Origin of the sequence: Mesobacillus sp. (assembly GCF_047739415.1) — a bacterium.
Taxonomy (GTDB): Bacteria; Bacillota; Bacilli; order Bacillales; family Cytobacillaceae; genus Mesobacillus.
The window spans coordinates 1-55,674 of sequence record NZ_JBIQOE010000210.1; the positions used below are offsets into that span (position 1 = coordinate 1).

Annotated in this window: 49 protein-coding genes, 1 pseudogene and 1 riboswitch; of the genes and pseudogenes, 32 read left to right on the forward strand and 18 right to left on the reverse strand. The window is 41.9% G+C overall.

Annotated elements, in window-relative coordinates; genetic code table 11:
• From ACH0QE_RS16590 to ACH0QE_RS16630, 9 genes are all read left to right on the forward strand, one after another.
• The coding region (locus ACH0QE_RS16590) for a peptide chain release factor 3 (protein ID WP_415801684.1) at positions 1 to 1,339 on the forward strand (1,339 nt) is incomplete at its 5' end.
• 453 nt (positions 1,340 to 1,792) lie between these two features.
• Positions 1,793 to 3,190 (forward strand): Na+/H+ antiporter NhaC, encoded by a 1,398-nt coding sequence (nhaC, locus tag ACH0QE_RS16595; protein WP_415801685.1) that lies wholly within the window; start codon positions 1,793 to 1,795, stop codon positions 3,188 to 3,190.
• A gap of 393 nt (positions 3,191 to 3,583) precedes the next feature.
• Complete coding sequence (locus tag ACH0QE_RS16600) at positions 3,584 to 6,853, forward strand: efflux RND transporter permease subunit (RefSeq protein WP_415801686.1); 3,270 nt, start codon at positions 3,584 to 3,586, stop codon at positions 6,851 to 6,853.
• 193 nt (positions 6,854 to 7,046) lie between these two features.
• Positions 7,047 to 8,144, forward strand: a complete 1,098-nt coding sequence (locus ACH0QE_RS16605; RefSeq protein ID WP_415801687.1) for an SDR family oxidoreductase — start codon at positions 7,047 to 7,049, stop codon at positions 8,142 to 8,144.
• Positions 8,145 to 8,173: 29 nt separating this feature from the next.
• A complete protein-coding gene (locus ACH0QE_RS16610; protein ID WP_415801688.1) occupies positions 8,174 to 9,721 on the forward strand; it encodes an aldehyde dehydrogenase family protein in 1,548 nt (515 codons plus the stop codon).
• A gap of 315 nt (positions 9,722 to 10,036) precedes the next feature.
• Positions 10,037 to 10,471 (forward strand): hypothetical protein, encoded by a 435-nt coding sequence (locus tag ACH0QE_RS16615; protein WP_415801728.1) that lies wholly within the window; start codon positions 10,037 to 10,039, stop codon positions 10,469 to 10,471.
• A gap of 341 nt (positions 10,472 to 10,812) precedes the next feature.
• A complete protein-coding gene (locus tag ACH0QE_RS16620; RefSeq protein WP_415801689.1) occupies positions 10,813 to 11,964 on the forward strand; it encodes a DUF5667 domain-containing protein in 1,152 nt (383 codons plus the stop codon).
• 119 nt (positions 11,965 to 12,083) lie between these two features.
• Positions 12,084 to 12,830 carry an RNA polymerase sigma factor SigI gene (gene sigI, locus ACH0QE_RS16625; RefSeq protein ID WP_415801690.1) on the forward strand — a complete coding sequence of 249 codons (747 nt, stop codon included), beginning with the start codon at positions 12,084 to 12,086 and terminating at the stop codon, positions 12,828 to 12,830.
• Entirely contained in the window at positions 12,827 to 13,882 is a 1,056-nt protein-coding gene (locus ACH0QE_RS16630) for an anti-sigma factor domain-containing protein (RefSeq protein ID WP_415801691.1), read from the forward strand. The genes sigI and ACH0QE_RS16630 overlap by 4 nt, the downstream gene beginning before the upstream one ends.
• Before the next feature lie 103 nt (positions 13,883 to 13,985).
• On the opposite strand, the gene ACH0QE_RS16635 is transcribed toward ACH0QE_RS16630, so the two are convergent.
• A complete protein-coding gene (locus tag ACH0QE_RS16635) occupies positions 13,986 to 14,186 on the reverse strand; it encodes a small, acid-soluble spore protein, alpha/beta type (RefSeq protein WP_415801692.1) in 201 nt (66 codons plus the stop codon).
• Between the two features lie 272 nt (positions 14,187 to 14,458).
• Here ACH0QE_RS16635 and ACH0QE_RS16640 point away from each other — a divergent pair, with 272 nt between their 5' ends.
• The gene (locus ACH0QE_RS16640) at positions 14,459 to 15,814 is read left to right on the forward strand and encodes a TrkH family potassium uptake protein (protein WP_415801693.1); all 1,356 of its coding nucleotides are present in this window, start codon (positions 14,459 to 14,461) and stop codon (positions 15,812 to 15,814) included.
• Between the two features lie 63 nt (positions 15,815 to 15,877).
• Here the strand turns inward: ACH0QE_RS16640 and ACH0QE_RS16645 are convergent, their stop codons facing one another.
• Positions 15,878 to 16,225, reverse strand: coding sequence for a DUF3905 domain-containing protein (locus tag ACH0QE_RS16645; RefSeq protein ID WP_415801695.1), 348 nt, complete (start codon positions 16,223 to 16,225; stop codon positions 15,878 to 15,880).
• A 137-nt stretch (positions 16,226 to 16,362) separates the two neighbouring features.
• On the opposite strand from ACH0QE_RS16645, the gene ACH0QE_RS16650 reads away from it, so the two are divergent.
• Positions 16,363 to 16,524 carry a hypothetical protein gene (locus ACH0QE_RS16650; protein WP_023615140.1) on the forward strand — a complete coding sequence of 54 codons (162 nt, stop codon included), beginning with the start codon at positions 16,363 to 16,365 and terminating at the stop codon, positions 16,522 to 16,524.
• Complete coding sequence (locus ACH0QE_RS16655; protein ID WP_023615139.1) at positions 16,524 to 16,667, forward strand: hypothetical protein; 144 nt, start codon at positions 16,524 to 16,526, stop codon at positions 16,665 to 16,667. The genes ACH0QE_RS16650 and ACH0QE_RS16655 overlap by 1 nt, the downstream gene beginning before the upstream one ends.
• A 29-nt stretch (positions 16,668 to 16,696) precedes the next feature.
• Here the strand turns inward: ACH0QE_RS16655 and ACH0QE_RS16660 are convergent, their stop codons facing one another.
• Together ACH0QE_RS16660 and ACH0QE_RS16665 are read right to left on the reverse strand one after the other, a co-directional pair.
• Positions 16,697 to 18,457, reverse strand: coding sequence for a B12-binding domain-containing radical SAM protein (locus ACH0QE_RS16660; protein WP_415801696.1), 1,761 nt, complete (start codon positions 18,455 to 18,457; stop codon positions 16,697 to 16,699).
• Between the two features lie 152 nt (positions 18,458 to 18,609).
• Positions 18,610 to 19,653, reverse strand: coding sequence for an acyltransferase family protein (locus ACH0QE_RS16665; protein ID WP_415801697.1), 1,044 nt, complete (start codon positions 19,651 to 19,653; stop codon positions 18,610 to 18,612).
• Positions 19,654 to 19,980: 327 nt separating this feature from the next.
• On the opposite strand from ACH0QE_RS16665, the gene ACH0QE_RS16670 reads away from it, so the two are divergent.
• The gene (locus tag ACH0QE_RS16670) at positions 19,981 to 20,994 is read left to right on the forward strand and encodes a 2-oxoacid:acceptor oxidoreductase family protein (RefSeq protein ID WP_415801698.1); all 1,014 of its coding nucleotides are present in this window, start codon (positions 19,981 to 19,983) and stop codon (positions 20,992 to 20,994) included.
• Positions 20,994 to 23,288, forward strand: coding sequence for a thiamine pyrophosphate-dependent enzyme (locus ACH0QE_RS16675; protein WP_415801699.1), 2,295 nt, complete (start codon positions 20,994 to 20,996; stop codon positions 23,286 to 23,288). Before ACH0QE_RS16670 ends, ACH0QE_RS16675 begins: the two co-directional genes overlap by 1 nt.
• Positions 23,289 to 23,348: 60 nt before the next feature.
• Here ACH0QE_RS16675 and ACH0QE_RS16680 read toward each other — a convergent pair whose 3' ends face one another.
• Complete coding sequence (locus tag ACH0QE_RS16680; RefSeq protein WP_415801700.1) at positions 23,349 to 24,677, reverse strand: IS3 family transposase; 1,329 nt, start codon at positions 24,675 to 24,677, stop codon at positions 23,349 to 23,351.
• A 252-nt stretch (positions 24,678 to 24,929) separates the two neighbouring features.
• On the opposite strand from ACH0QE_RS16680, the gene ACH0QE_RS16685 reads away from it, so the two are divergent.
• Complete coding sequence (locus tag ACH0QE_RS16685; RefSeq protein WP_415801701.1) at positions 24,930 to 26,513, forward strand: PAS domain-containing sensor histidine kinase; 1,584 nt, start codon at positions 24,930 to 24,932, stop codon at positions 26,511 to 26,513.
• 171 nt (positions 26,514 to 26,684) lie between these two features.
• Positions 26,685 to 27,269, forward strand: coding sequence for a metalloregulator ArsR/SmtB family transcription factor (locus ACH0QE_RS16690; RefSeq protein WP_415801702.1), 585 nt, complete (start codon positions 26,685 to 26,687; stop codon positions 27,267 to 27,269).
• A 63-nt stretch (positions 27,270 to 27,332) separates the two neighbouring features.
• Here the strand turns inward: ACH0QE_RS16690 and ACH0QE_RS16695 are convergent, their stop codons facing one another.
• Positions 27,333 to 28,115: a carbon-nitrogen family hydrolase gene (locus tag ACH0QE_RS16695; RefSeq protein ID WP_415801729.1), complete on the reverse strand. Its 783-nt coding sequence runs from the start codon at positions 28,113 to 28,115 to the stop codon at positions 27,333 to 27,335.
• A gap of 127 nt (positions 28,116 to 28,242) precedes the next feature.
• On the opposite strand from ACH0QE_RS16695, the gene ACH0QE_RS16700 reads away from it, so the two are divergent.
• The 6 genes from ACH0QE_RS16700 to ACH0QE_RS16725 all read left to right on the forward strand — a co-directional run bounded on the left by ACH0QE_RS16700 (position 28,243) and on the right by ACH0QE_RS16725 (position 33,329).
• A complete protein-coding gene (locus tag ACH0QE_RS16700; RefSeq protein ID WP_415801703.1) occupies positions 28,243 to 29,418 on the forward strand; it encodes a pyridoxal phosphate-dependent aminotransferase in 1,176 nt (391 codons plus the stop codon).
• A 79-nt stretch (positions 29,419 to 29,497) separates the two neighbouring features.
• Positions 29,498 to 29,605, forward strand: a riboswitch (SAM riboswitch).
• Positions 29,606 to 29,816: 211 nt separating this feature from the next.
• Positions 29,817 to 31,040 (forward strand): 2,3-diketo-5-methylthiopentyl-1-phosphate enolase, encoded by a 1,224-nt coding sequence (gene mtnW, locus ACH0QE_RS16705; protein WP_415801704.1) that lies wholly within the window; start codon positions 29,817 to 29,819, stop codon positions 31,038 to 31,040.
• Positions 31,037 to 31,699, forward strand: coding sequence for a 2-hydroxy-3-keto-5-methylthiopentenyl-1-phosphate phosphatase (locus ACH0QE_RS16710; RefSeq protein WP_415801705.1), 663 nt, complete (start codon positions 31,037 to 31,039; stop codon positions 31,697 to 31,699). Before mtnW ends, ACH0QE_RS16710 begins: the two co-directional genes overlap by 4 nt.
• Complete coding sequence (locus ACH0QE_RS16715) at positions 31,696 to 32,331, forward strand: methylthioribulose 1-phosphate dehydratase (protein WP_415801706.1); 636 nt, start codon at positions 31,696 to 31,698, stop codon at positions 32,329 to 32,331. The genes ACH0QE_RS16710 and ACH0QE_RS16715 overlap by 4 nt, the downstream gene beginning before the upstream one ends.
• 64 nt (positions 32,332 to 32,395) lie before the next feature.
• Positions 32,396 to 32,929 (forward strand): 1,2-dihydroxy-3-keto-5-methylthiopentene dioxygenase, encoded by a 534-nt coding sequence (locus ACH0QE_RS16720; protein WP_415801707.1) that lies wholly within the window; start codon positions 32,396 to 32,398, stop codon positions 32,927 to 32,929.
• 154 nt (positions 32,930 to 33,083) lie between these two features.
• On the forward strand, positions 33,084 to 33,329 hold the full coding sequence (locus tag ACH0QE_RS16725; protein ID WP_415801708.1) for a Spo0E family sporulation regulatory protein-aspartic acid phosphatase: 246 nt from the start codon (positions 33,084 to 33,086) through the stop codon (positions 33,327 to 33,329).
• Between the two features lie 51 nt (positions 33,330 to 33,380).
• Here the strand turns inward: ACH0QE_RS16725 and ACH0QE_RS16730 are convergent.
• Positions 33,381 to 34,079 (reverse strand): annotated as a pseudogene (locus tag ACH0QE_RS16730) (ZIP family metal transporter).
• Positions 34,080 to 34,686: 607 nt separating this feature from the next.
• Here ACH0QE_RS16730 and ACH0QE_RS16735 point away from each other — a divergent pair.
• From ACH0QE_RS16735 to ACH0QE_RS16750, 4 genes are read left to right on the forward strand one after another with little or no spacing between them, the layout of a single operon-like run.
• On the forward strand, positions 34,687 to 35,514 hold the full coding sequence (locus ACH0QE_RS16735) for an electron transfer flavoprotein subunit beta/FixA family protein (RefSeq protein ID WP_415801709.1): 828 nt from the start codon (positions 34,687 to 34,689) through the stop codon (positions 35,512 to 35,514).
• Between the two features lie 25 nt (positions 35,515 to 35,539).
• Positions 35,540 to 36,565, forward strand: coding sequence for an electron transfer flavoprotein subunit alpha/FixB family protein (locus ACH0QE_RS16740; RefSeq protein WP_415801710.1), 1,026 nt, complete (start codon positions 35,540 to 35,542; stop codon positions 36,563 to 36,565).
• Entirely contained in the window at positions 36,558 to 37,853 is a 1,296-nt protein-coding gene (locus tag ACH0QE_RS16745) for an FAD-dependent oxidoreductase (RefSeq protein ID WP_415801711.1), read from the forward strand. The genes ACH0QE_RS16740 and ACH0QE_RS16745 overlap by 8 nt, the downstream gene beginning before the upstream one ends.
• Complete coding sequence (locus ACH0QE_RS16750; RefSeq protein ID WP_415801712.1) at positions 37,853 to 38,137, forward strand: ferredoxin family protein; 285 nt, start codon at positions 37,853 to 37,855, stop codon at positions 38,135 to 38,137. The genes ACH0QE_RS16745 and ACH0QE_RS16750 overlap by 1 nt, the downstream gene beginning before the upstream one ends.
• Before the next feature lie 252 nt (positions 38,138 to 38,389).
• Here the strand turns inward: ACH0QE_RS16750 and ACH0QE_RS16755 are convergent, their stop codons facing one another.
• A complete protein-coding gene (locus ACH0QE_RS16755; RefSeq protein ID WP_415801713.1) occupies positions 38,390 to 38,725 on the reverse strand; it encodes a hypothetical protein in 336 nt (111 codons plus the stop codon).
• A 216-nt stretch (positions 38,726 to 38,941) separates the two neighbouring features.
• Between ACH0QE_RS16755 and ACH0QE_RS16760 the strand changes: the two genes are divergently transcribed.
• Positions 38,942 to 39,469, forward strand: a complete 528-nt coding sequence (locus ACH0QE_RS16760; RefSeq protein ID WP_415801714.1) for a hemerythrin domain-containing protein — start codon at positions 38,942 to 38,944, stop codon at positions 39,467 to 39,469.
• Positions 39,470 to 39,521: 52 nt separating this feature from the next.
• On the opposite strand, the gene ACH0QE_RS16765 is transcribed toward ACH0QE_RS16760, so the two are convergent.
• Positions 39,522 to 39,716: a hypothetical protein gene (locus ACH0QE_RS16765; RefSeq protein WP_213366522.1), complete on the reverse strand. Its 195-nt coding sequence runs from the start codon at positions 39,714 to 39,716 to the stop codon at positions 39,522 to 39,524.
• A 102-nt stretch (positions 39,717 to 39,818) separates the two neighbouring features.
• Entirely contained in the window at positions 39,819 to 41,051 is a 1,233-nt protein-coding gene (locus ACH0QE_RS16770) for an MFS transporter (RefSeq protein WP_415801715.1), read from the reverse strand.
• A 142-nt stretch (positions 41,052 to 41,193) separates the two neighbouring features.
• Between ACH0QE_RS16770 and ACH0QE_RS16775 the strand changes: the two genes are divergently transcribed.
• Complete coding sequence (locus ACH0QE_RS16775; protein ID WP_415801716.1) at positions 41,194 to 42,186, forward strand: phosphotransferase enzyme family protein; 993 nt, start codon at positions 41,194 to 41,196, stop codon at positions 42,184 to 42,186.
• Here ACH0QE_RS16775 and ACH0QE_RS16780 read toward each other — a convergent pair.
• The 3 genes from ACH0QE_RS16780 to ACH0QE_RS16790 all read right to left on the reverse strand — a co-directional run bounded on the left by ACH0QE_RS16780 (position 42,183) and on the right by ACH0QE_RS16790 (position 43,853).
• Entirely contained in the window at positions 42,183 to 42,368 is a 186-nt protein-coding gene (locus ACH0QE_RS16780) for a hypothetical protein (RefSeq protein WP_415801717.1), read from the reverse strand. The two genes, ACH0QE_RS16775 and ACH0QE_RS16780, sit on opposite strands and share 4 nt — an antisense overlap.
• 178 nt (positions 42,369 to 42,546) lie before the next feature.
• Positions 42,547 to 43,281: a TPM domain-containing protein gene (locus ACH0QE_RS16785; RefSeq protein WP_415801718.1), complete on the reverse strand. Its 735-nt coding sequence runs from the start codon at positions 43,279 to 43,281 to the stop codon at positions 42,547 to 42,549.
• A 2-nt stretch (positions 43,282 to 43,283) separates the two neighbouring features.
• Positions 43,284 to 43,853 carry a LemA family protein gene (locus ACH0QE_RS16790; protein WP_415801719.1) on the reverse strand — a complete coding sequence of 190 codons (570 nt, stop codon included), beginning with the start codon at positions 43,851 to 43,853 and terminating at the stop codon, positions 43,284 to 43,286.
• A 245-nt stretch (positions 43,854 to 44,098) separates the two neighbouring features.
• Between ACH0QE_RS16790 and ACH0QE_RS16795 the strand changes: the two genes are divergently transcribed.
• The gene (locus ACH0QE_RS16795; protein ID WP_415801720.1) at positions 44,099 to 44,536 is read left to right on the forward strand and encodes a MarR family winged helix-turn-helix transcriptional regulator; all 438 of its coding nucleotides are present in this window, start codon (positions 44,099 to 44,101) and stop codon (positions 44,534 to 44,536) included.
• A 150-nt stretch (positions 44,537 to 44,686) separates the two neighbouring features.
• Positions 44,687 to 46,381: a M3 family oligoendopeptidase gene (locus tag ACH0QE_RS16800; protein ID WP_415801721.1), complete on the forward strand. Its 1,695-nt coding sequence runs from the start codon at positions 44,687 to 44,689 to the stop codon at positions 46,379 to 46,381.
• Positions 46,382 to 46,816: 435 nt separating this feature from the next.
• On the opposite strand, the gene ACH0QE_RS16805 is transcribed toward ACH0QE_RS16800, so the two are convergent.
• Entirely contained in the window at positions 46,817 to 49,840 is a 3,024-nt protein-coding gene (locus tag ACH0QE_RS16805) for an efflux RND transporter permease subunit (protein WP_415801722.1), read from the reverse strand.
• A gap of 254 nt (positions 49,841 to 50,094) precedes the next feature.
• On the reverse strand, positions 50,095 to 52,251 hold the full coding sequence (locus ACH0QE_RS16810; protein ID WP_415801723.1) for an ATP-dependent Clp protease ATP-binding subunit: 2,157 nt from the start codon (positions 52,249 to 52,251) through the stop codon (positions 50,095 to 50,097).
• Positions 52,252 to 52,481: 230 nt separating this feature from the next.
• Here ACH0QE_RS16810 and ACH0QE_RS16815 point away from each other — a divergent pair, with 230 nt between their 5' ends.
• Positions 52,482 to 53,525: a YkvI family membrane protein gene (locus tag ACH0QE_RS16815; protein ID WP_415801724.1), complete on the forward strand. Its 1,044-nt coding sequence runs from the start codon at positions 52,482 to 52,484 to the stop codon at positions 53,523 to 53,525.
• Positions 53,526 to 53,602: 77 nt separating this feature from the next.
• On the opposite strand, the gene ACH0QE_RS16820 is transcribed toward ACH0QE_RS16815, so the two are convergent.
• Both ACH0QE_RS16820 and ACH0QE_RS16825 read right to left on the reverse strand, forming a co-directional pair.
• A complete protein-coding gene (locus ACH0QE_RS16820; RefSeq protein WP_415801725.1) occupies positions 53,603 to 54,256 on the reverse strand; it encodes a hypothetical protein in 654 nt (217 codons plus the stop codon).
• Between the two features lie 175 nt (positions 54,257 to 54,431).
• The gene (locus ACH0QE_RS16825; protein ID WP_415801727.1) at positions 54,432 to 55,043 is read right to left on the reverse strand and encodes a CPBP family intramembrane glutamic endopeptidase; all 612 of its coding nucleotides are present in this window, start codon (positions 55,041 to 55,043) and stop codon (positions 54,432 to 54,434) included.
• Positions 55,044 to 55,170: 127 nt separating this feature from the next.
• Here ACH0QE_RS16825 and ACH0QE_RS16830 point away from each other — a divergent pair, with 127 nt between their 5' ends.
• Entirely contained in the window at positions 55,171 to 55,287 is a 117-nt protein-coding gene (locus ACH0QE_RS16830; protein WP_286183592.1) for a DUF6254 family protein, read from the forward strand.
• 48 nt (positions 55,288 to 55,335) lie between these two features.
• Here ACH0QE_RS16830 and ACH0QE_RS16835 read toward each other — a convergent pair whose 3' ends face one another.
• A complete protein-coding gene (locus ACH0QE_RS16835; RefSeq protein ID WP_102262010.1) occupies positions 55,336 to 55,524 on the reverse strand; it encodes a YkvS family protein in 189 nt (62 codons plus the stop codon).
• Between the last annotated feature and the right edge of the window lie 150 nt (positions 55,525 to 55,674).

The window sequence follows — 55,674 nt, forward strand, 5'->3', positions numbered from 1 at the left end:
CTTCAAGGTAAACATCCTTGATACACCTGGACACCAGGACTTCTCCGAAGACACATACAGAACATTGACAGCTGTTGACAGTGCTGTGATGATCATCGACTCAGCAAAAGGGATTGAGGATCAGACGCTCAAGCTCTTTAAAGTTTGCCGCATGAGAGGAATCCCAATTTTCACTTTTATCAACAAGCTTGATCGCCAGGGTAAAGCGCCACTGGAATTATTAGCTGAACTTGAAGAAGTTCTTGGCATTGAATCATATCCAATGAACTGGCCGATTGGAATGGGTAAAGAATTCCTCGGAATCTATGACCGTTTCAACAACCGGATCGAGCAATTCCGGGTAGATGAAGACAAGCGTTTTATTCCTTTGAATGAAGAAGGCGAAATTGATGGAGATCATTCCATGAAAGAGTCTTCCCTGTATGATCAGACATTAGAGGAAATCATGCTATTGGATGAAGCGGGAAATGAATTTTCAAAAGAGCGGATTTCAGATGGAACATTGACACCTGTATTCTTCGGAAGCGCCCTGACGACTTTCGGTGTCCAGACCTTCCTTGATTCCTATCTGCAATTTGCGCCGGAGCCTCAGCCGAGGAATTCGACTGCAGGGGAAATTGATCCACAATCAGAGGAGTTTTCTGGCTTTATCTTTAAAATCCAGGCAAACATGAACCCGGCACATCGCGACAGAATTGCCTTCCTGCGAATCTGCTCAGGCAAGTTTGAGCGAGGCATGACCGTCCAGCTTAGCCGTACAGGAAAATCAATGAAGCTTGCGCAGTCTACACAGTTCATGGCTGATGATCGCAGTACAGTTGAAGAAGCTGTAGCAGGTGACATCATCGGGCTTTACGACCCGGGCACATACCAGATTGGTGATACGATTGTTTCCGGCAAGGAAGGATTCCTGTATGAAAAGCTTCCACAGTTCACACCAGAACTTTTCGTAAGGGTTTCAGCAAAGAACGTAATGAAGCAAAAACATTTCCATAAAGGAATCCAGCAGCTTGTCCAGGAAGGAGCCATCCAGCTATTCAAGACATTGAAGACAGAAGAGTACCTTCTTGGCGCTGTCGGACAACTCCAATTCGAAGTATTCGAAGCAAGGATGCGCAACGAATATAATGTAGAGGTTCTGATGGAAAGACAGGGTTCCAAGATTGCACGCTGGATCGAAGGCGACGATGTAAACGAAAACCTGTCCAGCTCCAGGAGCCTGCTTGTCACTGACCGTTATGGCAAAAAAGTATTCTTATTCGAGAATGAATTTGCCTTAAGATGGTTCCAGGACAAGAATCCAGAAGTAAAACTTTATAATCCTATGGATGCTTCATAAAAGATTGAGCCGGCATTTGAATGCCGGCTTTTTTCATATTGTCAAATACAACAGGGACCGGGCGCAGTTTGACAGAAAAGCAGGTGCCACTTGAAATCAGAGATGGGTATTAGCTTGGTTTCGTTATTTTAAGTATTTCTATTGACATTTCGCAGTTCAGATACTATATTAATATTATTCTATATCGCTTTTATGCATAAAAGCGTTTAAGTATAAAAGTTACATACTCAGTGCCGGCAGATATTAGTAGAATCCCCATGAGCAGCAAGAAGAAACTGGATGGTTGATGTAAATCCAGGCAATGGCTGATTTGAAATACACCTGTCACAGGAAGGCACTGTTAATGAAGTGGGCAGATATGATTGTTTGCCAATTAGGGTGGTACCGCGGAGCTCCTTCGTCCCTAGACTTAGTGGAGCTTTTTGTATTTTACAACTAATTGGGGGAATCATCATGTTAAACCAAAGTCAATCAATATCATTGAAAACTTCTGAGGCAGCTGCTGTTATAATATTGCTTCTGGCGGGAATCGGTTATGGCATGATCAAACTTGAATTAATGCCGCACATTCCGGTCCTGATAGGAATCGGGTCATTGATAATATATGGTTTGTTTAAAAAAATCAAGATGGACGAACTTGAACATAGTATGATTGAGGGTGCCAAGGCCGGCCTGGGAGCTGTGTTGATTTTTTTCTTTATTGGAATGCTGGTCAGCAGCTGGATTGCTGCCGGTACCATTCCTACTTTGATCTATATCGCATTTGATTTAGTGACCGGAAAGTGGTTTTATGCGATTGTCTTTATCGTCACATCTGTTGTTGGGTTAAGCATTGGCAGTTCATTGACAACCTCAGCTGTGATCGGTGTAGCGTTCATAGCGGTTAGTGAAAGTTTAGGATTCTCATTGGCAATCACGGCCGGTGCGGTGGTTTCGGGCGCATTCCTTGGTGATAAAATGTCACCGCTATCTGATACAACCGTTCTAGCGTCTGCCACTGTAAAAGTGGATCTGTTTGAGCATATCAAAAACATGAGCTGGACGACGATACCTGCGTTCTTCATTTCACTTGTCATGTTTGCTGCCTTGTCCCCAGAACTAAGTTCAGCAGACTTCACAAAGCTTGGAAGCTTGCAGAATACTCTTGATGAGATGAATCTTGTAAACTGGTACTCACTCATTCCACTTGCTATCATTGCGGTACTTGCAGTGAAAAAAGTATCTTCAATGTTGACACTAGGAGCAGGAACCCTTTCAGCGATGATAGTCAGCATGATGGTTGTGCCGCAAAAGGACTGGGGGCAGCTGCCGGGAATTTTATATTCAGGCTATGTTTCTGAGAGCGGCAACGAGCAGCTGGATTCCCTGTTGAGCCGCGGGGGCCTTGAGAGTATGTATTTTTCAGTCTCGCTTGTACTTCTTGCTTTAGGTATGGGTGGATTGTTATTCAAGCTGGGTGTTCTTCCCGCTCTATTGCAAGGTCTTTCCAGCAGTCTGGAAAAGATACCTGTTCTCGTAGGATCAACTGCTTTATCTGCGATTGGGATTAACTTCTTGATTGGTGAGCAATATCTTTCAATTCTTATAACAGGCAATACATTTGCAGGCCACTTTGAAAAAGCTGGTCTGCATCCGAAAAACCTTTCTCGTGTCCTGGAGGATGCCGGAACAGTACTAAATCCGCTTGTTCCCTGGAGCGTTTGCGGCGTTTTCCTTAGCAGTGTCCTTGGAGTCAGCACGATGGATTATGTACCATTTGCGTTCTTTTGTCTGCTGTCACCGGTATTGACACTGGCAGCAGGTTTTACTGGAATAACCTTATCGAAGACAGGGAAAAATGCGGTGGCATAAGCTGCCGCTTTTTTGTTGCTTACTAATGCTAATTATGTGCCTGAAACCCGGGTGAACACATGAATTGTGGAACATAAAACCCGATTATGTGCCCGAAACTCAACAGAACACATGGTTTGGGGAACATAAAACCTGATTATGTGCCTGTAAACTCAAAATACATATAAGTTGGGACACATTATCCTATAGAAAATATTAGTACCTAAAAGTTTCATTAATTCTACGATTACTTTAAAATGAAAGGTATGCTTATGAGAAACAAATGTTAAAAAATGTTCTTTTAAATTGCACACTGGATAGTTGAATTATCCATGGCGCTTCACTATATTAAGGATGGTATAGTAATAACCGTCCGGTCAGTCACTGTGTTTTACCGCCGAAAGGAGTTTGCGTATGAAAATCAGCAATTTTTCAATTAGAAGGCCTGTTTTTACATTAGTGACCATGTTCTTGGTCCTGATTCTTGGGGTTGTTTCTTTGATGAGGATTCCTTTGAAACTGATCCCGGATATAAATCCGCCTGTTGGGGTAGTTGTAACCAATTATCAGGGAGCCAGTCCTGAGGAAGTTTTGGAAAAGGTGACGAAGCCACTCGAGGCTAATTTGGCTACGCTGCCGGGAATCAAGACGATGACTTCTACTTCACAGGAAGGTGCCAACCTAATCCTGATGCAGTTTTCCTGGACAACCAATATTGATGATATCCAGGATGAAGTCATCCAGAGGCTGGATATGACGCCGATTCCAGACGACGCGAATAAGCCGAGATTCATGAAGTTCGATCCGTCTCAATTTCCAGTCATCCAGCTATCATTAAGCTCTGGGCAGGATGAATCTGCACTAAGGGAGCTGGCGGAAGAGCTAGAACTGGAGCTTACCAAGGTTGAAGGGGTCGCAAGCGTCAATTTATCTGGTACATCCGTACGGGAAGTAAGGGTGGAACTTGACCAGGAAAAGTTAAAGAGTTATAAACTGAGTCAATCAGACATTGTTGACCTGATCAGGGCTAATGATGTATCGATGCCTGGTGATACGATTTTGACAGATGGCAAAGAACTGACGACCAGGATCATCAGTACTTTGGATTCATTAGATACGTTAAAGAGCTTGACAGTATTCAATAATCCGGTGACAAATCAGAAGATTAAACTGGAGGATGTTGGAACAATTGAGTTGCAAAAACAGGATGATAATACGATTACAAGGACGAATCAAACTCCTTCCGTACTGCTGAGTGTCCTGCAGCAATCGGATGCCAACACGGCAGAGGTTTCTGAAGCGTTTCTTGAAGAGTTGGAGACATTGCTTGGAAGGGATAAATACGCTGGGATAGAGTCGGAGGTACTCTTTGACCAGGGAGATTACATCAAAATGGCAATCGGAAATATTTCAAACTCCCTGATTGTCGGGGGATTGCTAGCGATGGCTGTTCTGTTCTTCTTCCTTAGAAATGTGAAGAGTCCCCTCATCATCGGGATTGCGATTCCGTATTCCGTTATCTTCACCTTTGTATTGATGTTCTTTGCTGATTTCACACTGAATATCATGACCCTTGGGGGGCTGGCACTCGGAATCGGGATGCTGGTGGATAATGCGATCGTCGTCATCGAAAATATATATCGCCATCTTTCAATGGGAAAGGATCCGAAAACAGCGGCAAGAGATGGAGCTAAGGAAGTAGGAGCTGCCATTACTGCATCAACTTTGACGACTGTAGCAGTGTTTTTGCCAGTTGTCTTCATCTCTGGTATCATTGGCGAGCTGTTTACAGAGTTCGCTTTGACGATTTCATTCAGTTTATTTGCTTCATTGGTGGTTGCGTTGACCGTTGTCCCAATGTTAGCCAGCAGGCTGTTGAAGGCGCCGAAGAAAAATCTCGAAGCGAGAAGGCAGCGTTCAGGCTCATTGAGAGGATTGGAAAAATCAATCAGATGGGCACTGCGCCATCGATTCATCGTCATTCTGATCACTTTGCTGATGCTGGCCGGAGGCGGTTATGGAGTGACAACAGTTGGCACCCAGTTTATCCCACCAACGGATGAAGGGTTCTTCAGCATCAGGGTGAATCTCGAAAATGGAGCTGCACTTTCTGAAACCCAAAAAGTCATGGCTGCTCTCGAAGACAAGTTGAAGGATGAAGAAGAGGTCGATGTTTATGTAAGCCTGGTTGGGACTACCCAAGAGGCTTCATTCAGGGGCACAACGAATGCCAACGTCGGTGAACTGTATGTAAAGATGGATGAGCTAGAAGAACGGGAAATCAGTACCTTCCAGTTTGTCGATGATGTGAAAAAAGAGCTGGAACAAGCCGCGGCAAATGCAAACAGCAGAGCTGAACTAGGTTTTAATATGCAGTCCACTTCCGGTTCTGCTCCGAACACCTTGACTTTCAACGTTCGCGATTCCAGTGAAAAACGCCTGAATGAGTCTATTGATAGAATATATGAATCCCTGAAGGAGCTCGACGATGTCAATGAACTGACTACAAGCCAGAATGATACTGTTGAGGAAATCCAGATTACGGTTGACAGGGAAAAAGCACTGGCCCAGGGACTGGCACCAGCGCAAATTGCCATGATTGTTAACAACGTAACTCGTGGGGATATGGCAACACAAATGCCCGGTGAAGATGGGGAAATTCTTGGTGTATATGTTGAATATGATAGTGAAGTAACCAAGAACATCGATGAGCTGAAACAGCTGTTGATCAAGAAGCCTGACGGTAACTATGTCACTCTTGGCCAGGTTGCCAATATTGAAATTGGCAGCGGTCCTGTAAAAATTCAACGGATCAATCAACAAGGCGCAGTTGAATTTACGATGAAATACAAGTCCTCAACGAACCTTGGTGATATATCCAAGAAGGTGGATGAGAGGATAGCTGAGCTTGATTTACCAGATGAAACTGAAGTTGTTTTCAGCGGAGACAGGGAACTGCTCGAATCATCAATTGATGATCTTGTACTGGCTTTCGTTCTGGCAATCATCTTGATCTATCTTGTAATGGCAGCCCAGTTCGAGTCACTGAAGTATCCATTTGTCATCATGTTCACGGTTCCGCTGATGGTGATTGGTGTCGCACTGGCGCTGACGGCAACGGGAACACCAGTTAGCTTGACAGTGGTTATCGGAATCATTGTGCTTGCAGGTATCGTTGTTAACAATGCGATTGTGATTGTCGATTATATCAACCAGAAGAAAGAGCGTGGTTTGATACCGCATGAAGCGATTGTCCTTTCGGTAAAAGACAGGGCACGCCCTATCTTGATGACGGCGTTGACGACCATTCTTGGACTTCTTCCACTCGCGCTAGGCATTGGGGAAGGGACTGAAATCAACCAGCCAATGGGAATTACGGTCATTGGAGGCCTGATCAGCAGTACATTCCTGACCCTGTTTGTCATTCCTGTAGTCTATAGTTTCTTTGACAAGGACTACCGAAGAAGAAATAAAATGTATGCGACACCAGATGGCCATCTGGTACCAGCCTATCTGCTAAAAGAGCATACAGAGTCAGGATTTGAAACGGGAACGGAAGAGAGGCCGACAACATACCAAAAGGGAAAATACACGAAAGAAGAAATGGCCGGTATGTTAGAAGAGCTCCTTCAACAAATAAAAGACGAAGAAGGTTCAAATCAAGATTATAGAAGACGAAGATAATGTGAGATGTCTGGCTGAGGTTAGCCAGGCATTTTTTTTGCGGTCAGAAAAGCCCACGAAACACGAAAAAGTTTCCTCAATGAGTTGCCCCCACCCCGTTATTTATCGTATTTTTCAGAATAATCAGCAAAGTAATTGCGGATGTAAGCGCTTATCGTTAAAATAAAGCTAATAAACGGTGAGGAGGACATTCATGGAGTACGGGTACTTTTTCACAGGATTTCCTGGATTCATCAGCAATCAATTGATTAGGGAAGTTTTACGGAAAAATGATAGTAAAGGTAAGATTTATGTATTGGTGCTGCCTAATATGGTTGATAAGGCAGAGACTGAGAGAGCAGCAATCATTCGGGATTTTACCCTGTCTGAGAGTCAGTTCGAGATTATAAAAGGAGATATTACAATATCAGGCCTGGCGATTGACGAAGAAAAGCAAGCTCAGCTTGAGTCAGCTGTAACGCATGTCTTCCACCTGGCAGCTATATATGACCTCGCGGTTCCAAAGGAAATTGCGTACCGTGTGAATGTGGATGGAACAAGGTACGTGAATGAATGGGTGAAGTCCTTAAAAAATCTCAAGCGCTATACATACTTCAGCACCGGATATGTTGCCGGCAAACGGGAAGGTATATTATATGAGGATGAATTAATCAAGCCACCCGGTTTCAAAAACTACTATGAAGAGACTAAATATGAAGCTGAAGTCCTCGTAGAATCATTGAAGTCCGAGATTCCTGTCACCATCATCAGGCCAGGGATTGTTAAAGGTCATTCAGCAACAGGAGAGACCATCAAATTTGATGGCCCGTATTTCATCATGAATTTTATCGACCGACTCAGCTTCATGCCATTCTTGCCAAAGCTTGGCAAAGGCGATACTGTTGTCAATCTTGTGCCAGTGGATTATATTATTGAGGCGACAACCTATTTAACCTTTGCTGATAAGGGAGCAGGGAAAACATATCATCTTACAGATCCCAAACCATACAAAGTGTCTGAGCTTTATGAAATGATGATGTATGAATTGTTGAAGAAGCAGCCAAAAGGTTCTGTACCACTGGCGCTGGCAAAAGGAGGGCTCAATTTCCGGGTGCTTAGGACGTATCTTGGAGTTGAAAAAGAAGCACTTGACTATTTTACATGGAGAGGCCATTTCGACTCTTCCCAGGCACAAGATGACCTAAAGGATTCAGGGATCACCTGCCCGGATTTTAAGGAAGGGATTGCTGCTATGGCGGCATTCTATCGAGAAAATAAACATAAGACTCAATACCAAATAAACATTATATAAAACTTTAAATTATTGGCAGGTGAATGAACGTGCATTCAGTTGAAGAAGTGCAAAAGATGTCGGTATTGGCACCAGCGACAGGTGAAGTTATTGCCGAAATCGAGGAGACGCCTGTCCATGAAGTTCCTTTGTACTATCAGCAGGCGAGGAAGGCTTTTAGGAATTGGAGCGGTCTTGCCATTACTGAGCGTGTCGGATATTTACGGAGACTTAAGCAGCTGATGGTCGATGAAATGGACGAAATCGCGAAAATTATCTCAGATGATACTGGCAAGGTATTGACCGAGTCAATTGTGGCCGATATCATGCCGACACTTGATGCAATCGATCATATTATCAAACATGCTGAAAAGGTTCTTAGCAGGCAAAAAGTTAAAACACCTTTATTGCTCATCGGAAAAAAATCCTTTATAGAATATATGCCTCGTGGCGTTGTTCTTGTAATATCACCCTGGAATTATCCGCTGCAGCTGGCGATGGTACCGATGATCAGCGCTCTGGCAGGAGGCAATTCTGTCATCCTGAAGCCATCAGAGGTAACTCCGCTTGTTGGTAAATGTATCGAAGACTTATTCCGGCGCTCAGGGTTCCCTGAAGGAACTGTACAGGTGGCGCATGGCGGCAAGGAAGTTGGCGCTGCTTTTACCTCGGGTAAGCCAGATTACATCTTCTTTACAGGCTCTGTCCGTACAGGGAAGATCATCCAGCAGCAGGCTGCAAAGGATTTGATTCCAACAACCCTGGAGCTCGGCGGCAAGGATCCGATGATTGTATTTGAAGATGCCAACCTTGACAGGGCAGTTAAGGCAGCTGCGTGGGGTGCCTTTACAAACAGTGGCCAGGTTTGTATGAGCGCTGAGCGATTATATGTGGAACGGTCAATATATGCAAAGTTCCTTGAAAAATTGAAAAAAGAAGTCAATTCTCTTCAGCAAGGGAACGATATAAATTCTGATGTCGGATCTATGACCTTTCCTGCCCAGAAAGACGTGGTAAGAGAACAGCTGGATGAAGCACTTGAACGGGGGGCGAAATTGGAAACTGGATTGAAACCTTCTGATTGGAAGGAAGACATGTTCCTGCCGCTTACCGTCATTACTGAAGTCGAGCAGGATATGAAAATCATCCAGGAAGAATCTTTCGGACCATTGCTTCCTGTTGTCCCATTCGATACTGTAGAAGAAGCCATCGCGTATGCTAATGGAACCGTGTATGGACTAAATGCAAGTGTATGGACTCAGGATAAAGCGAAGGCGCGTCGTGTCGCTTCCCAACTTGTATCTGGAGCAGTCGTTATCAATGACGTGCTTATTACTGTAGCCAACCATGGTCTTCCGTTCGGGGGAACCAAAGAAAGCGGCATTGGCCGATATCATTCTGAGGCAGGTTTGAGGATCTTTTGTCATGAAAAAGCAATCATGGAAGACATGGGTATCATGAAATCTGAAATTCAATGGTATCCATATAAAGGTAAATATCCATTGTTCCTGAAATTGTTCAAAAGCTATTTTGCAGAGAAAAAAGACTGGCTCACTTTTGCCAAAAACTATATCGCACTTCTAAGAAGTAACAAATAAAATTCAACCGTCCCGCAATTCGGGGCGGTTTTCTTTTTCAGCTAGTGTAAGTGCTATCTATTTTCCTTTTTCAGTTTTCAGGCTGACACTATGGATTCATTTTACGAAATAAATTTAACAAATAACTGGAAAAATGATAATTCGAAGCACAATTTGGACAATCTAAAACAAGTAACAAAATGCGCAGGATTAAAAAAAACGTAATTTCCAGTTGTTCTTTTTAGAATTCTGCACTCATAAAGGCACCAATAATAAGACTAAAGGATGAAACGTGACGTGGCGATTAAAAAGAACTTAACCAAACTAGAAGCGGTAATGTGGAGCATCGCACTGCCAGGTTTTGCCCAGCTATTGACGGGGAACCTTGTCAAGGGCATTTTATTTGTCCTGCTTGAGTTCCTTGTTAACGTTAATAGTAATTTTAACAAAGGAATAATGTATAGCTTCCTTGGGGAAACAGAAAAGGCTATGCATGTCATGGACTACCAGTGGCTGATGTTTTACCCATGTTTATATATGTTCGCTATGTGGGATGCATATAGAAGCGTCATGTCCGAGGAAGAGAAAATCACCTTTTTGCCTTTTGTGTTTTCTGCCTATTTCGTAACGGTTGGTTTGATGATATCACCGAAGGTTAAATTATTTGGACTATTTCCAGGACCGGTTTTCCTTCCAATGCTTTTTGTCATTCCCGGAGTGCTTACCGGATTTTTGGTCAGGAAGTTATTACTTAAGTTTTATTACCATTAGAATTAAGGTGATACCATTACATATACAATAAACTCTATCTGCCTGGGAGGATTTTTAATTGTGATATGCTCCCGGGATGGTGCGGTCCGTTATGCGGACTAATCCGATACGTCGATAAAAGATGGAAGGGGCACTTCAAGTTACTGTTTTTTTATCGATATTTTTAAAAGTTAAAATTCTTTCTAAAACCTTATATATCAACAATGTTCTTAACACTTCGGTCATATTTTGACTGAACTTTTTTATTTTTTTCTAAAAAACCCCCATAACATAGTAAGCGCAAACGTAACCTTGTAGTGATTAAAGCGGCCGCTCCTAAAAACTTACGAGGTGAACTGAGAATGAAGAAACTTTCTAACCAAGAGATGAAAAAAATCGCCAAGAGTACATTGGCTTTAGTGCTTGCTGGAACATTTGCATTTTCGCCAGTTGCAATGGCAGAAGAGAACAATTCTGAGGTTGAAACGGTAGAACTGCAAAATGTCAGCCCTGAAGAACTTGAAGAAGCAAAGACACAGGTCGATGAGCTTGAAGAAACGAACCCATCTTTGATACCGGGAGACTTCTTCTACTTCGCTAAAATTGCTCTTGAGAAGATCAGGCTTGCTTTTACAATCGATAATGCAAAAGAAGCTGAATTGCTTGCTACATACGCATCAGAACGCCTTCAAGAGGCAAGTGCTTTGTTCGCTGAGGGAAATGAAGAAGAAGCCCTTAAAGTAATCGAAGCAGCTGTTGAATACATGGAATCTTCACAGGAAATTGTAGATGAGGAAGTATCAAAGGAAGAAGATGCTGATTCAGAAGAAGAAACAGACGCGGAAGATGGTACACCTTCTGATGAAGACACAGAGGAAACAGATTCTGAAGAATCAACTGAAGATGGAGAAGAGCCTGCTGACGACGTTGTAGCTGAAGAGCCTGGCGATGAAGACGCGTCTGAAGAAGAAGAAGTTGTAAGTGAAGATCCTTTCGAAGAAATCGAAGGAATGCTCAGACAGAATATCATTGCATTAAAAGCTGCTATGGAACACGTTGGCAATGAAAATGCAAGAGCTCAACTTCAGAAGAACATTGATAAAACATACGCTAAGATGGCAAAAAAATTGGCTAAATTAGAAGAGAAATATGCAGAGCAGCCGGTTGAGGAAGAAGATACACAAACAACTGAGCCAGTGGGACTAGAACCAGTCGTTGAGTCAGATCTTCTGCCTGCTGATGAAACACCTGTAGTTGAAGAGTCTGCTGAAGAAACAATGCCTGTAAATGACGACACAACTGTAGTACCAGTAGTATCGCCAAAAGCAGAAAAAGAGAAAGCTAAACAAGAGCGTAAAGCACAAAAGGCTGTTGAAAAACAGGAACGCAAGGAAGCTCAACAGCAAAAGAAAGAAGAAAAACACCAGGCTAAGCAAGATAAGAAACAAGAAAAGAATTCAAAGAAACATGAAAATAAAGGCAATGGAAATGGCAAAGGTAACGATAAAAACTAATGCATAATGAACAATAGACTTGAAAAGATAGCTATAATTGGCTATCTTTTCACTGCCTAACCACAAATAGAGCAATTGACAGACTATGATATAATGTGGGGAGAAAAGAGGTGAGGCTATTGCTAAGTTTATTGTTCATGGCAAAGAAAAAGCGCAGGCCACTGGAAGAAACCGTAGAAAAAATCCACCAGGGGGATGCTGCTTTAAGAGAAGAATTGATTGATTCTTATAAGCCATTTATCGCGAAGACTGTTTCATCTGTCTGCAAGAGATACATACATGAGTCGGACGATGAATTTAGCATTGGCCTCATCGCTTTTAATGAGGCAATCCAAAAATATTCATCTGAAAAAGGGAATTCTTTATTAAGCTTTGCAGAAGTCATGATTAAGCGTAGGGTAATTGATTATATCCGCCAGCAGAGCCGGAATCAAAACCTGAGCTTCCATATATCGAATGATCCGACTGAGGAAGAACAACAGAGGTCGACAATTGAAGATGAACTTTCTCTTGATGAGTTCAGAAAAAAAACAGAACAGGAACTAAGAAGAGAAGAAATCATTCAATTCCAGGCAGTCTTGAAAGATTTTGACCTATCTTTCCAGGATTTGCTCGAGCAGTCGCCTAAGCATGCAGATGCTCGGAAAAATGCGATGCTTGTTGCAAAATCAATGGTTGAAAACGAGGCATTAAAGAACTTGCTTCTCGAAAAAAAACGCTTGCCAATCAAGCAATTGGAAGACATGGTCAAAGTCAGCAGAAAAACCATAGAGAGAAACAGAAAATATATTATTGCAATCGCACTTATTTTAATTGGGGATTATGTATATTTAAAGGATTATATTAAAGGGGTGTTAGAGACATGAGAAAAGGGGTTATCCTTGAAATCAATGATCTTTACCTAACATTGTTGACCCCCGAAGGCGAGTTTTTACGGGCCCGAAAGCTTCAACAAGATTATCAGGTAGGAGAAGAAATTCATTTTTTTCCAGAAACGTTAACTGTTAATAAGAAAAGATTTAATCTATCTTTTTTAAATAGCTTTAAGGCAAGGAGTATTGCGCTGGCAGCAGTATTTATGATTGCCATGACTGCGCTTGTTCCTGCGTATCAAAACGGACAGGTTTACGCATATATGTCCATTGATTTGAATCCAAGCATTGAATTGGCAGTCAACGATGATTTAAAGGTTCTCCGCATGACAGGTTATAATCCTGAAGGGGAAGAAATCATTGAGGAAATTAAAGGCTGGAAAAAGAATGATGCAGCAGTGGTTGCAGAAATGATCATTGAGGAAATCGAGGATGAAGGTTTCTTAAAAGAAAACAAAGACGTTGTCATCGCGACTGTCCATAATAAGAAGGCAAAAGAATCAGTAGATTTAGCATTAGAAAAAAAGATTACTGAAATAAAAAAATCAACACAAGATGAAAACCTGAATTTCAAGGTGATGGAAGCAACAATTGAAGACAGGGAGAAGGCACAAAAGCAGGGTGTTACGACTGGTGTATACAAAGAAAAGAAAAAGGATACGCTGAAGCCTGCAGATAATATGGGTGAAAATAAAAAAACCAAACCAGATCCTGGAAAAAAAGATACTAATCCTTCGGTTGTTCCACAGCCTGAAAAGAAGGAACCACCAGGTCAGGTTAAGAAAAAAGTTCCTGATGCTCCAAAAGGAAAACCAGACAAGTCAGAAACACCATCCCATGATAAAGACAAGGGGAATAAAAATTCCGGAAAGAGCAACAATGGCCAAGGTAATAGCAAGCATGCTGATAAAGGCAACAAACAAAAAAATGGCCAGGAACCAAAACAACATAACAACGAAAAAAAGTTTAATTCTCAGCAAGGCCATAAAAGTGACAACAGAGGACAAGCTGGGAAAAACAAAGATAATCCTGGTAGGAATAACTAATATTAAAAGTCCGGAATTCAATCCGGACTTTTTTCCATGTCCATATTCAATTGTTTGCATCGATAATGGTTATCCTATATACCATAACCAATATTCAGGTGTTTTATTGCTGTTTCTGTCCTGAAAGCTGTGCCTGCGCTTGTTGAACAAGGCGTTTAGTGATTTCTCCGCCGACTGAGCCATTTGCTCTTGAAACTGTGTCGGATCCTAGACTAACTCCGAATTCCTGGGCGATCTCATATTTAACCTGGTCCATGAACTGTTCAACACCAGGAACCAGTAATTTATTTGAATTACGAGCCATCAATATCAACTCCTTTGATAGTATACAGAGAAAAATTTCTCTGTATAGATAGTTTGAACACAGCAGGTAAATTCATAAGTGGTAATCTTTTATCATTTTGGATAATGTTTACCTTGTTTTTTGCTCTGTTAAGGCACAACGGTGAGGTTAAACATTGTTGATTCTAGCGGAGGCGTATAGAACGGGTGGAAACTGCAAGAAAGTACTTTATTAATTAGATGATATTCTTTATCATAGGTATGTAAATGAATCAGGGCTGAAAGGAAGCAATTATGTGGATTAATATTAGAAGAAGGTTAGATAAATTATCTCCTGCGCAAATTATCGTTGCGTATTATTTGATTGCGGTAATTGTCTCGATGAGTTTATTAAGTTTGCCTATTGCCATACAGCCCGGGGCAAAATGGTCTTTCATGGATGCGTTATTCACTGCCGCGAGTGCTGTCAGTGTTACCGGACTTTCAGTAATAACAGTCCGCGATACGTTTACTGTGCAGGGAATTTTTATCCTTATGTTTGTCCTGCAGTTCGGCGGGATTGGTGTCATGGCGCTTGGCACTTTCTTCTGGTTGATTATAAGGAAGAAAATAGGGCTGAAGGAACGCAGACTAATCATGATGGATCAGAATCAGACATCAATGTCAGGGCTCGTGAAACTGCTTAAAGAAATTCTTGTGATTATAGTCATTATTGAATTGATTGGTGCTTTGCTATTAGGTTTATATTTCTTAAAATATTATCCGACATGGCAAGAAGCATTTCTTCACGGTCTTTTTGCATCCGTCAGTGCTACAACCAATGGAGGGTTTGATATTACCGGAGCCTCACTGATTCCATATGCACAGGATTATTTTGTGATTACAATCAATATGCTATTGATTACTCTTGGTGCAATTGGTTTCCCTGTGCTGGTTGAACTAAAAAGTTTTCTGTTCAGAAGTAAAAAAAGCGGTCCGTTCCGTTTTTCGCTATTCCTTAAGATAACAACTCTTACGTTCCTTGGACTCCTTATTTTCGGAACAGTTGCGATCTGGGCACTGGAATATAATCATTTCTTATCCGATAAATCTCTGTGGGATTCATTCTTTTATGCATTTTTCCAGTCCACTACGACCAGAAGCGGAGGATTGGCAACAATGGATGTGAATGATTTTACTGATCCAACCTTATTCCTGATGGCGGCTTTGATGTTTATCGGGGCGTCACCAAGCTCAGTCGGCGGAGGGATCAGAACAACAACTTTTGCGCTAAATCTCTTGTTCCTTTACCATTTTGCGAGAGGTAGGCGAGCAATCAGGGTATTTAACAGAGAGTTGCACCAGGATGATATAATCAAGTCTTTGGTTGTTTCCATCATGGCTGTACTAATATGTTTCTTTGCCGTCCTTATTCTGATGGTCACTGAGAATCAATCACTATTGGCCATCATTTTTGAAGTTGCATCTGCGTTCGGAACAACAGGCTTATCCATGGGCATCACTCCAGAACTATCGACGATCGGAAAAATGGTCCTGATTATTTTGATGTTCATCGGAAGAGTTGGAGTCATATCCTTCCTGTTGATCATTGGCGGTAAAACAGTAAAAGAAAGCATCCATTATCCAAAAGAACGTGTAATAATAGGGTAATGTTCATTTTCAAAAAAAAAATCCGGGTTCTCCCGGATTTTTTTGTTCTCATATATGATTTTATCAATCCTGTCCTTTGCTCACATCTTTTGTTGGGTGCATAAATGGATAGCCCTGAGGCTTTCTCTTTTCCTCAAGAAGATCTCTGTTTTCAGCTGTGTTCCACCCTATATCATTCGTAGGGTGTACCCATTTATCGCCGGCCATGACTGCTGGGTCTGTCTCGTCAGTCCAATTTTCAAGCGGTGAGTTTTCGGATGCGTAAAGACTGTCTCCAATGATGACTCCATGCTCATTCTTGAATGGTGCTTTCATTTCGATTCCTGTATTTTTAAAGCTCGGAGCATTTATTTGATGAGGCAATGTTTCCTCGATATCCAATGGTTTTAGCTCCCTGTCCTTTTTTGCCATTTCAGCTCCTCCTTTTTGAGATTATTTTTTGTCTTATGCGGTTTTTTATTAGATAGTTTCATTTGTAAAATTAGGTAATCAAATCAGTACATAGCAAACCGCCGATTGAAAAAAATAGTAGTATGGAGGTGGTTAGAATGGCTAAACGGAAGGCAGAAAGAAATGCTTTGGCTAAATATACAAATACACCTAAGAAAAATCTTCAGGAAAGCGAATTTTCTGCAGAGTTTGCTCATGGCGAAGATCCAGGTAAATTTGCCAACAGAAATTCAAAGCAGGGCAGGAAAGGAAGATCGTGATGAAAAAGCATGAAGGTCGGCACCAAAAGCCAATGAACGTTGAGTTTGGCATGGAGTTTGGCGATATCAATGCTGGTAAGCTTTATGAGCTCCCTTTTAATAGCAAAAAAACGAAAAATAAAGCTGATAAAGATTGTAAATAAAAAACGAGTCAAAATAAAAAGCCGGCTGTTTATGCCGGCTTTACATCTTGCATCTTAAAAGTGAAAAATTGGGGTTGCTCCAATTTAGAATCAAAATAAACAAGCATATAAGATGGGGAATACTCAACTTCTCCATCTTCAATAAATTTCTCCAGGTCGATCGTGATATCCTCAAGCAGTGTATGCTTATACAAATCTTTTTCACTGATATTTAATTCGGAGTACTGACGGCCAAGGGCATCAGGTTTATGAATGATGCCACGGTACAATTCAGAACGCTCCTGCTTGTCCAAACTCAGTTCCCACCAAGGTTTGCGTGGCTTATGTTTCGCGCCTGCAAGATAATCATACTTCATCAAGCTTTCGATCGCTTCTAAATTATCCACATCTTTTTCCTGGAGAAAATTGAACAGCCTTTTGAACAGGTCTTCGAGCTGATGGCCAATCCGGGACCATCCTCTTGTCTCCCAATAAGAGCCAAATTCCTGAAAGAAATCAAATGGTGATGGGAAAACCTTCGTGACTAGATATTCAACGGTACGATCCATCCGGTGGTCATTCCAATATTTTTCAAGTACATCTTCAACCTGCTTGATCTTGATGATGTCATTGAAATCAAGGACATTATTCCCGAGGATTTCATATGGTGAATGATCCATATACACATAATCATGCTGATCGGCTTGCAGTCTCAATCCAGTCCCTCTCAGCATCTTCAGGAAGCCAAGCTGCAATTCTTCGGGCCGCATTGCAAACACATCATTAAATGTTTTTTTGAACGAATGATAATCTTCTTCTGGCAAACCGGCGATTAAGTCAAGGTGCTGGTCTATCTTGCCGCCTTCCTTGACCATTGTCACAGTGCGCTTCAGCTTATCAAAATTCTGTTTTCTCATGACCAGCTCATTCGTATAATCATTAGTCGACTGGACGCCAATTTCGAAGCGGAATAATCCTGCAGGCGCTTCCTGGTTTAGGAATTCAATGACCTCAGGGCGCATGATATCAGCAGTGATTTCGAATTGGAACACAGTCCCAGGAAGATGCTCATCAATCAGGAACCGGAACATTTCCATTGCGTAGCTTCGACTGATATTGAATGTCCTGTCGACGAATTTGATTGTCTTCGCACCATTCGCCATAAGATAACGGATATCTTCCTTGACATTCTCCCTGTCGAAGTAGCGGACACCGACTTCAATTGAAGAGAGACAAAACTGGCAGCTGAAAGGGCAGCCGCGGCTTGTTTCGAGATAAGTTACCCGTTTGGAGAGATGGGGAAGATCTTCTTCAAAACGATATGGAGATGGAAGTTCTTTTAAATCCAGCTTATTGCGTTGGGGATTCATTTGGATGCTTTCGCCTGTTCGATAAGCTATGCCAGGTACTTCGGAAAAATCCGCTCCTGAAGCTAGTGCAGAAAGAAGCTGCTTGAATGTCTGTTCACCTTCACCGATGACGATGAAGTCAAACTCTGCGACTTCCTTCATCCAATCCTGAACGTCGTAGGTAACCTCAGGGCCCCCTGCAATAATTTTAATCTCTGGGTTGATTTTTTTGATCATCTTAATGACTTTAATCGTTTCTTCAATATTCCAAATGTAGCAGCTGAATCCGAGGACATCTGGCTGCTTTTGAATCAAATCTGACACGATATTGATGACGGGGTCCTTGATTGTATACTCAACTAGCTTCACGTCAAACTCTGGCTGAGCATATGCCTTCAAATACCTGATTGCAAGATTGGTGTGTATATATTTCGCGTTGAGCGTTGTTAGTACTATGTTCATTGAAAAATCTCCTTTGTAAAAATCCAGCAGCAAATCAACTTTAAATTATATCTCAGTTTGGACAAAAAAGACAGGTTGAATGCAGTTGAAGAAAAAGGAAAAGAGCCATTCTCTTGAGGAATGGCTCTTGCTAGTGCTTATATTAGGAAGTGTTAACTGCTCAATAGCTTCCGCCTATAAAACCTCAGGATGGCTGTGAACCTAGTTTTGAGTCGGTTGATCCGTGAGGTTTTAAACTCGATCAGTGGCTGTGCTATTGCTGCTGCGTACTTGCTGGACAACAGGAAAGTCAAGAGCAGTGCGATGACTGCCAGCAAAAGGATACGTTCAGGACTCTGGAAGAAGTTCTGAACTTCGCTTTCGCGGAAGGTTCGTACAAAAAACCCGTGCAGCAGATATACATAAAGTGTATTTTTTCCCAGGTCTGTAAAGAAATATTGCTTCTTTGGAACGATTGTCAAAAAGCTGAACACCATCAGCAAGCTTAATAAGTAAAAGCCCAATCGTGTGAACATACTTGATATTGAAGCTGCTTCCATCATTGAATAAGGCTTGGAGCCCAGGAGCCATTTATAATCTACTTCCGGGTTGAACAAAAATCCTAAAAACACTGCGGTGAAGACCACAAATGCTCCAACTTTGAAGGCAGGCCTTGTCAATGTTTTAATATGGTCTTTTGTCATATGGTACCCGAGCAGGAACAATGGAAAGAAAACAAAGGTCCTTGAAAGACTTAAATAGTTGGATATCCAATCTACATATCCGACAGCTAAACCTAATCCAAATGCTATCAACAGTCCAATAGGTGCTTTAATTTTCGAAAAGCCGATCAGCATGATGTTCCAACAGAATAAACTGATCAAAAACCATAGAGACCAGTGCGGATTCAATGGATCCATCGTAAAAGTGGACTTGCTGTACAGGAAATAATAGAAAATGGAATAGATCAGCTGAAAAATAAAGTATGGCAGTATTAGCTTCTTGGCAATTTTCATTACATAGCCTTTTTTATTGAAGCCTCTCGCGAAAAATCCAGAAACAAGGATGAAGGCCGGCATATGGAATGTATAAATGACTTTATAAACATTATAAATCATTTCATTGTCTTCAATGAACGAGCGCAAAAGATGGCCAAATACGACGAAAAAAATCAAGATGAACTTGGCATTGTCAAAGTAGTAATCTCGTTGTTTCATATTTCCTCCTTAATTAGAGACCCCCAAAATACTAACCCTTTTTTACCCCACTCAGGATAAATGCAAACTAGGCTAATTGCTCAAAATTAAGGAATTAAATCCTAAATCAGGAATAAATGCATCTGTACTATTACAATTTTTTCTCTGTTATATAAAAGTTTTTCATTATAATATACGGCTTAAGTTAAATATTTTTGGGTGTGTTCCATTAAAAAAGTGCAAATGTTTGATATATGTCACAGCTTAATAATCGTAAAGTCTATAAAATTATTAGTGGGGAATGTTTTAAAGTCAATTACCTTAACAACCAAATTGGGGAGGGAGATTATGTCTATCTTACCGAAAAAGAATGAATTAGGTTTTTACGAGATAAGACTTGAATCGATTGGAGGGCTTGGCGCAAACCTTGCAGGAAAGATGCTTGCGGAAGCAGGTGTTCTAGGCCTTGGTTTGAACGGATCCAACTTTTCGTCATATGGATCGGAGAAAAAGGGATCACCGGTGAAAAGCTTTGTCCGCTTCTGTGAACCAGACACTGAAATCAGGGTCCACAGTCCAATAGAAGAGCCGCATGTTGTCGGCGTATTTCATGAGGCACTTTATAAAATGGTCGATGTAGTAAGTGGGTTGCGTCCGGACGGAATCCTGCTGGTGAATTCGACGAGAGATTTTGATGACATCAAAAAAGATCTTCATCTGGAGCATGGAACACTGGCAATTGTTGATGCGCTATCCATCGCTGTCGAGGAAAAAACGAAAGTAAATACTGCGATGCTTGGTGCATTGTATCGCATCATTGATTTCCTTGATCCCGAAGCGATGAAAAATGTTATCCGCAAAACTTTTGAAAAGAAATATCCTCATTTTGTTGAGCCGAATATCAGGACGTTCGAGAGAGGCTACAATGACGTTCAATTTAAAACCTACGCACCAGAAGAAGGAGCACAGGGCAAAGAATTCAAGCGCCCAATGCCGCTGCTTGGATATGAAACACAGGAAATCGGCGGTGTGATTACAGCGCAGGCAAATAGTATCCTCAAGGATTTAAGCGGTTCCAGACAAGGATTCCTGCCCCAATTCAATCAGCAAGAATGTATTAATTGTGCTGCATGTGATACTGCATGCCCTGATTATTGCTTTGTATGGGAAGAAGGAGAGGACAAACGCGGCAGAAAGCAAATGTTCCTTAAGGGAATCGATTATCAATATTGCAAAGGCTGCCTGAAGTGTGTTGAAGCATGTCCAACTACTGCGTTAAGCGAGCTGAGAGAAATGATTGGCTATGCTGAGGAGAATCAAGTAAAACATAACTATCCTTATGTGACTGGAGGGGTTTCTTAATGTCCGTTCTTGAAGAAAACGTGAAGGCAATGAGTACAGCAGAACAGGTGACAACCTTTGAATCCGGAAATGAAATGGCGGCAATGGCTGCAGCCCAGATCAATTATCATATCATGGGCTATTTTCCGATTACCCCTTCAACAGAAGTTGCTCAATACCTGGATATGATGAAATCCAGAGGCGAGCATGATATAAAATTAATTCCTGCTGATGGAGAACATGGTTCAGCGGGTATCTGTTATGGAGCTGCAGCAACCGGAGCTCGCGTGTTCAACGCAACAAGCGCGAACGGGTTAATGTATATGCTTGAGCAGCTTCCGGTTCAATCAGGTACACGTTATCCAATGGTCTTGAACCTGGTAACTCGTTCAATCAGCGGTCCGCTGGACATCCGCGGCGACCATTCAGATTTGTATTTTGCGTTAAATACAGGATGGGTGATCCTAACCGCCAGGACACCTCAGGCTGTATACGATATGAACATTATGGCGCTGAAAATCGCCGAACACTCAGATGTTCGCCTGCCTGTCATGGTTGCATATGATGGCTTCTTTACATCCCACCAAAAGCGAAAAGTGAACTATTTCAAGGATCGTGCAGTAGTCCAGAGATTTGTTGGCGAGGCGCCGACTGAATATAATTTTGCCAGAGATCCTAAGAAGCCGCTGACAATCGGAGCCCATATGAATGGCGACGACTTGATGAACAACCACTTCCAGCAATCGGAAGCGATGTACAGAGCGAAAGATGTTTATAAAGAAGTAGCTGCAGAATATGCAAAACTATCAGGACGCAACTATGATATTCTTGACCTTTATCAAATGGAAGATGCTGACGTAGCGCTCTTCCTGTTGAACTCAGCGGCAGAGTCTGCCAAGGATGTTGTAGACAGTCTTCGCGAGAAGGGAATCAAGGCTGGTGTCATCAGTCCTAATATCATCCGGCCATTCCCTGCACAGGAAATCAGGGAAGCGCTGAAGAATGTGAAATCACTTCTTGTAGGTGAGCGTGCAGATTCCTACGGTGGACATGGACCTAACCTGACGCACGAAATTAAGTCCGCGCTTCAGGAAGACAGGGACAATGCAACAATCGTACAGAGCAGGGTGTTTGGACTTGGGGGCAAAGACTTCTATGCAGATGATGCAGAAGCATTTTTCGGTATGGCGATTGACGCCATGGAAAAAGGTTACGCAGAAAAGCCGTTCGACTACTACGGACATGTTGCAGGCGATCCTGAAAAAGCATTGAAGCAGGTCATTGAGCCACAGCATGGCGATGTCTATAATTCAGGACTTATCCAGGTAACAAGAGATGAAGAAAAGAATAAGCTGAATGTCAAAATTCCGCCTTTAAGAGCCTTGACTACAAAGCCGAAACGAATTGCATCAGGTCATGGCGCATGTCCTGGCTGCGGAATCTTCGGCGGACTGGAGCTATTCTTTAAAGGAATCGAAGGAGATCTCGTCATTCTTTTCCAAACGGGCTGTGCGTACGTTGTAACAACAGCTTATCCGCATACATCCCATAAGCAGACGACGATTCATAACCTGTTCCAGAATGGTGCGGCTACATTATCAGGAACGCTAGAGGCATTCCTTGAACTAAAGCGCCGTGGTGAAATCGAAGTGTCAGCAGATGCTACGTTCGTAATGGTGACCGGTGATGGCGGTATGGATATTGGCATGGGATCGGCAATCGGCACGGCACTTCGCGGACACAAGCTGATCATGCTTGAATACGATAACGAGGGGTACATGAATACCGGTTCCCAGCTTTCATACTCCACTCCTTTTGGCCACATGACGAGCACTTCAAACGTCGGCAAGGCACAAAAGGGTAAGGCATTCCACCATAAGGATACGGCCCAGATCATGGCTTCTACCAATATTCCTTATGTGTTCACTGGAACCGAAGCATTCCCGCAGGACCTTGTAAAAAAGGCTGCTAAGGCACAGTGGTATGCTCAAAATGTAGGGACTGTATATGGTAAGCTTTTGATAACATGCCCTCTCAACTGGAAATCGGAAGACCGCTTTGGCCAGACAATTGTCGAGGCAGCTGTGAATTCGAACTTCTTCCCGTTGTACGAAGTGGAGCAAGGTGTCACAAACATCACTTACAATCCAGAAGCGAAAAACAAGAAGATTCCATTGGCAGATTGGTTGAAATATATGGGTAAAACCAAGCATCTGTTAAAAGAAGAAAATAAGGATATGCTCGTGGAGTTTGAAGAAGAAGTCGAAAAAAGGTGGCAGCGCCTGAAGGCAAAACACGAAAACGAGTATCTATAATAAAAGAGAAGTCAGGATTTTAAAATGGTACCCAAGTCAAGGACACAATAAAAAAAGAGATTAAGCAACTTGAAGATGATTCCTAAATTGAATAGGAGTCATCTTTTTTAAATTCCACTGATAGCGGTAGTTGTTATAGTAGGTCATGTAATGATTTATTTTCGACTTCAGGTCCTTTAAGGAATTTGCAGATTTATATTCCACTTCATCCTTCAGGTGGCCAAAGAAGGACTCTTGGGGGGCATTATCCCAACAGTTGCCTCGGCGTGACATAGACTGGCCGAGACCATATTTCTTTAATAACTTCTGGTATCTCGGACTTGTGTAATGGCTCCCTTGATCCGAGTGAATGAAGGCATCTTCATGGAGTGTAATTTTCTTGTTATTCATCAATTTATGAATCGTCTTGGTTGCGATATCTAATGTGATACGGTCAGAAACATGGTAAGCCAAAATTTCATTGGTGCAGGCATCTTTTACGGTCGACAAATAGGCCATACTATTACCGTTATATGGCAAATAAGTGATATCGGTTAGTAACACTTTCCCAGGGATTCCTTGCTTGAATTCCCTGTTTAATTGGTTCGGGACAACCTGGTGTTCCTTCGTAGCTTTAGCGATTCTTTTATAAGGATTTGGCTTCCGGTGAGGGCAGACGATTCCATATTTCCTCATAATTCTTCGGATCTTTTTAAGGCTGAAGGTAATGTCAAACTCATTTTCTAAAATCATTTTAATGGAACGGGACCCTTTCAAATATCCCCGTCGATTAAAGGCTTTTAAAATAAGTTCCTTAGCTTCGAGGTCCAGTTTCTCCCTTGCTTCCCGGACTGAGGAAGCCTTCAGATAGCTGTAATATCCCGAACGAGAGACCTCCAGAAGATTACAGAAATATCTGGTCATCCCCTTGAATTCATTTTGTTCAATCGTATCTTGGATCAACTGGTAAGCCTTATTCGGATTTAGATTTTCGCTTGTGTTTAGCAGCCTCCTTTCGGTCGTTTCTAGCTTTTTTAACAGCTCCACCTGTCCTTCCAACAGCTCGATTCTAGCCTTTTGCCTTTCAATCACTTCGGAGGGTGTAAGTTCACGCTTCAAAGGTCTGCCGGAAGCTGTTTTTCTCGAATCTGTAAGCCCGATCAAGCCGTCCTTTTCATAGGATTTTTTCCATCTATGGGCTGACTGTTCAACCCGTTTCATACCAATAACGTCCACATTGAAGCCGTTCTCTTCGAAAATCCGGCGAGGAAGTTTGCCGGTTTGATATTCATCTATGAATCTATTTTTAAATTCAGCAGTATAGGTAATTGACCTCTCGCTGATACGTTGTACATTTGGATTTTTTTGAAGTGTGTTTATCTCTTTGGATGAAAAAGTTAATTTACTCATGTTGTCCCCTAATCCCCATATTCTAAAATTCAAGTATATAAAAAATACCTGCAGGTTGAACACTCTTTTTTTCGAGTGTCCTACCTACAGGTACCATTTTATTTCCCTGGCTTCTCTTTTATTAGTAGTTAATTATTATTATCTAGAGGGAAAGTTAGCAGGATCTCAGGAAAAACTCGCGATATTAGAGGGATTTTTACCATCCATGTAGAAATTACTAGAAAAATGGGAATCCGACAAGGAGGCTTTCTGGTGAGTAGTGCTAACATTGCAGATGAGATTAAGGCACTGAAAGAGAAAATCGCCGCTTTAGAACGAGAAAATTCCTCTTTAATAGAGTGGAAGAATATGCATCAGCGGCCAGCCACTGAATGTTCTGTTCAAATGGTCCCAGCTGACGGTCCAGCAAAAAGTTTTGATGAAAGATTTATTGAAGACGACGGTTTGTTTAAAAACTTATTCCTCGAAACATTGGATGGGATTGTGTTTTGGGGCAAGTGTGGACGAATCATTGCTGCTAACGAAGCAACCTGCAAGATTTTCGGACTCACTCATGAAGAGATGTTAAAGCATAAAATTTCGGACTTCATTTATCAAAAAGATGAGAAATATAGCGAGATGAAACAAATTATCAATGAAAAAGGTGCGCTGCGCGAAGAAGCGTTTTTTCTCTTGCCAAATGGAGAAACGAGACTGCTGGAATTTACTGTTAAGCTCAATGCGGGCGACGGCTATCATATGACTATTGTTCGGGACGCAAGTGAGCGTTACCGTATGGAACAAAAGCTTCGGAAAAGCGAAGAGCGATTTCGGAGAATTTTTGAGGGATCGATTGAGGGAATGATTCTGTGGGATGAAAATTGCAAACATTATGAAATTAACCCCTCTGGAATGGCAAAGCTGGAACTGAAGCAGGAAGACCTGGAGGAGAAAAACTTTCGGAAGCTTTTCATGAATTTTGGACTTTCAGAAGAATTAATCGATGAAAAGATGCAAGCACTGCTTCGAAAAGGCAGGCTGGATGGAAGGATTACCATTCCGTATGAAGAAGGCAGGATGAAGCATTTTGAATACAGTGTCAAACACCAATTGGTAGACAGTTTGAATCTTATTGTTTTCAGGAATATTACCGAAAAAATAGAGATGGAAGCCCAGCTCCATAAATCAGATACGCTTAATATGCTGGGGGAGCTGGCAGCGGGCATTGCCCATGAAATCCGCAATCCAATGACTGCGCTAAAAGGGTTCATCCAGCTGCTCGAAAATAGTACAGGCGATGCGTATTCATTATATTTCCAGGTAATCAAGACTGAACTCCAAAGAATCGACTCGATCATCAACGAGTTCCTGATTTTAGCTAAACCTCAGTCAATAAAATATGAGAATACCGATATTTCAAAAATAATGAATGAGACCGCGGCCCTTCTTACTGCGCAGGCTGTGCTACATGATGTGCAGATAAAAACTTTATATGACGATGATTTGCCAGAACTCCTGTGTGAACCTAATCAACTAAAGAAGGTCTTTATTAATATTATAAAAAACGCGATAGAAGTGATGCCTAAGGGCGGCTTAGTCAGTGTGATGGTCAGCCAGGCACCAGGAAACAGAATACATATATGCATCCACGATGAAGGAGAAGGAATTCCTGCTGAAAAGATCAAAAAGCTTGGAGAACCTTTTTACACAACCAAGGAAAGAGGAACAGGCCTAGGGTTGATGGTTAGCTTCAAAATCATTGAAGAACATGGTGGCACAATTGAAATTGAGAGCAAGGTCGGTGACGGCACAATCTTCCATATTTATTTGCCAATAACCAGGGAAATGTCTGATTAAAATCAATCAGGCGTTTTTTTTTGCTAAAAGCTTTTTTTAAACAATCTCTAAATCCTGCGGGAGTAATTTTTTTGAAAAAATTTAACACATTTCCCTTTTAAAATAATGAAGAATGGATTATATTAGATATATACCTAATTAGATGTATATCGAATCAATTGGAGTGATTTTATGCAGCTGGATAAAATTGTTGCTTTTCATAAAGCAATGGGGGACCCAACAAGGTTAAGAATAGTGGCTTTGCTAGCAAACGGGCCGCTTCATGGCCAGGCAATTGCAGGAAAGCTTGGCCTTACCCCGCCGACCATCACACATCATATCAAAAAATTGCGGGATATCAATGTGATCTTCGAGCGCAGGGACAAAAACACGATTTATTTTCATTTAAATGAGTCATTAATCAAGCAACAGGCGAAATCGCTAGGCAAGTTGATCGAGAAAAAGGAAGGGGAGGTGGAAGCAATGATCGAACAGAATATTGAAAGGCAAAAGGTAATTGAGAATTTCTTTACAAAAGATGGTAAATTAAAGAACATCCCGGCGCAACGGAAGAAGAAGTTGATGGTATTCGAATACATGGTCCGTGGGTTGAAAGCAGGAAAGAAGTATCCAGAAAAGGAACTGAACGAATATATCACGAAGTTCCATGAGGACTATGCGACAATCAGAAGGGAATTTATAATCAATCACTACATGTATCGTGAAAATGCGATTTATGAATTGAACCCTGAAGAGATGTGGGCAAAACCAGAATGATTTAATATGCACAGTTAAAACCGCCTCAGGTATTGTCCCTGGGCGGTTTTCCTGTGATATGAATTAATACAATTCAGGGCGGCGATCGGCGAAGATTGGAATCTTGCCTCTTGCTTCCTTAACCTCATCCAGGTCGATTTCTGCAAGGAGGATTTCCTCACCTTCTCCACCTTCTGCAATCACGTCACCCCATGGGCCAATGACCATGGAATGGCCAGCGAATTTATTGTTAGGGTCAGAGCCGGCCCGATTGCAGGCTATAACAAAGCATTGGTTCTCAATCGCACGGGCGATGAGCAATGCTCGCCAGTGTTCTAAACGCTGGATTGGCCATTCAGCAACAATAAACATCGCTTCAACTCCATGGAGTGCATGGGCACGGACCCATTCCGGGAACCGGATGTCATAGCAAATCAACCCGGCAAATTTGTGGTCATCTAAAGGAAATAACCCTTTTTCTTTTCCAGCAGCCAGATACAGATGCTCATCCATGAGCTTGAACAAGTGAAGCTTGCTGTATATTCCTGCCTGGTCACCATTTTTGTCGAATACAAGCAGTGTATTTTCAATGCCAGCTTCTGTTTTATTGGCAACAGAACCGCCAATAAAATGGGAATTGTATTTCTCAGCTGCATCCTTGAAAAACAATTTGGCTTCTTGTGCTTCTTCTTCTGCAGTGTCTTTTAAATTATCGAGATCATATCCGGTAGTCCAGAGCTCGGGAAGGACAATGATATCAGGTTTTTGAGCATTTGCCTTGTCGATCAGTTCGGAGGCTTTTTTGTAATTTTGCACAGGATTCCCAAAGGCAATGTCCATTTGCAGACATGCTATTTTATATTTCATCATAAATCACCGCCATACTTTCTGAAAATTATATCTTTACAAGTTACTATTTACGTTATATCATTTGTGACTAGAATTTCAAATTAAAATTTTTAAATACTAATATATTTCCTAAGCAGGTGAGAAAATGGAATTCGCACAATCAGATTTATTGAAAAGCCTGCCCAAGCAGTTTTTTGCTTCACTCGTGCAAAAAGTGGGCGCATATACTGAAAAAGGGGCAGACGTTATCAATCTTGGACAGGGAAACCCTGACCAACCAACACCTCAGCACATCGTTGAAAAGTTGAAGCAGGCTGCGGATAATCCGGCTAATCATAAATATTCGCCGTTCAGGGGATTGAGCTCGTTAAAAGAAGCTGCAGCAGCATTTTATAAAAGGGAGTATGGAGTCAATCTTGATCCAGAAGAAGAAATTGCCATACTATTCGGTGGCAAGGCTGGCCTGGTTGAAATTCCTCAATGCCTGTTGAATCCTGGGGACACAATTCTTGTTCCTGACCCCGGTTATCCTGACTACATATCTGGAGTCGAACTTGCAAAGGCAAAGATGGTGACAATGCCACTAAGAGAAGAGAATGCCTTTTTGCCTGATTATGCTGAATTAAGTGCAGAGGATTTGGATCAAGCAAAACTGATGTTTCTCAACTACCCAAATAATCCTACGGGCGCAGTGGCACATCAGGAATTTTTTGATCAGACAATCGAGCTGGCACAAAAAAATGAGATTTGTGTTGTCCACGATTTCGCGTATGGGGCGATTGGCTTTGACGGGAAGAGACCACAAAGCTTTTTACAGTCAGAGGGTGCCAAGGACGTAGGAATCGAAATCTATACGCTCTCGAAAACGTATAATATGGCTGGCTGGCGTGTTGGCTTTGCAGCGGGGAACAAGAGCGTGATTGCCGCAATTAACTTGCTTCAGGACCATATGTATGTCAGCTTGTTTGGCGCTGTCCAGGAAGCTGCAGCAGAAGCTTTGCTAGGACCGCAGGAATGTGTTGTTGAGTTAAATGATTTATACGAATCAAGAAGAAATGTCCTTATTGACGGTCTGAAAAATATTGGCTGGCACGTCACTGCTCCAAAAGGCTCATTTTTTGCCTGGCTCAAGGTTCCGGAACACTTCACTTCGGTTGAATTCGCGGATTTCATGCTGGAAAAAGCACATATAGCAGTTGCGCCAGGTGTAGGGTTTGGTCAACATGGAGAGGGCTTTGTGAGGGTTGGCTTGCTAAGCTCTGAGGATAGATTGAAAGAAGCAGTCAGCAGAATTGAAAGCTTGGAAATTTTCAAAAAATAGTTGACATTGATTTATGAACCTGACATAATCCTAATTAACAAATTTACTTTAACCAATTAAATAACTTGATTAAATTATTTTCTTATCAAGAGCAGGCGGAGGGACGAGCCCGATGAAGCCCGGCAACCGATCCAGCATTTAGCTGGGCACGGTGCTAATTCTTGCAGCGAAAGCTGAAAGATGAGAAGAGTTTAGTGTATTTTCTAACCTCTTCTTTGCGAAGAGGTTTTTTTGTATTTTTTTTGCAATTATATTAATGTCTAGCTCCAGCGCCTAGCCCCTCGATCGTTTCAGTCCGCCTAATGAAGTCAAAGAAGGACTTCAATGGGCGGCCCTCCAACGCTTGTCGGGGCTGGACAAGGCGCTTGCGCTTTTCTAACTGAAAGGGATTGATCTTCATGAGTGAAATTACAGCGACATATGTAGTCCATGATGCTAAACATAACCCGGAGAAAAAGGCAGAGGGAATCGCGCTTGGGTTGACAGTGGGCTCCTGGACTGACTTACCTGAACTGGACCAAAAACAATTAAAAAAACATAAGGGGAGAGTTGTTTCTGTAGAAGGTTCGGGCCTGGACACCAATTCAGAAACAGTGGCAACAATTAAAATCGCTTATCCTGCCATCAATTTCTCACCGGACCTGCCAGCAATTCTCACAACTGTATTTGGAAAACTATCGCTTGATGGCAAGGTAAAGCTGGTAGACCTTGAATTCGGAAAAGAATTAAAAAAGGAATTCCCAGGTCCGCGCTTTGGAATTGAAGGAATAAGGGAAAAGCTTGGTGTCTACGACCGGCCATTGCTTATGAGCATCTTTAAAGGTGTCATCGGAAGGGACATGGAGTTTCTGTTAAAGCAGCTAAAAGAACAGAGCCTTGGTGGAGTTGATCTGATCAAGGATGATGAAATCCTGTTTGAAAATGAACTTACTCCTTTTGAAACGAGAATCACTCTTGGAAAGCAGGTTCTCGATGAAGTCTATGAATCTACTGGACACAGAACCTTATATGCTGCCAACCTGACAGGAAGGACCACACAGCTTAAGGATAAAGCGAGAAAAGCTGCTGAGCTTGGAGCTGACGCCCTGTTGTTCAATGTGTTTGCCTACGGTTTGGATGTCTTGCAGGAGCTTAGGGAAGATGACGAAATCGGTATTCCGATCATGGCTCATCCGGCCGTAAGTGGTGCGTTCACTTCAGCTGAAGAATATGGTTTTTCGCATTCTTTGCTTCTGGGAAAATTACTCCGCTATGCCGGAGCAGACTTCTCGCTGTTCCCGTCACCTTATGGAAGTGTGGCTCTCGAAAAGAAGCAGGCGATATCAATAGCCGAGGCACTGACTGCTGAGGATCAATTCAAAAGAACTTTCCCGGTTCCGTCAGCAGGTATCCATCCAGGAATGGTCCCGTCGCTTGTAAAAGATTTTGGAATAGATTCAATCATTAATGCGGGTGGAGGCGTACATGGCCATCCTGGTGGAGCACAGGGGGGCGGCAAGGCATTCAGGCAGGCAATTGAAACAGTTCTTCAAGGAAAAACGCTTGAAGAAGGCGCACTTGAGCATGAAGAGTTAAAAATTGCTATAGGTCTTTGGGGTTCAGCCGAGGCGGTGGCGAAATGAGCCAGCCAGTGATTTTTTGTGACTTCGACGGAACAGTGACCGAAAAGGACAATATCATAGCGATCATGAATGCATTCGGCTCTGAAGGATGGGACGAATTAAAGGATGCAGTACTTGATCGCACCATTTCCATAAGGGAAGGTGTAGGGAAAATGTTTTCCCTCCTTCCGGTCCACCTCAGAGAAGAGATCATTGAGTTTGCCGTCAAGAATGCAAGGATTCGCCCTGGTTTTCAGGAATTCCTGGATTATGCCAGCGAAGAAGGAATCCCTGTATACATCGTAAGCGGCGGAATTGATTTTTTCATAGAACCCATCATTCAACAATTTGGCCCAATTGCTGGCATTTACTGTAACAGTTCAGATTTTTCAGGGAAAACAATAAAAATTGAATGGCCGAACAACTGCGATGAACAGTGTTCAAATGATTGCGGCTGCTGCAAACCATCAATCATGAGAAAGTTAGAACAAAGCGGAGCTTCTAAAATCGTCATTGGTGACTCCGTTACCGATCTTGAAGCCGCGAAGCAAGCAGACTTGGTGCTGGCGCGAGATTACTTGAAGGATAAATGTGAAGAGTGGCAGATTCGACATATACCATATGAAACGTTTTATGACTGTATTGAAGCTCTTAAAACTGAGATAGGGGTGAAAGGATGAGCATTTTAGAATCGAAGTGGGAAGAATTGGCGGATGTAAAAACTGAACTGGCTGAGCGTGATTGGTTTATGGGAACAAGCGGTAACCTTGCGATTAAAGTGAACAGCGACCCGGTGCAATTCCTTGTTACGGCGAGCGGAAAAGATAAGCGGAAAAGAACTGATGAGGACTTTTTGCTTGTTGACCAATTCGGCCGTCCGGTGGAGGAAACGCATTTGAAGCCTTCAGCTGAAACCCTGCTCCATGTAGAGGTATACAAGAAGACCAAGGCTGAATGCAGCCTCCATGTCCATACGATTGATAACAATGTCATCTCCGAGGTCTATGGGGACAGGGGCGAGGTGCAATTCCAGGGACAGGAATTAATTAAGGCTTTTAATATTTGGGAGGAAGATGCTGTCCTTAAAATTCCTATTATTCCGAATTATGCGCATATCCCAACCCTGTCTAAAGCATTCTCAGAGCACGTTAAAGGGGATACTGGAGCAGTCTTGATCCGTAACCATGGCATCACAGTCTGGGGCAGGAACGCATTTGAAGCTAAAAAAATTCTCGAAGCAACTGAGTTTTTATTCCGTTATCAGTTAAGATTACTCGAGCACAAACCATTCCAATTGTTCAAGGTAGTTTAATCAGGTTCTTTAGAACAAATCTCATTAAGTAGATAAAAGACATTATAAAAAGGGAGAGATTCACATGGCATTTATCGTAAAGCAAAACACACAGGAAAGAATCGTTGATGAGCAGGAGGTAGAAGCATTTCTGAACAAGCAGGAAGTGATCTATGAAAAGTGGGATATCAATAAGCTGCCAGCAAACCTTCAGGAAAAATTCCTCTTAACTGATGATGAAAAACAGCTGATTCTGGAAGCCTTCAAAGCGGAGATTGAAGACATTTCCGCACGGAGAGGCTACAAAGCACAGGATGTCATTTCACTGTCTGACAATACACCGAATCTTGATCAGCTGCTTGCAAATTTCAAACAGGAACACCACCACACAGATGATGAAGTAAGGTTCATCGTCAGTGGCCATGGTGTGTTTGTCATCCAGGGGAATAACGGAGAATTTTTTGAAGTATTCTTGAATCCAGGAGACCTGATTTCCGTTCCTGAAAATACTCGTCACTACTTTACGCTTCAGGATGACCGCCAGGTAGTTGCGGTTAGAATTTTCGTTACGACAGAAGGCTGGGTACCAATTTACGAAAACGAAAAAGTCAGCCAGTAATCATCACTGATTGCAAACCTTGTCGAAGAAAAAAATTTCCGCAATGAAAATTGTCTAATTTTGCGATACTATTTACAATCAAACAAGCATTTGCAATAATTCTCAAGTAAACTTTTATTTGTTTAAGGAATTAAAGTAGTAGAGGAGAATAGAAGTGTATCAATCGCAAAATACTTTGTTGAAGGAAATTAATCGCGTTAGGGAATTGATGGTGGCCGCTGCCTTGGAAACAGGATACACGAGCGACGAAACAGTTCGCCGAAGCCAGGAACTTGACCGTCTAATATATGAATATCAAACTTTACGTAAAGAGACAGAATTGCAACGCCAAAAAGCGAAGATACTTTTTAGACAGATTATCCTGCTGACAAAGAAACAATATATTTTAGCGCATGCGTGATAACATTCCATCATATCGAAAAAATTAGCCACTGCCGGAAACCGGCGGTGGCTAAAATGTTTCTATTAGCAAGATCATGAATAAAAGGCCGACGATAAAGGAATAAGTAGAAGATCTTTCATTGCAGTCTTCGTGACTTTCTGGAATCAATTCCTTATATATGATGAAAAGCATTGCCCCCGCTGCAAATGCCAGACCAAAGGGAACTAAAAACTTCACATAGGAGGTTGAGAAGAAGCCAAGAAGCGATGTAACAATTACAATTGCTCCAGTCAAAGTAGCAATGATGAAAGCTTTTATTTTATTAATATTTTGATTGATCAGAAACAACGCGACCAAAAAGCCCTCAGGTGCATTTTGCAGACCAATTGCAAAGGCTATGAGGTTGCCTGTTTCATCTCCCTAGGTTGAGGCATAACTGACCCCTACTGATAATCCTTCCGGAATATTGGGAAGTGTAATTGCCGCTATTATCAGCATTGCCTTTTCATCATACTTCACTTGGCTGTTTGAATGCAGGATGTCGATATGCGGTATAATTTTCCATTAAAGTCAAGATCAATACCCCAAAGTACACTCCAAGTGCGAGCTCAGGAAAACCCCCGATTTTTAACGCTTCAGGAATTAATCCCATAGTGGAAGCAGCCATCATGATGCCCGCAGTAAAAGCAAGAAGTGAATCTCTCCATCTATGGGTGACGGATCGATGCATGAATATAAAATGACCAGTGCTCCCAGGCCAGTAGACAATGCAGAGAGAGAGCTCCCTAAACGGCGTTCAAATTACTGCCAACTCCTTTCAAGGCAATCGAGAAATTTAACAATTTGCTCAAATTTTCACGAGAAAATATCTTTGTGTGATTTTTATCATATTTTTATATGCTTATTTTATATATTTTTAACATAGATAGGTTTTTATCATCATATTGCTAATGCACCCCAAGTTAACTTCAGCCATATTACCATTTTATACAATGGGCTTAATTATGTTCATGCATGTTTTACCTCATTTTTCACAAATTGCTTTCCATCTATGTTATCTACTTTTTTAATTGTTGGTACTATGCTTGTGATGCGATTCATATATCGTACTACATAGCATTTTATTTATATAAGGCTGTGTGTATAGGATTAATTTCAATAATAATGTTACATCAGCCTTTATTGAAGCTGTTTTCATAATATTCGTTTTCTGAAAGGGCAATTGCCACCTAATCAGGAGGATTTTCTTGGTATCAAAAATCCCTTCCTTATTATATTTCCCATCTTTCTATGGAAAACGTTTTTAAAGGAGAACAGCTAAAAGTAACCGCTTACAAGTTAATAGTTTTTCATTTTGAGGAGGGGAAAAAAGAGTATGCACATTGTCGTATGTGTCAAGCAAGTGCCCGATACAAAGATCATCAAAATCAATCCTAAGACGAATACTCTGGACCGGCGAAGCGCACCAGCAATTTTGAACCCTTATGACGCTCACGCTGTACAGGAAGCAGTCAAAATCAGGAATAAAACAGGCGGAACGATTTCTGTTCTTTCAATGGGACCGCCACAGGCTGTTGCTGTTATTAAGAAAAGCGTCGAAATTGGCGCAGACCAGGGATATTTGATCTCTGACAGGGCATTTGCAGGAGCAGATACCCTGGCTACAAGCTATGCGCTCTCCAAAGCGCTCGAAAAAATTTCGAAGGATAATCCGATAGACCTGGTCATCTGCGGTAAGCACGCAATTGATGGCGATACAGGACAGGTAGGACCTGGAATTGCACGACGGCTTGATATACCGCCCATTACAAATGTTATTGAAGTTTCAAAGGTTAATAAAGAAGAAAAAAATGTTCATATCAAGCGTAAGCAAATCGATGGCTACGAGGTCCTTGAATCACAGCTCCCTTGCTTACTGACTGTAGAAAAAGAAATTAATGACATAGAGTATGCACCGCTTCCAAATATGATCAATGCTGCACGCTACGAGCCGGTTATCTGGTCTGTGAATGACCTTGAGGATGTTGATAAGGCCCAATTAGGTTTAAAAGGATCTCCAACGATTGTTGGCAAGATGTTCAGTCCGCCAAAGCTTGAGGGCGGGAAAAGGATTGAAGGAAATCCTGATTCTCAAGTAGAGCAGCTTATGGGAATTTTAATGGAAAGAAAAGATCTATTGAAAATAAAAACAGCCAACTCTTGATTCGATTTTAAAGGGGGAAAGCAAGATGGAAGAAAACCAGGGAGTCTGGGTATTCATTGAAGTAAATGATGGAAATATCGAAGGAGTTTCACTGGAATTACTGGGTGCGGGAAGGAAGCTTGCAGACAAGCTGGAAGTTCCGCTTTCCGGAGTTATGCTTGGGGAAGGTGTCATGCCTTTAGCAAATGAAGTGATTTATGCTGGTGCTGATCAAGTATATGTCGTTGATCATCCGGTGCTGAAGGATTATCGGACAGAGTCATATATGAAGGGTGTCTGTACACTGGCTGAAAAATATAAACCGGAAATTTTCCTTTATGGAGCAACGCCAAATGGAAAAGACCTGGCAAGTGCTGTTGCAACAGATTTAAGTACAGGATTGACAGCTGATACTACGATGCTTGATGTCGATGTTGAGAAAAGATTGCTCGAGGCTAGCCGTCCTGCTTTTGGTGGAAATATCATGGCTACGATTCTATGTAAAAAACACAGGCCGCAAATGGCAACGGTACGCCCGAAGGTGATGAAAGCCCTCGAAACGGATGAAGGCAGGAAGGGAGTCATCATTGAAGAAGAGTTAGAACTTCGGGAAGAAGATATGCGCACTAAAGTGCTTAAAATTGTGAAGGACGTAACAAAAAAAGCAAGCCTTGCAGAAGCCCATGTCATCGTGGCTGGCGGAAAAGGATTAGGCGACATCCAGGGATTTCAGCTGATTCATGAGCTGGCGGAAGTAATTGGTGCCAGTGTCGGGGGCACCAGGGATGTGGTTGAGGCAGGATGGCTGAAGCATGAGCAGCAAATCGGTCAGACTGGCGAGACTGTCACTCCAAAAATCTACTTTGCCATCGGCATCTCAGGGGCAATTCAGCATGTTGAAGGAATGAAAAACTCTGAGCTGATCATCGCAATCAACAAGGATCCTAACGCTCCGATTTTCGATGTTGCCACATATGGCATTGTCGGCGATGCATTGGAAATTGTACCGAAACTAATCAAGCAGTTCAAAGAGCTCAGCAAAGAGAAGGGCGGGGAAATGAGCTATGTCTGAAAAATTTGATGTAATCGTCGTAGGAGCCGGCCCTGCTGGAACTTCATGTGCCTACAACTGTGCAAAAAACGGACTAAAAGTATTGTTGATCGAGCGGGGTGAATACCCAGGCTCAAAGAACGTTATGGGTGGAGTCCTTTACCGTAAACAGATGGAAGACATCATTCCGGAGTTTTGGAAGGAAGCTCCTCTCGAAAGGCCTGTGGTTGAACAGCGATTCTGGATGATGGATAAAGAATCGGTTGTCCAGTTTGGTTACAAAGGTCTCGAATGGGCAGTTGAACCATATAATAACTTTACAGTGCTGCGTGCACATTTTGACCAATGGTTCGCAAAGAAAGCTGTTGAACAAGGTGCATTGTTGATAAATGAAACAGTTGTCACTGAATGTATCGTTGAAAATGGCAAGGTTATAGGCGTGCGTACCGATCGTCCTGATGGAGAGGCATTTGCAGATGTTGTGGTCCTTGCAGATGGAGTTAACTCCCTGCTTTCCAAGCAACTAGGCTTCCACAGAGAATTCCGTCCTGATGAAGTTGCCCTGACGGTTATGGAAGTAATCAATTTGCCGAAGGACAAAATTAATGAACGCTTTAATCTCGAAGGAAACCACGGAACCACAATTGAAATTTTCGGTGATTCTACAAAAGGCAACCTGGGTACAGCCTTCCTTTATACAAACAAAGAAAGCTTGAACATCGGGGTCGGGACGACACTGTCAAGCATGATCAAAGCCAAATTGAAGCCATATGAACTGCTTGATTACCTGAAAAAACATCCAATGGTGCGCCCTTATCTTGAGGGCGGGGAGTCAGCGGAATACCTGGCCCACTTGATTCCTGAAGGAGGATTCAATTCTGTGCCTAGAGTTGCGGGGAACGGTGTGCTTGTAGTAGGAGATGCCGCCCAGCTAGTAAATGCCATTCACCGTGAAGGCTCAAACATGGCGATGGCTTCGGGACAAATGGCGGCGGAAGCAATCGTTGAGGCCAAAAAAGACGGCGACTTCAGTGAGAACAGCCTGAATCGGTATAAGGAAGCATTATTCGGAAGCTTTATCATCAAGGACCTTGAAAAGTATAAGGATGCAGCACATACCTTTGAGACCTACCCGCAATATTTCAAGGAGTACCTGCCAATGATGAACAAAGCGATGAGCAAGTTCTTCACAGTAGATGGAACACCGAAGAGAGAAAAGCAAAAGGAAATTATGCGCAGCGTGACGGCTGAAAAAGGAACCTTTAAGGTAATGCAAGACATCTATCGTGCCTGGAAGGCGGTGAAATAATGTCAACAGCAAACATCGAGGAAAAACAATTTCTTTTAAGGTTTAAGTGTGACACGAAATCGCATCTGACAGTTTTGGATCATGACGTCTGCATGACTCAGTGCCCTGACAAACTCTGTACAGTATTCTGCCCGGCTGAAGTATACAAATGGGAAGGTAAGAGAATGCAGGTAGGCTATGAAGGCTGTCATGAATGCGGCAGCTGCCGGATCGGCTGTCCATACCAGAACATCAAATGGGAATACCCTAAAGGCGGACACGGAATCGTATTCAGGCTAGCTTAATAATTAAAAAGATGGGACTGGCGGACATATAATGTTCGTCGGTCTTTTTGCTGTTTTAAAGGTGCGAAATAATGAACGAGAGAGGAAAGAGTAAATGAAGCCTGGTTAACACACCAGAAATGTCGTGACAGAGTAAATGGGGCATAGGAATCTTTAGAGTCAAACAATTATTCTATATTCATCATATGTAAGTTAATTCACAAATGGGTTCAAAAAAGGGTGGAGCTATCAAGAGAGGGATAAATGAGGGGGTTAACTGATTTTTTCTTGCTGGCGCACTGCGTGAAGCTGGTCACTAAGGATCTCTTTTTCTATATTCCGTGCGGCCTCAACAGCATCATCAAACCGGTCATACAGACTTGAAGCATATACTGGTTTGCCAGCATCATAGATTCCAGATGAATCTGATTTGTATATTGTTACGTTCCAATGGTAAAATTCCCGGCCATCTTCCTGGTGGCCCTGAAGTCCAATCAATAAATGGGAATGCAGCTTATCAGGCTGGATATCGAGGAGGGCTTTCTTGTCACTGAGTCCGGCTGGCACAAGTGACTTTTCGTAAAAATCACGGTACAAATTATTTTGCAATGTAATTTCACTCCTTTTACTTTAAGCTATAAATTCATTATATGTAAGGAGTTATAATATTTGAAGGCTAATTGTTAAAATTTTTAGAAATTTTAACAAAGTGTCATTTTTTCTTCACATTTTCTCAAATTAGCTGGAATTGTGATGCCTATCACAACCTCGAATTTAATTCCTTTCTATAATAAAAGTATCAAGATATATAGGAGGCCGATTAGGATGACAGGCTGTATGAGCGGTATCAATCAGGATTCAAGTTTTACATTAAGTGCAGGTCTTCAACAATTAAAAAATGAACATCCGCCTTTATTGGATATGCTTGCAAACCTTTTAAATATTTCAGTGAAAATTGAGGAAGGGGAGCAAATGGAGGAGAATTTCTCGAGGCTGAGGGAGCTGGTTATTGAGTTCCTGGCGGAGCTTGAACCGCATTCTGAGCGTGAAGAAGGCGTATTGTTTGAGATGATGGCTGTCTATATTGGAAGGGAAATGGGTCCCATTGCAGTTATGGAATATGAACATGACCAGGCAAAACGATTCATTGGAACCTTCCTCCATAACACAAAGGACGGCACGGCAGGTTTTACAAATGAAAAAATGATCGAAAATGCTCAATTGATTAAAAATGCAAACTACACTTTGGTAAGCCATTTCAGTAAGGAAGAAAGCATCCTTTTCCCAATGGCAGAGAATATGTTCAGCGAGGAAGAGAAGCAAGAGCTGGCAGCGCGTATTAAATTAATTTAAAAGTTACTAAAAAGGGTGAAGCCATCAAAGCTTCACCCTTTCTATATATCAATTAAGCTTCAGTAATCGTAACAAGCTTAATGTCTTTTGTATCGAATTTATAAAAAACATTATCTTCACCAGTGAACTCGATTTGTCCCTCTTGATCTTTAGCATCCTGGATGGCTTCTGAAATGTCTTCTACCTCGATTGGTCGTGACACTTTAAAATCTTTTTCAAAAAAATAATTAATCTTATACTTAGACATGTTGATCTCCCTTCTTTTTATCCTCACTATCTTTCTTTCCTTATCAGGAGCATGCCTAAACATCAAAATGAAAATGGAATATTTTTATTGTCTAACAAGAGCTTAATTGTTCCATTCAGCAAGTTTTTCATCTGTTGGAAGGAACATGGTCAGTATACCAAGCAAGGGAAGGAAGCCGACACTGATAATCATCAATGGCAAACCGATCAAGTCAGCAAGATAACCAAGTCCCACGGAACCAATGGCGCCCATTCCGAATGCGAGACCTACTGTTAGGCCAGCCATCGTGCCGATTTTACCTGGAACCAGTTCCTGGGCATACACCACAGTAACTGAGAAGCTCGACATCAGAATAAAGCCGCTTATCGTCAGCAAAGCGAATGCAACTACATATGGCATAAATGGAATGATTGCGGAAAGAGGCGCAGTCGCGATCATCGAAAGAAAAATAATGGTTTTCTTGCCAAAGCGGTCTGCGAGCGGGCCTCCGAAAAAAGTGCCGAACGCACCTGCAACTAGGAATGCAAATAGGAAAATTTGCGCCTCCTTAATCGAAATGCCATATTTGTCGATTGCATAAAATGCATAGAAGTTCGTCATACCTGAAATATACCAGGACCGGGCAAAAATCAAAAATAAAATCAGGACAAGTGCCATTTTGATATTTTTTGAAATTCCCTTATTTACTTGTTTGCTAGCTTGTTTGGCTTTGGCTGCTATATTTTCATAATCCAATTTTCGGCTGTACCAGGATGCGATATATAAGAGCAGACCAACAGCGATTGCCGCTACAAGCGTAAACCAAACTGCTCCAAATTGACCAAGTGGGACGAGGATGAGCGCAGTGATCAGCGGGGCAAGTGCCTGCCCTGAATTGCCCCCCACCTGATAAATAGACTGTGCCAATCCCCTGCGCGGTCCGGCTGCCATATAGGCAACCCTGGAACCTTCTGGATGGAAAACAGCTGATCCAAGACCAATAAATAAAACTGAAAGAATAACAAACTCAAAGCTCGAAGCGAATGCGAGGCCAAGAACACCGAACATTGTCGAGGTCAAACCGAGCGGAAGGGCATACGGCTTGGGCTTTTTGTCGGTTGCCATCCCAATCAAAGGCTGAAGAATGGAAGATACGATATTCAAAGAAAAGGCGATCATCCCTAATTGGGTGAAGGAAAGCCCCATTGATTTTTCAAGAATTGGGAACATTGCAGGAATGACAGATTGGATGGAATCATTCAATAAATGGACTAACCCGATGATGAAAAGTATTTTATATGCTGTATCGTTTTGATTCTGCGGTTTCGCACTGACGGCGGCAGCTGAATGGCTCATGATTGTCTCCTTCTTAAATTATTTCGGTTTCCTACATTTCATTTTACAAAAAAAGTCACGAGATAAAAATAGCTTTTCTATTGAAAAATATGGTCTAATATAATTTAGAAAATACAGATTATTTTACCAGGGGGATTATTGTATGGAAAAAGCTGTGAGTTCATTGATGACCCAGGAGATTATACATGATTTCCTGGATCTTTTCGGCTTGGAGAGAGAAGTTAAAAAGCTTGGTGATTTTGAGAATTATGTTTATGAAACTTATAGAAATGGCCATCCATATATAATGAGGCTTACGCATAGTTCCCACAGGAGCAAGGATGAGGTTCTATCTGAGGTGGACTGGATGAGGCATTTAAACAGCAAAGGTCTGTCTGTTCCAGAAGTTTTTCCCTCGACACGAGGGTACCTCGTTGAAGAAATTCTTGCAGCAGATAATAGTGGGTTTTATGGCTGCTTATACGCAAAGGCAAGAGGGAAAGCAGTCAGTGTCCGCTCTGATGAATTCAATGTAGAGCTGTTCAGGAAATGGGGAGAAACGACAGGAAGGATGCATCATGCCACAAAATCCTATAAGCCGTCTGCAGGTATAAGAAAACGCAGCAGTTGGGATCAGGACGAACTGCTATCTGTTGAAAAATACTACCCTTCAGATGAGATGCAATTGGTAGATAGCGCGAAAGAAGTAATTGCCACGATTTCAGGCCTTCCGAAAAATAGTGATAATTACGGCATCATCCATGGTGATATCCATTCTGGAAATTTCTTTTATGATGGAGAACAGATTCATGTTTTTGATTTCGATGCTGCAAGTTACCATTGGTTCGCTTCCGATATTGCGATACCCCTGTACTATTCAATCATTTATCGAATCCCTGCCAGCGAGGAAGCAGAGCGAAACCGCTTTGGACAGTTGTTTTTAGATGCTTTTATCGAAGGGTATCTAAAAGCGAACCAGCTGCCAGAAGGCTGGAAGGAGCAAATCCCATTGTTCTTGATGCTTCGCGATATTGTCCTGTACGCAGTTTTGTATAAAAAAATCGCCCCAGAAGATAGGGACGAAAAATTACAGGCGATGATGGAGGAAATCGCAAATAGAATCAGGAACAAACAGCCGATCATGAATATCGATTAAGGGTTTCGATTGTTTCTTTTATAAATGGTATAAAGTAAGTAGGTCCCGCTCAATAGAAGAATGACCAGCAGGAAGAAGAAAAAGAAACCAATTTCATCAATAAGCTTACATAAATAGACAATCAGGGCAATATCTGTGATTACCGAGATAATCAGAAAGTAGCGGATGTATTGCGGATACATGAATTCTCACCTGCTTTTACTTTCTATTATGTATGTTTATGGACTATGTAAAACAAAAACACCAGAGCAAATTGCTGCTGGTGTTTTTGTTTTGGAGGAGGGAGTACATATTTTACCTTGAGAAATGTACAGCTCCAGCGCTTGTCGGGGCTGACCAAGGTGCTTTCGCTTTTCTGGTTTACCAACCGCGGCTGGCACCGCCTCCTCCGGAGGAGCCGCCGCCACCTCCACGCGGGCCGCCGCCACCGCCACCTCTCGATATGATCGATAACAACAGGTAGGTAAGGGTGCCGCCGAAGAACATAAAATCGAGGACCACGACGCCGATTACGATGATAATGACCAGCCAGGATGGTATGGGCGAGTCCTGTTGCTGCTGCACATCACGCGGAGCACTCCCGAATTCATTTGCACCTGAGACTTCGTTGGCAAGCGCTTGGTACGTATTCATGACAGCAAGGTTTGGCTGATTATTTTGCAAATGTGGAATCGCATATTCATCAAGGATTCTCCCAGCTTTGCCGTCGGGGATAATTCCCTCAAGGCCATAGCCTACTTCGATCCTGATTTTCTTTTCTTGCATCGCTATTACGAGCAGCACGCCATTATCGTTTTCTTCCGTCCCAAGACCAAATTTGCGGTACGCTTCGACGGAATATTCTTCTATACTTGACTCACCGATCGAGTCCACGGTAAGGACGGCAATCTGTGAGGTAGTCTGATCGTCAATCGATCTGCCGATGTTTTTTAATTGTATTTTTTCGTTCTCGGTTAAAACATTTGCGAAGTCCTGGACATAAATATCACCAACGGGGGCAGGTATCTCATTTGGTGCCGCGATTGCCCCGGCTGGAAGCAGCAATAGCAGGATGCCAAGTATTGCTGCCAGGCCGGAAAGCCTCTTCTGACTCATCGTCAGCCTCCAAAATCAACCTCAGGGGCTTCCTGTGCCTGAGGGTCCGCCTGGAAGTATTCCTTCTCATCAAAACCTGTGATGTTAGCAATAATGGCACCTGGAAATTGCTTTACTTTCCTATTATAAACCGATACCTGATCATTATAATCCTTCCTTGCCACAGCCAATCTGTTCTCAGTTCCTGCAAGTTCATCCATCAGTTGAGTGAACTGCCTGTCCGCTTTCAGGTTTGGATAATTCTCAACTACCACAAGCAAGCGGCTTAACGCGCTGGACAACTCGGCATTAGCAGTTGCCTGTTCTTCAGGTGTATTTGCCCCTGCTAGCCTTGCGCGTGCATCAGAAATGGATTGTATGACTTCTTTTTCATGAGCTGCATACCCCTTGACTGAATTAACAAGGTTAGGGATCAAGTCGAGCCTTCTCTGAAGCTGGTTCTCTACCTGGGCATAGGCATTATTGACATTCTCTTCTTCGGCAACGAAGTTATTGTAGCTGCCGACTCCCATCATGATGAAAATTCCTAAAATCACTAACAAGCCGATAACAATTCCTAAACCTTTTTTCATTCTAGCCACTCCTAATTCATCGTTGTATGTTGATGCCCGTATTTTTCCCTCAATTGAGAGGGTTTTAAACTTAGTGCAGAGCACATTCTCTTGCTGGCATTGTTTTAGAAAATAAGGATGACAAATGCTGCTGAAAGACTTTCACTAGTTTTTCTTATAAAATTGAGGGAAATACTGATAAAAACAACAAATTCAGATATACTCTAGTTATGGATTAGTCGTTTAAGGTAAAGGAATGAAATTTTATGAACAATGAGAGAGAAAAATCTTTAAAGTTATTTATTGTATTGTCCCGTGCATACAGAGCTGTCAATGAAAAGGTGAACAAGGTCATCCAGAAAAATGGACTCAACCCGACTGAATTTGCTGTCCTTGAGCTTCTCTACCACAAAGGGGAACAGCCATTGCAGCAAATCGGGGGTAAGATTCTGCTGGCAAGCGGCAGTATTACCTATGTAGTCGATAAACTTGAAGAAAAGGGTTACTTAAATAGAGTAGCCTGCCCGAAAGACCGCAGGGTAACATATGCGAAAATTTCTGATGAGGGAAGAAAATTGATAGAAGAAATTTTTCCAGAACACAGTGCATTGATCCATGAGCTTATGGATAGCCTGAATGATGATGAAAAAGATTCAGCAATTGAATTGTTAAAAAAGCTGGGCCTTTCTGTAAGCAAATATTAAAAACGGCAAAAGCCGTTTTTTTTTATTGTTTTTTTTCGGAAAAGTTGACGAAAAGAACAAGTGATTAAAAGGAAAATAGGGAATATCCGTAGAATAGGATAAGGATGGGGATACACATAAATCCCTTATAAAGATAAAGGGGGCAATACCATGAAATTTGAGCAATATACATATACGCGCCCGAATTTGGATGAGGTCACTGCCAAATTCGATAAACTGCTTGAACAATTCAAAAATGCTGGATCTGTTGAGGAGCAAAGCATAGCAATGAATGGAATCAACGATTTGCGTAATGATGTTGGCACCCTGTTCAACCTTTGCTATATTCGCCATTCAATCGATACTGAGGATGAATACTATAAGCAGGAGCAGGATTTCCTTGATGAACTGGCACCACAGGTAGAGGGTTTGGTAACAAAATATTATGAAGCACTTGTTTCATCTACTTACCGAGATGAGCTTGAAGCAAAATGGGGTCGTCAGCTATTCGCTCTGGCTGAAGCTCAATTAAAACAGTTTTCACCAGAAATAGTACCATTGATGCAGAAGGAAAATAAGCTTTCAACTGAATATACAAAGCTTGTGGCTTCAGCAAAGATCATGTTTGAAGGCGAAGAGCGTACACTTGCGCAGCTTGATCCTTTTACCGAGTCTAAAGATCGTGAAACAAGAAAGAAAGCAAGTGAAGCCAAATTCGCATTCTTCTCTGAGCACGGAGAAGAATTTGACCGCATTTATGATGAACTTGTAAAAGTTAGAACTGAAATGGCCCACAAGCTTGGCTACGGCAACTTTGTAGAGTTGGCTTATTACCGGATGTTCCGTACTGACTATGACAGCAGCATGGTAGCTGCGTTCAGGGACCAGGTCCATAAATACATTGTACCGGTTGCGTCGAAGCTTAAGGAACGTCAGAAGAACCGAATCGGTGTCGACGAGTTAAAATACTATGATGAGCCATTTGACTTCAAAACTGGTAATGCAGTACCAAAAGGAAGTCCTGAGTGGATCATTGAAAACGGTCAGAAAATGTATGATGAGCTATCTTCTGAGACAGGAGAATTTTTCGGATACATGAACGAGAACAATCTGATGGACCTGGTGGCGAAGAAAGGTAAAGCTGGCGGTGGTTATTGCACTTACATTGAGAATTATAAGTCACCATTCATATTCTCGAATTTTAACGGAACTTCAGGTGATATTGATGTCCTGACACATGAAGCAGGTCATGCCTTCCAGGTATATTCAAGCCGACATTTTGAAATTCCGGAATATAACTGGCCAACTTATGAGGCTTGTGAAATCCACTCGATGAGCATGGAATTCTTCACATGGCCATGGATGGAGCTATTCTTCAAAGAGGATACCGATAAATATAAATTCTCACACCTAAGCAGCGCCTTGCTATTCCTGCCATACGGAGTTTCTGTTGACGAATTCCAGCACTGGGTCTATGAAAATCCTGAGGCTACACCTACAGAAAGAAAGCAGCAATGGCGAGAAATTGAGAAGAAGTACCTCCCGCATAAAGATTATGATGGAAATACTTATTTAGAAGAAGGCGGATTCTGGCAGCGACAAGGACATATCTATAATTCACCTTTCTACTACATCGATTACACGCTTGCACAAATTTGTGCATTCCAATTTTGGAAGCGTTCAAGAGAAAATCAAGAAGAGGCATGGAAGGATTATGCTGACCTTTGTAAGCTGGGAGGAAGTATGGCTTTCACTGAACTTGTCAAGGAAGCAAACCTTATTTCCCCATTTGAAGAAGGCTGTGTTGAGTCGGTCATTGGCGAAATCGAGAGCTGGCTTGATTCAGTTGACGACAGCAAGCTGTAAAATAGGAAAAGCGAAGCTCTTGGGCTTCGCTACGACTGCAGACATACTGATGAAAATCAGTTTGTCTGCAGTTTTTTATTTGGATTTTAATTTTCATTGGTTGTAGATTCGGTACCATTCGTCAGGAACGGTACCCTTATGGAGGTGAAAAAGCTTGCATAAGGGTACGATTGGGCTTGAACGGTATCCTTATGGAGATGAAAAAGCTTGCATAAGGGTACGATTTGGTTTGAATGGTACCCTTATAGAGGTGAAAAAGCTTGCATAAGGGTACGATTCGTCAGGAACGCTACCCTTATAGAGGTGTTAAAGCTTGTATAAGGGTACGATTCGTCAGGAACGGTACCCTTATGAGTGTGGAAATCCTTGTATAAGGGTATCTTTCAAATTTAAATCTTAATAAAAGCCCGCATCAACATGCGGGCTTCATCATTTTTAGTTGCGTTCTTTTTTCACCTGTCTGAAGAAAAATACTTCATAAATAACAGGAATCAAAATCAATGTCAAAAGGGTAGATGAGGTTAGTCCGCCAATGACAGTTACTGCCAGCCCCTTTGAAATCAGGGTACCGGATGAAGTGGTAAATGCCAGTGGGATCAATGCAGCGATCGTTGCAAAGGCTGTCATCAGGATTGGGCGGAGCCTTGTGATTCCTGCTTCAATAAGCGCCTCGCGGATAGGCATACCTTTCTCCGCGCGGTTCTGGCCAATTCGGTCGACCATGACAATCGCATTTGTCGTAACAATTCCAATCAGCATCAGCAGTCCAATCATTACGCTGACTGACATGGGTTCATCGGCAATCCATAGTCCAAGCAGGGAGCCGATTGGGACGAAGATCAAGGAGGACAGGATAATAAATGGAATCCTCGCTTGACCGAATGTAATCAGCATTGTCAAATAGACAAGTCCGATGGCCACAACCATTGCAATTCCAAGCTGAGTGAATGTTTCAACTGTCTCATCACTGCCGCCTCCGCCTTCAAGGGATACACCATCAGGCAGCTCAATGTCACTTTGGACACCCTTGATAACGGCATTCGATACGGCTCTAATATCATTTGAATCAATTTGTGCAGAAACTCGGGCGAATATTTTGCCATCTAATTTCTGGATTGAAGTGAATGCTTCCGTTTCAGTGATATTGGCGATTTCGGTGATTGGAACAGGTCCTTGTTGTGTGAAAATCACCGTATTTTTTAGGTCCTGTATTGTTTCGGACTTTTCATCATAGGTTATGGAAACACGTCGTTCTTCACCGCCTAGCTTCATAACTCCAGCGTCAACGGGCTTTGTTTTATCAGTGATTGTACCAAGAATTTGGAATCCTGAAATCCCTAATTGTGCAGATTTTTCAGGGTCGATATCAACAATAATTTGCTTTTGTTTATCAGAAAAATTGTTCGAAACATATTTTAAGTCTTCCTGTTTCAACATGTATTCTTCTACCCTGGCAGCCGCGTCCTGCAAGACAGCCAGATCAGTAGAGTACAAGTCAATGTTGACATTATTATTGGATGGCGGACCGCCTGTGGATTGTTCTTGGATACCGATTTTGGCATCTGGCTCGATTGATAGAATGATGTCCTCCATTTCTTTTTCAAGCTCAGGTATAAACTCGGAAACACTTACACCATCTCCAAGGCTGATAAAATAGTTCGCCTGGTTTTGGCGTTTGAGACCGGTCTGGAAATCGCGGCTGCCTATTCCGACAGTTACATCATTAATTTCTTTTTGCTCTGCGAACATGTTCTCGACCTTCAAGGAGACTTCATTTGTTTTTTCAAGTGAAGTAGAAGAGGGCAGCTGGAAAGTAGCGACTAGCAGCTTTTGCTCTTCATTAGGAATGAAGGTGAAACCAAGGCCTTTGACAAGGAATCCTGAACCCGCAAGCAAGGCAATGGAAAGGAAGATGACAAGTGCCTTATGGTTCAGGGACCATTTGATCGAAGATGCATATGCTCTTTGCAGCGCACCTTCCTTTTCTTCCTTTGGCACCTTCTTGAAAGAGAATTTTGCCAGGATTGGAACGATCGTGACGGCTACAATTAATGATGCCAGCAAAGAAAATACAATCGTTAGAGCAAAAGGAAGGAAGAATTCCCCGGTAATTCCCCCGACAAGTCCTAATGGCAAAAATACAACAACCGTGGTTATGGTTGATGATGTGATCGCCTTCAGGATTTCCTTAGTGGAATTCTGAATCAAATCATCCGTCATGGCTTTATTCGTTTTCCGGACTCTTCGGAAAATATTCTCAATAACAACGATACTATCATCCACCACCCGGCCAACAGCTACAGCCATACCGCCTAATGTCATGATGTTCAATGATATATCAAGCTGGTTCAAAAAGATCGACGAAATCAATAGCGAAAGCGGAATCGATACAATCGCAATAATCGTCGCCCTGAAGTTTCTAAGGAAGATCAATACAGCGATTGAAGCGAACAGTGCTCCTAGCAAACCTTCCTTTACCAGGGTATTTACCGACTTTTCAATTCCTTCCGCGGAATCGAAACCAATCGCGTATTCAAGCCGGTCGTCATAGCTTTTAACAACCGCAAGAACCTTCTCTGCAACTTCAACCGTATTGGCATCCTGCTTTTTCGTGATCGCCATCGATAAAGATTCTTTTTCATTGTAGCGGGTGATTTCAGGCTTTTCGGTTACAACCTCAATCGAGGCTATATCCTCTAGTTTAACTGGCGGTGCATTCGGTGCGAATTTCGACTGAATTACCAGGTTTTTGAGTTCATTGATTTCTTCAATTTTTTCCTGGACCCTTACAGGAATCTGGATTTCGTTTTCATTCAAGTTGCCAGCAGGAAAGCTGAATTTCTTGGAATTGATTGTTTCTTTAATCTCATTCAAGCTAAGGGCAAGCTGGGAAGCCTTTTCCTGATCTACGGTAATTTGGAGGATGTCCTCAGTCATACCGCCAACTGAAACACTGTTTATTCCCTGGATTTTATTCAGCTCGGGAATGACTTCTTCGTTCACAAGCTGTTCCAGGTCCTGATCACCTTTTGCAAAAAGAGAGATATTGAAAATAGGGAATGTGCCGAAAGAGAATCGATTTACATTCGTCTCTACATTTTCAGGAAGTCCTGCCTCCTTAATGAAGGAATTGACCTGCTGTTCAGCATCGTCCAGTTCAGTATCAAAAGGGAATTCCAGATTGATGATTGCGATGCTTTCAAATGAAGAACTCTGGATTTTCTTGAGTCCATCAATTCCCTTGAATTTGGTTTCTAGCTTCTCTGTCACCTGTTCATTGATATCCTGAGGAGATGCCCCTGGATAGATGACTTCTACAGAAAGCTGCGGGAATTCGATATTCGGCAGTAAATCTACCTTCAGGCGGGTGAAGGAATAAAGGCCTCCGAGTATCAATAAAAAGGAAATGATAAAAACAGCAAAAGCATTTTTAAGACTGAATCTTGTTAAAAACCCCATTAGGTTTACCTCATTTCTATAAAAAAGTTATGATTTTATTCTATATGTCTTCTATGTACATTTCATTTTTAAACTGTAAAAATTTAAAATAGATTTTTCGCATTGATTGTTGCTTTGCGGACAAAGCCTTAACCGGCAATGGGGCTCTTTTTTAAAATCCTGTTGTACTGGGAATACATAGATAGGTTGTGCAAGCAATAAAGGTGAAAAGGCATAAAAAAGAAGGCCGGATTCACTCCGAACCTTCCAAGTTATTATTTTCGCTTAATGATAATTCCCTCATTTTCGATTACTGCTTTCAATTCAACTGCATCCGGGTCTTCAAGGATGAAGTCCGCGATGGAATCCTCAAGCTGTTCCTGAATGGAACGGCGTAGAGGACGGGCGCCAAATGCAGGGTGGTATCCGAGTTCAGCAAGCTTTTCCTTAACTTCAGCTTCCACCTCAAGGCTGATATTCTGCTCTGAAAGTGTATTCTTCAGTTCAGCAAGCATCAAGTCGACAATTTGAAGAAGGTGTTCTTTTTCAAGTGCCTTGAACTCGATTATGCTGTCAAAGCGGTTCAGGAATTCTGGCTTGAAGAAGCCTCCCAGGGAATCAAGGATACTTGATTCGTTGACAGCTGTATTTTGGTCGAATCCTACTTTGATTGTTTTGTGTCCGACTCCTGCATTGCTTGTCATGATGATGACAGTGTCCTTGAAGCTTACAGTGCGACCTTGGCTGTCAGTCAGTCGGCCATCCTCAAGGATTTGCAGGAACATGTGCTGGACATCTGGATGTGCTTTCTCGATTTCATCCAACAGAATGATGCTATATGGGTTGCGGCGAACCTTTTCGGTCAGCTGTCCTGCTTCATCATGGCCTACATAGCCTGGTGGTGAACCAATCAGCTTGGAAACACTGTGCTTTTCCATATATTCACTCATGTCAAGACGAATCATTGCGTCTTTAGAGCCAAACAGTTCTTCTGCCAGTGTCTTGGTCAGTTCCGTTTTACCGACTCCAGTTGGACCAACAAATAGGAAAGATCCAATTGGACGGTTCTTTGATTTCAGACCAGCACGGCTGCGGCGGATTGCTTTCGCTACTTTCTGCACAGCTTCCTCCTGGCCAATTACTTTGCCATTAAGGTTTATAACAAGGTTCTTCATCCTTGCTTGTTCGTCCTCCTGAAGTTTGCCAACAGGAATTCCAGTCTTCTTCTCGATGATTTCCTGGATATGCTGGACTGTTACAACAGGGCGTACTGCATTGCCATTGTCATTTAATGCTTTTTCCAGCTTTGCTTCCTCGTCTCGAAGCTTTGCAGCAGTTTCATAGTCTTCCTGCTTCAATGCCTCTTCCTTTTTCTTTGCGATTTCAGCAAGGCGGCTTTCGGCATCATTTTTATCTGTGTAGTCAGATACGAGGTTAAGCTTCGAACCAGCTTCATCCATTAAATCGATTGCTTTATCAGGAAGGAAGCGATCCTGGATATAACGATGTGATAGCTGTACACACGCCTTGATCGTTGCTTCCGAAAAAGAAACCTGATGGAAATCTTCGTATTTGGATTGAATTCCTTTCAGTATTTCGACAGCCTCATCAACTGTTGGCTCCAGGACATGTACAGGCTGGAAGCGTCTCTCAAGTGCCGCATCCTTTTCAATTTGACGGTATTCCTTCAGAGTTGTTGCACCGACTATTTGAAGCTCTCCGCGGGCAAGTGCTGGCTTCAGGATATTGCCTGCATCCATCGATCCTTCGGCAGACCCTGCACCAACAAGCTGGTGGATTTCATCAATGAAAAGAATGATATTTTTACGAGCCTGTAATTCAGAAATAAGCTGTTTCATTCTCTCCTCAAATTGCCCGCGAATTCCTGTATTGGAGACCATAGAGGCAACATCTAAAAGATAAACTTCCTTGTTCTTCAGCTTGTCTGGGACAGCCCCTTCAACAATCTTAAGAGCTAGTCCTTCAGCAATGGCTGTTTTACCCACGCCAGGTTCACCAATTAGTACAGGGTTATTTTTATTCCTTCTATTTAAAATCTCGATAACTCGTTTTACTTCTTCATCTCGTCCAATTACCGGATCAATCAAGCCTGTCTTTGCTATTTGGGTCAGATTTCTTCCATATTGATCGATAAAGCCATTTCCTCCGCCAGCTGTTTTCGTAGCAGCAGCGGACGGGTTGTGGTTAGGGTTTTGATTATTCATATTGCCTGAAAACTGTTTGAACATATCGTTAAAAGGCGAGCCTCCAAAGCCGGAAAATCCGGACATCGGGCTGCCAAAGGAAGCACCTAATTTCTCTTTTTCTGTTTGGTAGCAATCGTCGCAGAGCATTAAATGCTTCTGGTTACCGTTTAAATTTACTCTCAACTGGATATTTGCGTGTTTTTCTTGGCAATTATGGCAAAGCATTTAAATTCCTCCTTCAATAAAGGTCATTTCTATTTACATTAATCAAAGTTTATTTTTTGACTTTGACTATCTTTGATCAATTTAAAACTATTATACTTTGACCTTATTTGACTTTCAAGAAATTTGTTTGAGGTAATTTTTAGAAAATCACTCCGTTAAAATCCTTTTTAAAAAAGCTCGTCATGGTTTGTCTATCCTTACATATATTGAAAAGGAGGGAGGGGAACGCTTTGAAGACAAATTGGGGTGCTGCCTTTCAAATCGCTGCTGTTTATGTCGGTACTGTTGTTGGCGCCGGCTTTGCGACAGGGAGGGAAATCGTCGAATTCTTTTCCCGCTTTGGACTTTTTGGATTGATTGGTGTTTTCATGGCGGGATATATTCTTACATATATGGGTGCAAAATTAATGCGCATCGCAGCAGCAATAGGTGCCCGTTCATATGAAGAAATGAATGTACATTTATTTGGTAAGTTTTTTGGCAGAATCATTAATATCATGATGTTGTTTATGCTTCTTGGAGTATGTGCTGTCATGCTGTCAGGTGCAGGGGCAGTTTTTGAGGAGCAGCTTGGCTTGACCAAATCGCTTGGAATCTTTGTCACGATTGCATTGTCACTTGCCGTTATGGTAGTTGGGTTGAAGGGCATTTTTGCTGTTAATACTTTTGTTGTACCGATGATGATCTTGTTCAGTCTGATTTTATTTTTCCTGTCAGTCAAGTTGCCTGGATTCATAGAGCAGGTCGTGTTTATTCCATATGCAGAGGATGGATGGAAGGCTGTAATCGGGCCATTTTCTTACACAGCCCTGAACCTGTCCCTTGCCCAGGCAGTGCTGGTTCCTGTTGCAGCAGAAATGAAAGACGATAATACTGTGAAATGGGGAGGGATCCTCGGCGGGATTGCGTTGACTTTAATCCTGCTTTCAAGCCATTTGACCTTAATCATGCTCCCTGGGTTCGAAACATTTGAGATTCCGATGGCTGTTGTTATGAAACAACTTGCTGCAGGTCTCTACTGGATTTTTGTCTTGATTGTATATGGAGAAATTTTTACTTCGGTTATCGGCAATATTTTTGGACTGGAAAGGCAGATACAAAAATACATCAAGATGCCAAGCCTTATCGTTGTTTCACTGCTCTTCTTAATTTGTTATTTCATCAGCTTGATCGATTACGGAACACTTCTTTCAATCCTTTACCCAGTTTTCGGCTATATCAGTTTAATCTTTATAGTGTTGTTATGGATGAAACCAGTTAAAGTGAATAAATGAAAAAAGAAGGGGAACAGCCCCTTCTTTTTTTGGCTCTGTTTAATAGAATCAACAAAGAACTTAACAGAGTCTTCTTATTATTTATTCTCTTTCATGATCGTCTTGGCCATTTCCAGGAATGCGTTGCGGTGGTCAGCATCTTTTGTGAATAGAGTCAGCTTTAAAGGTTGTTCCTGATTTTTAATTAAATAAGTAGTGACGATGTCTGATCCACTTTTGGTTTCCATCGACCAGGCATTGTTGAAGAATGGATCTTCAGGTGTTTGTGCTTCTTTTACCTCAGGACCAACAGCGGCTAGTTGTGCTTTTGAGTTTTCTTCTACTAAAGCCCACTCTGCGTCAGCTGGAAGCAATTCTATCCTCATGAACACACTGTCGTCTTTACTCCACATCAGCACATCTTTGTTAGGTTCCTCTGCTGACAATTCATATTCTGGCAAAACATACATAGAGTAGTTTTGATTATCATTGTATTTCAAAAAAGCAGTTTCTTCCTTTTGTTCGCCATTCACTGTATAGGCAATGTTTTGCTCCATTATTCGGATTAAGCCCTCTTCATTACCTTTATCCTGGTCTGTTGTCTTTTGGTCTTCTTCATTTTTTTCTGGCGCAGCAGCTGGCTGGGCTGCAGGTGTCTTGTTTGTTGACTCCGATTCTTCTGGAGAACCGCAGCCTGCAATGATTAATGCTGATAATCCGATAATTGCAAAAGACTTTGCTAATTTGTTCATGTCTGATTGCCCCCTGTTATTTCGTTTGGTGATTTCTACATTTTTAGACGGAATATAATAACGAAAGTTACAATACCTATCGCATTTACAAAAATATCATGGACAGGCAGATTGGACAATAATAAAAATGACCCATAAGCCAATGATTGACATGGGTCATTTTAAGGGTAAAAGCTTAGCTTAGAGGAATGAAAACAAATAACAATAAATCAAAGACGATGTGAGAGACGATTACAAGTGGCATGCTCCGTTTCCATGCATATAAAATACTCCACGCCAGTCCAGCGATTATTGCGGCCAGTACAAGAATGAACTCCCCGGAATAGAGATGGACAGAAGCGTACAATAATACTGAAAGACCAATCGACATTTTCATACTAAAGTATTTACTGAGTCGCTTCTGGATAAAGCCTCGCCAAAAGATTTCTTCACCTGGGGCCAGAATTAACACTAAGACAAGATAATGCCAGAATAAGTCGGGTGAGAATCTGCTGTAGAGTCGTGAAACTTGATTGGCGAAAGGAAGATTAAGTACCTCCATCAGGAAGCTTCCAAGCCAAAATAGACCAAATAAACCGAGGCCCGAGGCAATTCCTAGAGTTAAGTATGAAAGCGTTGAGGCATTGTCCTCGATTTCTTCATGTATGATGGAATAACTGATCAGAACCAGCATTGAAGCTGTGAATATATACCAGAATACGTCTTTATCTTCAAAGGTAAAAAATAGCAGTAGATGCGCGATCAAAATACCGAGAATTAATCTGCGATCCGCCATCCAATTCTTCATTTTTCATAAAACCCCTTTCCAGAAACAAAATTTATTGTACCAAATAATTCATTAAATTTGTAAGGAAATGATTTCTTCCAGTTGGGGAATAGTAATATTGAAGAAAAATCTGAATGGAGGGAAGAACATGTCAGAATCAAAGCGCGAGAAAGAGCGTAATTGGACTGTGCGCAAGCAGGATCAGCACCCGCATGGAAAGGTAAAATCCTTTAAGGAACTTGCTGGCAAGGAAAATAAAGAATAAATAAGAAAAAGCAGCTCAGGCTGCTTTTTTCTTCTGGAATCTCATATATTAATAGGCTGTTTCTTTTACAATTTTATAGTTTTTATGATTGATGACAGTGCGTTGATCGAGCTCTAAATCCCGGAAATTGTTCATATATGTTAAATCAACAATAACCGAATTTTCATTGACCTTTTCTACAACACCTTGCAATCCTTCTTTGAATTCGATTACATTTCCAACATCGGCTTTCTTCAAATAAAATCGCTCCTTCGTTATATTTCGAATTACTAACATTTTGCCTTAATTTTCTCCTAGCGTAAAGGAAAATCCGTATTAAATTTTAAATGTTCACGGAATTTTCATTTTATAAAAATTAGATAATTCAATATATATGATTTATTATAT

Coding starts and splice junctions, on each gene's coding strand:
- nhaC (WP_415801685.1), top strand. CDS start 1,793: ATGTTAAACCAAAGTCAATCAATATCATTGAAAACTTCTGAGGCAGCT.
- ACH0QE_RS16600 (WP_415801686.1), top strand. CDS start 3,584: ATGAAAATCAGCAATTTTTCAATTAGAAGGCCTGTTTTTACATTAGTG.
- ACH0QE_RS16605 (WP_415801687.1), top strand. CDS start 7,047: ATGGAGTACGGGTACTTTTTCACAGGATTTCCTGGATTCATCAGCAAT.
- ACH0QE_RS16615 (WP_415801728.1), top strand. CDS start 10,037: ATGTGGAGCATCGCACTGCCAGGTTTTGCCCAGCTATTGACGGGGAAC.
- ACH0QE_RS16620 (WP_415801689.1), top strand. CDS start 10,813: ATGAAGAAACTTTCTAACCAAGAGATGAAAAAAATCGCCAAGAGTACA.
- ACH0QE_RS16630 (WP_415801691.1), top strand. CDS start 12,827: ATGAGAAAAGGGGTTATCCTTGAAATCAATGATCTTTACCTAACATTG.
- ACH0QE_RS16635 (WP_415801692.1), bottom strand. CDS start 14,186: ATGGCTCGTAATTCAAATAAATTACTGGTTCCTGGTGTTGAACAGTTC.
- ACH0QE_RS16640 (WP_415801693.1), top strand. CDS start 14,459: ATGTGGATTAATATTAGAAGAAGGTTAGATAAATTATCTCCTGCGCAA.
- ACH0QE_RS16645 (WP_415801695.1), bottom strand. CDS start 16,225: ATGGCAAAAAAGGACAGGGAGCTAAAACCATTGGATATCGAGGAAACA.
- ACH0QE_RS16650 (WP_023615140.1), top strand. CDS start 16,363: ATGGCTAAACGGAAGGCAGAAAGAAATGCTTTGGCTAAATATACAAAT.
- ACH0QE_RS16655 (WP_023615139.1), top strand. CDS start 16,524: ATGAAAAAGCATGAAGGTCGGCACCAAAAGCCAATGAACGTTGAGTTT.
- ACH0QE_RS16660 (WP_415801696.1), bottom strand. CDS start 18,457: ATGAACATAGTACTAACAACGCTCAACGCGAAATATATACACACCAAT.
- ACH0QE_RS16665 (WP_415801697.1), bottom strand. CDS start 19,653: ATGAAACAACGAGATTACTACTTTGACAATGCCAAGTTCATCTTGATT.
- ACH0QE_RS16670 (WP_415801698.1), top strand. CDS start 19,981: ATGTCTATCTTACCGAAAAAGAATGAATTAGGTTTTTACGAGATAAGA.
- ACH0QE_RS16675 (WP_415801699.1), top strand. CDS start 20,994: ATGTCCGTTCTTGAAGAAAACGTGAAGGCAATGAGTACAGCAGAACAG.
- ACH0QE_RS16680 (WP_415801700.1), bottom strand. CDS start 24,677: ATGAGTAAATTAACTTTTTCATCCAAAGAGATAAACACACTTCAAAAA.
- ACH0QE_RS16690 (WP_415801702.1), top strand. CDS start 26,685: ATGCAGCTGGATAAAATTGTTGCTTTTCATAAAGCAATGGGGGACCCA.
- ACH0QE_RS16695 (WP_415801729.1), bottom strand. CDS start 28,115: ATGAAATATAAAATAGCATGTCTGCAAATGGACATTGCCTTTGGGAAT.
- ACH0QE_RS16700 (WP_415801703.1), top strand. CDS start 28,243: ATGGAATTCGCACAATCAGATTTATTGAAAAGCCTGCCCAAGCAGTTT.
- mtnW (WP_415801704.1), top strand. CDS start 29,817: ATGAGTGAAATTACAGCGACATATGTAGTCCATGATGCTAAACATAAC.
- ACH0QE_RS16710 (WP_415801705.1), top strand. CDS start 31,037: ATGAGCCAGCCAGTGATTTTTTGTGACTTCGACGGAACAGTGACCGAA.
- ACH0QE_RS16715 (WP_415801706.1), top strand. CDS start 31,696: ATGAGCATTTTAGAATCGAAGTGGGAAGAATTGGCGGATGTAAAAACT.
- ACH0QE_RS16720 (WP_415801707.1), top strand. CDS start 32,396: ATGGCATTTATCGTAAAGCAAAACACACAGGAAAGAATCGTTGATGAG.
- ACH0QE_RS16735 (WP_415801709.1), top strand. CDS start 34,687: ATGCACATTGTCGTATGTGTCAAGCAAGTGCCCGATACAAAGATCATC.
- ACH0QE_RS16740 (WP_415801710.1), top strand. CDS start 35,540: ATGGAAGAAAACCAGGGAGTCTGGGTATTCATTGAAGTAAATGATGGA.
- ACH0QE_RS16745 (WP_415801711.1), top strand. CDS start 36,558: ATGTCTGAAAAATTTGATGTAATCGTCGTAGGAGCCGGCCCTGCTGGA.
- ACH0QE_RS16750 (WP_415801712.1), top strand. CDS start 37,853: ATGTCAACAGCAAACATCGAGGAAAAACAATTTCTTTTAAGGTTTAAG.
- ACH0QE_RS16760 (WP_415801714.1), top strand. CDS start 38,942: ATGACAGGCTGTATGAGCGGTATCAATCAGGATTCAAGTTTTACATTA.
- ACH0QE_RS16765 (WP_213366522.1), bottom strand. CDS start 39,716: ATGTCTAAGTATAAGATTAATTATTTTTTTGAAAAAGATTTTAAAGTG.
- ACH0QE_RS16770 (WP_415801715.1), bottom strand. CDS start 41,051: ATGAGCCATTCAGCTGCCGCCGTCAGTGCGAAACCGCAGAATCAAAAC.
- ACH0QE_RS16775 (WP_415801716.1), top strand. CDS start 41,194: ATGGAAAAAGCTGTGAGTTCATTGATGACCCAGGAGATTATACATGAT.
- ACH0QE_RS16780 (WP_415801717.1), bottom strand. CDS start 42,368: ATGTATCCGCAATACATCCGCTACTTTCTGATTATCTCGGTAATCACA.
- ACH0QE_RS16785 (WP_415801718.1), bottom strand. CDS start 43,281: ATGAGTCAGAAGAGGCTTTCCGGCCTGGCAGCAATACTTGGCATCCTG.
- ACH0QE_RS16790 (WP_415801719.1), bottom strand. CDS start 43,853: ATGAAAAAAGGTTTAGGAATTGTTATCGGCTTGTTAGTGATTTTAGGA.
- ACH0QE_RS16795 (WP_415801720.1), top strand. CDS start 44,099: ATGAACAATGAGAGAGAAAAATCTTTAAAGTTATTTATTGTATTGTCC.
- ACH0QE_RS16800 (WP_415801721.1), top strand. CDS start 44,687: ATGAAATTTGAGCAATATACATATACGCGCCCGAATTTGGATGAGGTC.
- ACH0QE_RS16805 (WP_415801722.1), bottom strand. CDS start 49,840: ATGGGGTTTTTAACAAGATTCAGTCTTAAAAATGCTTTTGCTGTTTTT.
- ACH0QE_RS16810 (WP_415801723.1), bottom strand. CDS start 52,251: ATGCTTTGCCATAATTGCCAAGAAAAACACGCAAATATCCAGTTGAGA.
- ACH0QE_RS16820 (WP_415801725.1), bottom strand. CDS start 54,256: ATGAACAAATTAGCAAAGTCTTTTGCAATTATCGGATTATCAGCATTA.
- ACH0QE_RS16825 (WP_415801727.1), bottom strand. CDS start 55,043: ATGAAGAATTGGATGGCGGATCGCAGATTAATTCTCGGTATTTTGATC.
- ACH0QE_RS16830 (WP_286183592.1), top strand. CDS start 55,171: ATGTCAGAATCAAAGCGCGAGAAAGAGCGTAATTGGACTGTGCGCAAG.